This is a genomic window from Roseateles sp. (assembly GCF_052436255.1).
In the GTDB taxonomy this organism is placed as follows: Bacteria; Pseudomonadota; Gammaproteobacteria; order Burkholderiales; family Burkholderiaceae_C; genus Pelomonas.
Map to the genome: position 1 here is coordinate 1 of NZ_JBQVNP010000002.1, position 56,023 is coordinate 56,023.

56 protein-coding genes (1 of these 56 cut by a window edge) are annotated in these 56,023 nt (G+C 65.4%); 27 read left to right on the plus strand and 29 right to left on the minus strand.

The window, feature by feature from the left end; all coding sequences use genetic code 11:
- From ACT6S0_RS00660 to ACT6S0_RS00670, 3 genes are all read left to right on the plus strand, one after another.
- Positions 1 to 298 (plus strand): hypothetical protein (locus ACT6S0_RS00660; RefSeq protein WP_444761987.1); only part of this gene is annotated, 298 nt, incomplete at its 5' end.
- A 96-nt stretch (positions 299 to 394) separates the two neighbouring features.
- The gene (locus tag ACT6S0_RS00665) at positions 395 to 1,924 is read left to right on the plus strand and encodes a POT-type proton-dependent oligopeptide transporter (protein ID WP_444761988.1); all 1,530 of its coding nucleotides are present in this window, start codon (positions 395 to 397) and stop codon (positions 1,922 to 1,924) included.
- A 120-nt stretch (positions 1,925 to 2,044) separates the two neighbouring features.
- Entirely contained in the window at positions 2,045 to 3,718 is a 1,674-nt protein-coding gene (locus tag ACT6S0_RS00670; RefSeq protein WP_444761989.1) for a hypothetical protein, read from the plus strand.
- Here ACT6S0_RS00670 and acpS read toward each other — a convergent pair.
- From acpS to lepA, 8 genes are all read right to left on the minus strand, one after another.
- Positions 3,706 to 4,119, minus strand: coding sequence for a holo-ACP synthase (gene acpS / locus ACT6S0_RS00675; RefSeq protein WP_444761990.1), 414 nt, complete (start codon positions 4,117 to 4,119; stop codon positions 3,706 to 3,708). The genes ACT6S0_RS00670 and acpS overlap by 13 nt on opposite strands.
- Positions 4,116 to 4,886: a pyridoxine 5'-phosphate synthase gene (locus tag ACT6S0_RS00680; RefSeq protein WP_444761991.1), complete on the minus strand. Its 771-nt coding sequence runs from the start codon at positions 4,884 to 4,886 to the stop codon at positions 4,116 to 4,118. Before ACT6S0_RS00680 ends, acpS begins: the two co-directional genes overlap by 4 nt.
- A 181-nt stretch (positions 4,887 to 5,067) precedes the next feature.
- Positions 5,068 to 5,820 (minus strand): DNA repair protein RecO, encoded by a 753-nt coding sequence (recO, locus tag ACT6S0_RS00685; protein ID WP_444761992.1) that lies wholly within the window; start codon positions 5,818 to 5,820, stop codon positions 5,068 to 5,070.
- Positions 5,817 to 6,743: a GTPase Era gene (era, locus tag ACT6S0_RS00690; protein ID WP_444761993.1), complete on the minus strand. Its 927-nt coding sequence runs from the start codon at positions 6,741 to 6,743 to the stop codon at positions 5,817 to 5,819. Before era ends, recO begins: the two co-directional genes overlap by 4 nt.
- Positions 6,740 to 7,432, minus strand: coding sequence for a ribonuclease III (gene rnc / locus ACT6S0_RS00695; protein ID WP_444761994.1), 693 nt, complete (start codon positions 7,430 to 7,432; stop codon positions 6,740 to 6,742). Before rnc ends, era begins: the two co-directional genes overlap by 4 nt.
- A 25-nt stretch (positions 7,433 to 7,457) precedes the next feature.
- Positions 7,458 to 7,811 carry a DUF4845 domain-containing protein gene (locus tag ACT6S0_RS00700; protein WP_444761995.1) on the minus strand — a complete coding sequence of 118 codons (354 nt, stop codon included), beginning with the start codon at positions 7,809 to 7,811 and terminating at the stop codon, positions 7,458 to 7,460.
- A gap of 44 nt (positions 7,812 to 7,855) precedes the next feature.
- Positions 7,856 to 8,833 carry a signal peptidase I gene (gene lepB, locus ACT6S0_RS00705; RefSeq protein ID WP_444762081.1) on the minus strand — a complete coding sequence of 326 codons (978 nt, stop codon included), beginning with the start codon at positions 8,831 to 8,833 and terminating at the stop codon, positions 7,856 to 7,858.
- 40 nt (positions 8,834 to 8,873) lie between these two features.
- Positions 8,874 to 10,682, minus strand: a complete 1,809-nt coding sequence (gene lepA, locus ACT6S0_RS00710) for a translation elongation factor 4 (RefSeq protein ID WP_444761996.1) — start codon at positions 10,680 to 10,682, stop codon at positions 8,874 to 8,876.
- Positions 10,683 to 10,730: 48 nt separating this feature from the next.
- On the opposite strand from lepA, the gene ACT6S0_RS00715 reads away from it, so the two are divergent.
- A complete protein-coding gene (locus ACT6S0_RS00715) occupies positions 10,731 to 11,096 on the plus strand; it encodes a hypothetical protein (protein ID WP_444761997.1) in 366 nt (121 codons plus the stop codon).
- A 98-nt stretch (positions 11,097 to 11,194) separates the two neighbouring features.
- Here ACT6S0_RS00715 and ACT6S0_RS00720 read toward each other — a convergent pair whose 3' ends face one another.
- From ACT6S0_RS00720 to ACT6S0_RS00775, 12 genes are all read right to left on the minus strand, one after another.
- The gene (locus ACT6S0_RS00720; RefSeq protein WP_444761998.1) at positions 11,195 to 12,664 is read right to left on the minus strand and encodes a DegQ family serine endoprotease; all 1,470 of its coding nucleotides are present in this window, start codon (positions 12,662 to 12,664) and stop codon (positions 11,195 to 11,197) included.
- A 79-nt stretch (positions 12,665 to 12,743) separates the two neighbouring features.
- Entirely contained in the window at positions 12,744 to 13,292 is a 549-nt protein-coding gene (locus tag ACT6S0_RS00725; RefSeq protein WP_444761999.1) for a hypothetical protein, read from the minus strand.
- Positions 13,286 to 13,867: a sigma-70 family RNA polymerase sigma factor gene (locus ACT6S0_RS00730; protein ID WP_444762000.1), complete on the minus strand. Its 582-nt coding sequence runs from the start codon at positions 13,865 to 13,867 to the stop codon at positions 13,286 to 13,288. Before ACT6S0_RS00730 ends, ACT6S0_RS00725 begins: the two co-directional genes overlap by 7 nt.
- On the minus strand, positions 13,867 to 14,277 hold the full coding sequence (locus tag ACT6S0_RS00735; RefSeq protein ID WP_444762001.1) for a hypothetical protein: 411 nt from the start codon (positions 14,275 to 14,277) through the stop codon (positions 13,867 to 13,869). Before ACT6S0_RS00735 ends, ACT6S0_RS00730 begins: the two co-directional genes overlap by 1 nt.
- A gap of 17 nt (positions 14,278 to 14,294) precedes the next feature.
- On the minus strand, positions 14,295 to 15,539 hold the full coding sequence (gene fabF, locus ACT6S0_RS00740) for a beta-ketoacyl-ACP synthase II (protein WP_444762002.1): 1,245 nt from the start codon (positions 15,537 to 15,539) through the stop codon (positions 14,295 to 14,297).
- A gap of 35 nt (positions 15,540 to 15,574) precedes the next feature.
- Entirely contained in the window at positions 15,575 to 15,814 is a 240-nt protein-coding gene (gene acpP, locus ACT6S0_RS00745) for an acyl carrier protein (RefSeq protein WP_056204266.1), read from the minus strand.
- A 132-nt stretch (positions 15,815 to 15,946) separates the two neighbouring features.
- Complete coding sequence (fabG, locus tag ACT6S0_RS00750; RefSeq protein WP_444762003.1) at positions 15,947 to 16,690, minus strand: 3-oxoacyl-ACP reductase FabG; 744 nt, start codon at positions 16,688 to 16,690, stop codon at positions 15,947 to 15,949.
- Positions 16,690 to 17,637 carry an ACP S-malonyltransferase gene (fabD, locus tag ACT6S0_RS00755; protein ID WP_444762004.1) on the minus strand — a complete coding sequence of 316 codons (948 nt, stop codon included), beginning with the start codon at positions 17,635 to 17,637 and terminating at the stop codon, positions 16,690 to 16,692. The genes fabG and fabD overlap by 1 nt, the downstream gene beginning before the upstream one ends.
- A 57-nt stretch (positions 17,638 to 17,694) precedes the next feature.
- Positions 17,695 to 18,693, minus strand: a complete 999-nt coding sequence (locus tag ACT6S0_RS00760; RefSeq protein ID WP_444762005.1) for a beta-ketoacyl-ACP synthase III — start codon at positions 18,691 to 18,693, stop codon at positions 17,695 to 17,697.
- Entirely contained in the window at positions 18,690 to 19,784 is a 1,095-nt protein-coding gene (plsX, locus tag ACT6S0_RS00765; protein WP_444762006.1) for a phosphate acyltransferase PlsX, read from the minus strand. The genes ACT6S0_RS00760 and plsX overlap by 4 nt, the downstream gene beginning before the upstream one ends.
- Before the next feature lie 111 nt (positions 19,785 to 19,895).
- Positions 19,896 to 20,081: a 50S ribosomal protein L32 gene (gene rpmF / locus ACT6S0_RS00770; protein WP_056204281.1), complete on the minus strand. Its 186-nt coding sequence runs from the start codon at positions 20,079 to 20,081 to the stop codon at positions 19,896 to 19,898.
- Between the two features lie 191 nt (positions 20,082 to 20,272).
- Complete coding sequence (locus ACT6S0_RS00775; protein ID WP_444762007.1) at positions 20,273 to 20,824, minus strand: YceD family protein; 552 nt, start codon at positions 20,822 to 20,824, stop codon at positions 20,273 to 20,275.
- Positions 20,825 to 20,856: 32 nt separating this feature from the next.
- Between ACT6S0_RS00775 and ACT6S0_RS00780 the strand changes: the two genes are divergently transcribed.
- Both ACT6S0_RS00780 and ACT6S0_RS00785 read left to right on the plus strand, forming a co-directional pair.
- The gene (locus ACT6S0_RS00780) at positions 20,857 to 21,432 is read left to right on the plus strand and encodes a Maf family nucleotide pyrophosphatase (protein ID WP_444762008.1); all 576 of its coding nucleotides are present in this window, start codon (positions 20,857 to 20,859) and stop codon (positions 21,430 to 21,432) included.
- Entirely contained in the window at positions 21,429 to 22,190 is a 762-nt protein-coding gene (locus ACT6S0_RS00785) for an SAM-dependent methyltransferase (protein ID WP_444762009.1), read from the plus strand. Before ACT6S0_RS00780 ends, ACT6S0_RS00785 begins: the two co-directional genes overlap by 4 nt.
- Here ACT6S0_RS00785 and ACT6S0_RS00790 read toward each other — a convergent pair.
- Entirely contained in the window at positions 22,187 to 23,668 is a 1,482-nt protein-coding gene (locus ACT6S0_RS00790; protein WP_444762010.1) for a DEAD/DEAH box helicase, read from the minus strand. The genes ACT6S0_RS00785 and ACT6S0_RS00790 overlap by 4 nt on opposite strands.
- A 27-nt stretch (positions 23,669 to 23,695) precedes the next feature.
- Complete coding sequence (locus ACT6S0_RS00795) at positions 23,696 to 25,189, minus strand: MraY family glycosyltransferase (protein WP_444762011.1); 1,494 nt, start codon at positions 25,187 to 25,189, stop codon at positions 23,696 to 23,698.
- Between the two features lie 187 nt (positions 25,190 to 25,376).
- Between ACT6S0_RS00795 and ACT6S0_RS00800 the strand changes: the two genes are divergently transcribed.
- From ACT6S0_RS00800 to ACT6S0_RS00885, 18 genes are all read left to right on the plus strand, one after another.
- Positions 25,377 to 27,011 carry an SLBB domain-containing protein gene (locus ACT6S0_RS00800; protein WP_444762012.1) on the plus strand — a complete coding sequence of 545 codons (1,635 nt, stop codon included), beginning with the start codon at positions 25,377 to 25,379 and terminating at the stop codon, positions 27,009 to 27,011.
- Between the two features lie 16 nt (positions 27,012 to 27,027).
- Positions 27,028 to 28,122 (plus strand): lipopolysaccharide biosynthesis protein, encoded by a 1,095-nt coding sequence (locus tag ACT6S0_RS00805; protein WP_444762013.1) that lies wholly within the window; start codon positions 27,028 to 27,030, stop codon positions 28,120 to 28,122.
- A 66-nt stretch (positions 28,123 to 28,188) separates the two neighbouring features.
- A complete protein-coding gene (locus tag ACT6S0_RS00810; RefSeq protein ID WP_444762014.1) occupies positions 28,189 to 29,250 on the plus strand; it encodes a Gfo/Idh/MocA family protein in 1,062 nt (353 codons plus the stop codon).
- Between the two features lie 6 nt (positions 29,251 to 29,256).
- Positions 29,257 to 29,829 carry an acyltransferase gene (locus ACT6S0_RS00815; protein ID WP_444762015.1) on the plus strand — a complete coding sequence of 191 codons (573 nt, stop codon included), beginning with the start codon at positions 29,257 to 29,259 and terminating at the stop codon, positions 29,827 to 29,829.
- Positions 29,830 to 29,834: 5 nt separating this feature from the next.
- A complete protein-coding gene (locus tag ACT6S0_RS00820; RefSeq protein ID WP_444762016.1) occupies positions 29,835 to 30,935 on the plus strand; it encodes a DegT/DnrJ/EryC1/StrS family aminotransferase in 1,101 nt (366 codons plus the stop codon).
- Positions 30,936 to 30,940: 5 nt separating this feature from the next.
- Entirely contained in the window at positions 30,941 to 32,041 is a 1,101-nt protein-coding gene (gene wecB, locus ACT6S0_RS00825) for a non-hydrolyzing UDP-N-acetylglucosamine 2-epimerase (protein ID WP_444762017.1), read from the plus strand.
- Entirely contained in the window at positions 32,038 to 33,294 is a 1,257-nt protein-coding gene (locus ACT6S0_RS00830) for a lipopolysaccharide biosynthesis protein (protein ID WP_444762018.1), read from the plus strand. The genes wecB (ACT6S0_RS00825) and ACT6S0_RS00830 overlap by 4 nt, the downstream gene beginning before the upstream one ends.
- Positions 33,287 to 34,630 carry a hypothetical protein gene (locus ACT6S0_RS00835; RefSeq protein ID WP_444762019.1) on the plus strand — a complete coding sequence of 448 codons (1,344 nt, stop codon included), beginning with the start codon at positions 33,287 to 33,289 and terminating at the stop codon, positions 34,628 to 34,630. The genes ACT6S0_RS00830 and ACT6S0_RS00835 overlap by 8 nt, the downstream gene beginning before the upstream one ends.
- Before the next feature lie 5 nt (positions 34,631 to 34,635).
- Positions 34,636 to 35,844, plus strand: coding sequence for a glycosyltransferase family 4 protein (locus tag ACT6S0_RS00840; protein WP_444762020.1), 1,209 nt, complete (start codon positions 34,636 to 34,638; stop codon positions 35,842 to 35,844).
- Between the two features lie 58 nt (positions 35,845 to 35,902).
- Complete coding sequence (locus tag ACT6S0_RS00845) at positions 35,903 to 37,018, plus strand: glycosyltransferase family 4 protein (protein WP_444762021.1); 1,116 nt, start codon at positions 35,903 to 35,905, stop codon at positions 37,016 to 37,018.
- A 16-nt stretch (positions 37,019 to 37,034) separates the two neighbouring features.
- A complete protein-coding gene (locus tag ACT6S0_RS00850) occupies positions 37,035 to 38,174 on the plus strand; it encodes an N-acetyl sugar amidotransferase (protein ID WP_444762022.1) in 1,140 nt (379 codons plus the stop codon).
- Positions 38,171 to 38,800: an imidazole glycerol phosphate synthase subunit HisH gene (gene hisH, locus ACT6S0_RS00855; protein WP_444762023.1), complete on the plus strand. Its 630-nt coding sequence runs from the start codon at positions 38,171 to 38,173 to the stop codon at positions 38,798 to 38,800. The genes ACT6S0_RS00850 and hisH overlap by 4 nt, the downstream gene beginning before the upstream one ends.
- Complete coding sequence (locus ACT6S0_RS00860) at positions 38,794 to 39,579, plus strand: AglZ/HisF2 family acetamidino modification protein (protein ID WP_444762024.1); 786 nt, start codon at positions 38,794 to 38,796, stop codon at positions 39,577 to 39,579. The genes hisH and ACT6S0_RS00860 overlap by 7 nt, the downstream gene beginning before the upstream one ends.
- A 2-nt stretch (positions 39,580 to 39,581) precedes the next feature.
- Positions 39,582 to 40,619 carry a polysaccharide biosynthesis protein gene (locus ACT6S0_RS00865; protein WP_444762025.1) on the plus strand — a complete coding sequence of 346 codons (1,038 nt, stop codon included), beginning with the start codon at positions 39,582 to 39,584 and terminating at the stop codon, positions 40,617 to 40,619.
- Positions 40,620 to 40,623: 4 nt separating this feature from the next.
- Positions 40,624 to 41,736 carry a UDP-2-acetamido-2,6-beta-L-arabino-hexul-4-ose reductase gene (gene wbjC, locus ACT6S0_RS00870; RefSeq protein ID WP_444762026.1) on the plus strand — a complete coding sequence of 371 codons (1,113 nt, stop codon included), beginning with the start codon at positions 40,624 to 40,626 and terminating at the stop codon, positions 41,734 to 41,736.
- Positions 41,733 to 42,866: a non-hydrolyzing UDP-N-acetylglucosamine 2-epimerase gene (gene wecB / locus ACT6S0_RS00875; RefSeq protein ID WP_444762027.1), complete on the plus strand. Its 1,134-nt coding sequence runs from the start codon at positions 41,733 to 41,735 to the stop codon at positions 42,864 to 42,866. Before wbjC ends, wecB (ACT6S0_RS00875) begins: the two co-directional genes overlap by 4 nt.
- A gap of 2 nt (positions 42,867 to 42,868) precedes the next feature.
- Positions 42,869 to 44,113, plus strand: coding sequence for a glycosyltransferase family 4 protein (locus ACT6S0_RS00880; RefSeq protein ID WP_444762028.1), 1,245 nt, complete (start codon positions 42,869 to 42,871; stop codon positions 44,111 to 44,113).
- 11 nt (positions 44,114 to 44,124) lie between these two features.
- Complete coding sequence (locus ACT6S0_RS00885) at positions 44,125 to 45,261, plus strand: glycosyltransferase (protein WP_444762029.1); 1,137 nt, start codon at positions 44,125 to 44,127, stop codon at positions 45,259 to 45,261.
- Here the strand turns inward: ACT6S0_RS00885 and ACT6S0_RS00890 are convergent.
- From ACT6S0_RS00890 to ACT6S0_RS00905, 4 genes are read right to left on the minus strand one after another with little or no spacing between them, the layout of a single operon-like run.
- The gene (locus ACT6S0_RS00890) at positions 45,258 to 46,196 is read right to left on the minus strand and encodes an acyltransferase family protein (RefSeq protein ID WP_444762030.1); all 939 of its coding nucleotides are present in this window, start codon (positions 46,194 to 46,196) and stop codon (positions 45,258 to 45,260) included. The two genes, ACT6S0_RS00885 and ACT6S0_RS00890, sit on opposite strands and share 4 nt — an antisense overlap.
- Positions 46,197 to 46,203: 7 nt before the next feature.
- Positions 46,204 to 47,076, minus strand: coding sequence for a dTDP-4-dehydrorhamnose reductase family protein (locus tag ACT6S0_RS00895; protein WP_444762031.1), 873 nt, complete (start codon positions 47,074 to 47,076; stop codon positions 46,204 to 46,206).
- Positions 47,077 to 47,089: 13 nt separating this feature from the next.
- The gene (locus ACT6S0_RS00900; protein ID WP_444762032.1) at positions 47,090 to 48,295 is read right to left on the minus strand and encodes a glycosyltransferase family 2 protein; all 1,206 of its coding nucleotides are present in this window, start codon (positions 48,293 to 48,295) and stop codon (positions 47,090 to 47,092) included.
- A 7-nt stretch (positions 48,296 to 48,302) separates the two neighbouring features.
- A complete protein-coding gene (locus ACT6S0_RS00905; RefSeq protein ID WP_444762033.1) occupies positions 48,303 to 49,760 on the minus strand; it encodes an oligosaccharide flippase family protein in 1,458 nt (485 codons plus the stop codon).
- A gap of 134 nt (positions 49,761 to 49,894) precedes the next feature.
- Here ACT6S0_RS00905 and ACT6S0_RS00910 point away from each other — a divergent pair, with 134 nt between their 5' ends.
- The 3 genes from ACT6S0_RS00910 to ACT6S0_RS00920 are packed head-to-tail and all read left to right on the plus strand — an operon-like array spanning position 49,895 to position 53,000.
- Complete coding sequence (locus ACT6S0_RS00910) at positions 49,895 to 50,080, plus strand: hypothetical protein (protein WP_444762034.1); 186 nt, start codon at positions 49,895 to 49,897, stop codon at positions 50,078 to 50,080.
- Entirely contained in the window at positions 50,080 to 51,462 is a 1,383-nt protein-coding gene (locus ACT6S0_RS00915) for a class I SAM-dependent methyltransferase (RefSeq protein WP_444762035.1), read from the plus strand. The genes ACT6S0_RS00910 and ACT6S0_RS00915 overlap by 1 nt, the downstream gene beginning before the upstream one ends.
- Positions 51,459 to 53,000, plus strand: coding sequence for a sulfatase-like hydrolase/transferase (locus tag ACT6S0_RS00920; protein ID WP_444762036.1), 1,542 nt, complete (start codon positions 51,459 to 51,461; stop codon positions 52,998 to 53,000). Before ACT6S0_RS00915 ends, ACT6S0_RS00920 begins: the two co-directional genes overlap by 4 nt.
- On the opposite strand, the gene ACT6S0_RS00925 is transcribed toward ACT6S0_RS00920, so the two are convergent.
- The 3 genes in view from ACT6S0_RS00925 to ACT6S0_RS00935 are tightly spaced (each overlapping or abutting the next) and all read right to left on the minus strand, a layout consistent with a single transcriptional unit that may run on beyond the window.
- Positions 52,977 to 54,194: a type II secretion system F family protein gene (locus ACT6S0_RS00925; RefSeq protein ID WP_444762037.1), complete on the minus strand. Its 1,218-nt coding sequence runs from the start codon at positions 54,192 to 54,194 to the stop codon at positions 52,977 to 52,979. The two genes, ACT6S0_RS00920 and ACT6S0_RS00925, sit on opposite strands and share 24 nt — an antisense overlap.
- On the minus strand, positions 54,194 to 55,876 hold the full coding sequence (locus tag ACT6S0_RS00930) for a GspE/PulE family protein (protein WP_444762038.1): 1,683 nt from the start codon (positions 55,874 to 55,876) through the stop codon (positions 54,194 to 54,196). Before ACT6S0_RS00930 ends, ACT6S0_RS00925 begins: the two co-directional genes overlap by 1 nt.
- Positions 55,873 to 56,023, minus strand: the 3' end of a protein-coding gene (locus tag ACT6S0_RS00935) for a secretin N-terminal domain-containing protein (RefSeq protein ID WP_444762039.1). 2,030 nt of this gene lie beyond the right edge of the window; the window shows 151 of its 2,181 coding nt (coding positions 2,031-2,181); its start codon lies off the right edge, out of view; it ends in the stop codon at positions 55,873 to 55,875. Before ACT6S0_RS00935 ends, ACT6S0_RS00930 begins: the two co-directional genes overlap by 4 nt.

Here is a 56,023-nt window from a genome sequence, read left to right on the forward strand (position 1 = left end):
CGCTGCGACCCCGGCGCCGACGCGCGCTCCCGCACCGGCCGCCGCCCCGGCGCCCGTGGTCGAGGCCTTCAAGCTGCCGATGGATCAGTTGCAAGCCATTGCCGAAGGTGCCGGCCTGCAATGGGTCAACTCGGATGCCGACAAGATTGCCGCCGCGCAGGCAGCCATCGCTGCCGAGCCCGCGCCCAACGCGCTGGGCCGCGAGCCGGCGGCTGTCGTCACTGTCGACGAGGGCCCGCTGGTGCTCGTCGAGACGCGCAAGGACCTGAGCCAGGTGAAGCTGCCGTTTGAAGCCTGACCGAGGCCTGATCACCGGCCCTTGATCCACCCGAGAACGCCGCCGGCCACAAGCCGCGCGGCGTTTTCTCTTGAGCCCCACGACCCCGAGGCTTTCATGACGACCACCACCTCCGCGGCCAAGATGCCGCCGCAGATCCCCTACATCATCGGCAACGAGGGATGCGAGCGCTTCAGCTTCTACGGCATGCGCAACATCCTGACGGTCTTCATGATGACCAGCCTGCTGCTGGCTATCCCCGAGGACCTGCGCAAGGCCGAAGCCAAGGAGGTGTTTCACACCTTCGTCATCGGCGTCTACTTCTTCCCGCTGCTGGGCGGCTGGCTGGCCGACCGCTTCTTCGGCAAGTACCCGACGATCTTCTGGTTCAGCGTCATCTACTGTGCCGGCCACGCCTGCCTGGCGCTCTTTGAGAACAACCTCAAGGGCTTCTACTTCGGCCTCTTCCTGATCTCGCTGGGCTCGGGCGGCATCAAGCCGCTGGTCACCAGCTTCGTCGGCGACCAGTTCGACAAGAGCAACCGGTCACTGGCGCAGAAGGTCTATGACGCCTTCTACTGGATCATCAATTTCGGCAGCTTCTTCGCGTCGCTGCTGATGCCCATCATCCTCAAGAACTACGGCGCCAGCATCGCCTTCGGCCTGCCGGGTGTGCTGATGCTGCTGGCCACGGTCATCCTGTGGGCCGGCCGCAAGAAGTATGTGCACCAGCCGCCACGCGGCGCCAACCCGCACAGCTTCATGTGGGTGGTGTGGACGGCGCTGAAGGCCGGCGGTCTGGGCATGGGCGTCGCGGCGCTGGGCCTGCTGCTGGCGGCTTTCAGCCTGAGCCAGATTGCCAGCCTGGGCATCGTTGCGGCGGTCTGCCTGGCGCTGGTGCTGATCATGGGCTTCGGCGGTGTTGGCGCGTCACTGCAACTGGACCGCGCGCGCGGCATTCACCCTGACGAAGCCGTGGACGGCGTGCGCTCGGTGCTGCGCGTGCTGGTGCTGTTTGCCCTCGTCACGCCGTTCTGGTCGCTGTTCGACCAGAAGGCCTCGACCTGGGTGCTCCAGGCTGATCAGATGACCAAGCCCGTATGGTTCCAGTCGTCCATGATGCAGGCGCTCAACCCGCTGCTGGTGATGATCCTCATTCCCGTCAACAACCTGTTGCTCTACCCCATGCTGGAGCGAACGGGCTTGCGGGTGACGCCGCTGCGTCGCATGGGCGCAGGCATCGCGCTGGCAGGCTTTGCCTGGATTGCCGCCGGCGTGCTGCAGTTGTGGCTGGACGAGGGCTCGGCGGTCAGCATCGTCTGGCAGGTGCTGCCCTATGCGCTGTTGACGTTGGGCGAGGTGCTGGTCTCGGCCACCGGCCTGGAGTTCGCCTACAGCCAGGCACCGCTGACGATGAAGGGCACCATCATGAGCTTCTGGAGCCTGTCGGTGACGGTCGGCAACCTGTGGGTGCTGCTGTCCAACGTCAGCATCAAGAGCCCGGCGGCGCTGGCGGCGATCAAGTCCACGGGCTACAGCGAGGCGGCCTGTCTGATGTTCTTCTTCGCCGGCTTCGCACTGCTGGCGGCGGCCCTGTTCGCGCTGGTGGCGCGGCGCTATCCGATGCAGAACAACTACCGCGGCTGATGTCACGGCCGAGCCGGCCTGGGTGAAATTACCTGAGCCTGCCCAGGCGCACCCCGCCCGCTGCCATCTACGATGCCGCCCGTTGGCCTGACCGGGCGGCATCTTTTTGACGGCATTCGCGTGACTGAGCGTCCCTACATCGATCCGACGTCGGCGGCTGCCGATGGGCCGCGGCCCACGCAGGCGCCGCCGGCCGCCTGGCAGCAGGCCTCGCACCGGCCCCGGCCGAAGCCGAGCCGACAGCCGCGCGTGGCACCGGCCTCCACGGCGGGTTATTTCACGCGGCACTGGCGCGGCGAACAAAGCCTGCCGCGCAGCTACTGGGTCAACAACTTCCTCGTCGCGGTGCCGCTGTCGATGGTGCTGGCCGGCGTGATGAGCTGGGTCAGCGTCAAGGGCGATTCGCTGCAGGTCAGCGCCATCGTGCTGCTGCTGGGCATGCCGCTGCTGCTGGCACTGGACGCGTGGTGCAAGGTCGGTGCCTGGCGCGCTGCCACGAACTACCTGCGCGAAAGCGGCTCCCTGCTGTGGGGCTGGCTGGCGCGCATCACGCTGGCCCTGGGCGTCTTGCATCTGCTGCTGTTCACGTTGTTCGGCTTCCTGCCCGAGGTCGGCGGGTTCTGGCAGATGGCGCGCGGCATCGACCCCATCGGACACGCCAAGATGAGCCTGTCGGCCGACGGCCGCAGCCTGCGGCTGGACGGTGTCATCGGCATGGGCGACGGCGAGCGGCTGCGGGCGATGCTGGGCAGCGAGGGCGCGCGCGGGATCAAGCGCGTGGAGCTGTCCTCGCCGGGCGGCCGCGTGCGTGAGGCAGAGCGCATGGCCACCGCGCTCAAGGCCCATGGCCACGAGGCCCGCGCCGTGGGCACCTGCGCCAGCGCCTGCACCCTCGTCTTCCTGGCCGGCAGCCCGCGCCAGTTGGCGCCCACCGGCCAGCTCGGCTTTCACCGCGCGTCCACCGGCACCTACAACCCGGTCTTCGAGGAACTGGCCAACCAGGAGCTGGCCAAGACCTATCGCGAGCTGGGCCTGCCGCAGGTCATGATCGACAAGACGCTGGACACGCCGTCGCGCAGCATGTGGTTTGCGCCACGCGCGGACCTGCTGGCGTATGCGCTGATCGCGCCGTCGCCGCAGACCCTGGCCATCCCGCTGCCTGCCGCCAACGCCGGCCTGGCCGACTTCGACGACGCGCTGCGCATGCACCCGGTTTGGGAGGCGCTGGAGCGGCGCAACGCCGGCACGGTCGAGACGGTTGCCAAGCGCATGTGGACGGCCCGCGCGACGGGTGCCGCCGACGAGGACGTGCAGGCGGCCGCGCTGCCAGCGCTGGCCCAGCAGATGCCAGCTCTCGTCAGCGGCAGCGATGTGGTTCTGCGCCGGCGCTATGTGCAGCTTGTTGCCGACCAGGCCAGGGCGCTGCGCACGCCACCCAGGCCCGGCGCGCGGCCGCCCTGCCGCGACCTGCTGGATGGCCGCCTCAGTGTGCGCCAGCAACTGCCGCTGGCCCTGCAGGTGCGCGAGGCGCAATGGCTGCTGGACGCGGCCAACGGCGCGCCGCCACGTTGGCTGCCGCGGCCGCCGAGCGCCATCGAGGTCGAGGTGCTGAGTCGCACCGTCGGCTCGAACGCCCTGGGCATGCTCGCCCGGGTGTGGGCCGATGCACCGGAGGCGCCCAGCCCCGCCGCGGGTGCGTCCTGCGAGCCCGTGATCGCAACGCTGGACCGCCTGCCCGCCCAGCCGCCCGCGCGGCGGGAGCTGGCCGAGCGGCTGGTATTTCAAACCCGCTGAGCTTCCCCGGCCAAGCGCTCGACCACGACGAAGGCGACGGCGTAGTCCTGCTCGTCGCTGACCGTCACATGGGCGCTCAAGCCGCGCACGGCGAACCAGGCGGCCAGCGCGCCATGCAAGGCGACCTCGGGCTTGCCGCTGGGCGCCTTGACGACTTCCATCGCTCGCCAGGTCATGGGCATGCGCAGCCCCAAGCCGATGGCTTTGGAGAATGCCTCCTTGGCAGCAAAGCGCGTTGCCAGGTAGGCCACGCCGCGCGCCTCGACCTTGGCGCGTCGCTCGCGGAACACGGCGAGTTCATGCGGGCCCAGCACCTTTTCCGCGAAGCGCTCGCCGCGCCGCGCCAGCGTCTCGCGGATGCGGCGGATGTCGCAGACGTCGGTGCCGATGCCGTAGATCACTGCGTGTAGGCGCCCGCGATGGCGCGCAGGTAGCCACGCACGGTCTCGGCATAACCCAGCTCCAGCGCGTCGGCGATCAGCGCATGACCAATCGACACCTCCTGCACGCCGGGCACCGCGCTCAGGAAGGCCGCCAGGTTGTCGCGGTTCAGGTCGTGTCCGGCATTGATGCCGAGGCCGACCTTCAACGCTGCCTGCGCCGTGGTCGTGAAGCCCGCCAGCACCGCACCGCCGTTCGGCGTACCGAAGGCGCTGGCGAAGGTCTCGGTGTAGAGCTCGATGCGCTCGGCGCCCAGCTCGGCAACCTCAGCCATCGCCGCCGGGTTGGGGTCCATGAAGAGGCTGACCCGCACGCCCAGATCTTGCGCCTCCTGGATCAGCGGACGCAGCCGCCCGGCATCGGCCGGCAGAGTCCAGCCATGGTCGGACGTGAATTGCTCTTCCGAGTCGGGCACGAAGGTGACCTGGTGCGGGCGGTGCCGCCGCACGAAGTCCATCAGGTTCTGCGTCGGGTTGCCTTCGATGTTGAACTCGGCCTGGGGCCAGTCCTTCAGGAAGGCGGCAAGGTCGTCGACATCATCGGCGCGGATGTGGCGCGCGTCGGGGCGCGGATGCACCGTGATGCCGTGCGCGCCGGCCAGCAGGCATTGCTCGGCGGCACGCAGCACGCTGGGGATGCCGAGGTGGCGGGTGTTGCGCAGCAGTGCGACCTTGTTGACGTTGACCGACAAGGCGCAGCGGGCGCCGGCGTGGGCGAAGGGATTCATGGGCCGGCATCGTAGTGGAGCGGGCCTTGCGGTGGCCAGGACGTGGCCCGAGCTGCGTCAGCGCGGCGGGACCGTGCGCAGGACCATCAGGCGCAATGGGGCGCTTTCAGGGTGGGGTGCGCCCATTGTTCGCAGCCCGCCGCACGGCCGAAAGCCGCGTCTGGCCATCCGTGCTGCCTGCTCAGCTGTCCGTCAGTTGCTGCACGTCCATCATCAGCGCGCGCGTGCGCAGCGGCTGGTGGCCGAGGTGGTAGTGGAGCAGGCCGCGCAGCGTCGTCTTCAGGCTGGGCTGGTCGGTCGAGCAGGCCTGGCGCAGCGCGGCCGGGCTGCCATGTAGCAGCGCGGCCTGCAACTGGATCAGCAGGGCCCCCGGCAGGCTGGCATCACCCGTCGGCGGGATCAGGCCGGACTCGGGCGAGAGCTGGTAGCGCCGTGCGGGGTCGATGGGCGCCTGCGTGGGGGTGACGACGCTGAGGTCGGGCAGCAGGCCCAGCTCCGCCAGCAGCTTGAGCTCGAAGGCGCGCAGCGCCGCATCGCCTTCGGACAAGTGACGCAGCGCATCGGCGTAGGCGTCGAAGAGTTGGGGATGCGGGTCGTGGCGGGCCAGCAGCTTGAGCAACAACTCGTTCAGGTAGTAACCCGAAAACAGCGCCGCACCGCTGGGCAGCGTGGCACCACCGCCCCATTCGGCGCTGCGCAGCGTCTGCACTTCGCCGCCGTCGGCCTTGGCAGGCTTGCTCAGACTCACGCTGATGCGCTGCAACGGCAGCAGCACGGCTCGCAGCTGCGAGTAGGGACGCTTGGCACCCTTGGCCGCCACGGCCACGCGGCCGGACTCACGCGTGAACAGGTCGAGGATGAGGCTGGACTCGCTCCAGTCGTGGGAGTGCAGCACGAACGCTGCCTGCAGCGAAGGCGCGCGGCTCGCGCTCACTCGTAGCCGTAGCTGCGCAGGTGCTCTTCGGTATCCGCCCAGCCCGAGCGCACCTTGACCCACAGTTCCAGGAAGACGCGGCCATCCATCAGATGCTCCAGCTCCTGGCGCGACTCCGAGCCGATGCGCTTCAGGCGCTCGCCGCCCTGGCCGATGATCATGCCCTTGTGGGCGTCGCGCTCGACGACGATGCTGGCGCTGATGCGGCGCAGCTCGCCCTCCTCTTCCCACTTGTCGATGACGACGGTGGAGGTGTAGGGCAGTTCGTCGCCGGTCAGGCGGAAGAGCTTTTCGCGGATGATCTCGCTGGCCAGGAACTTCTCGCTGCGGTCCGTCAGCGCGTCCTCGGCATAGAACCAGCCCTGCTCGGGCAGATAGGGCTTGAGGATCTTGAAGAGGCGCGTCACGTCGGCCTCCTTCTTGGCCGACAGCGGCACGAACTCGGTGAAGTTGCGGCGCTCCTGCATGCCCTTGAGCCACGGCGCCAGCTCGGCGCGGCGGTGCACGGCGTCGAGCTTGTTGGCGATCAGCACCACCGGCTTGTCCTCGGGCAGCAGGCCAAGCACCTTGGCGTCGTCCAGGCCGAAGCGGCCGGCCTCAACGACGAAGAGCACCAGGTCCACGTCGGCCAGCACGCCGTGCACGGTGCGGTTCAGCGTGCGATTGAGCGCGGCGTTGTGCTTGGTCTGGAAGCCCGGCGTGTCGACGAAGACAAACTGCGCCTCGTCAACCGTGCGCACGCCGGTGATGCGGTGGCGTGTGGTCTGCGCCTTGTCGGACGTGATGCTGACCTTCTGGCCGACGAGGGCGTTCAGCAGCGTCGATTTGCCGACATTGGGTCGACCGACGATGGCAATAAGGCCACAGCGCTGGGCGGGGCCGTCAGCGGTGGCAGCGGCGGGGGGTACTGCGTCGGTGGTCATGGCTTGCCTCGTTCGGCGGTGAGTCTATCCAGCAGGCGGCGGGCTGCCTCCTGCTCGGCGGTGCGGCGGGAGCGACCTTCGCCGAGTTCGGCCACGTCCAGCGCCGGCACCGCGCACTCGACTTCGAAGGTCTGTGCGTGGGCCTGTCCGCGCGTGGCGACGATACGGTAGCTTGGCACGGCGATGCGGCGGGCCTGCAGCCATTCCTGCAACGCGGTCTTGGCATCCTTGGCGAAATCGCCGGCGCTGGCTGCCGTCGCGATCGTCTCGCCGAGCAGGCGGCGCAGGATGGCCAGCGCCGCGTCGTAGCCCGCATCGATGTAGGCGGCGCCAAGCACGGCTTCGACCGCATCGGCGAGGATGGAAGGCCGCTGAGCACCGCCGCCGCGGGCCTCGCCGTCCGACATCTTCAGCACGGCCGGCAGCCCCAGCGCCAGGCCCAGCTTGTGCAGGCTGTCCTCGCGCACCAGGTGGGCGCGCACGCGGGTCAGGTCGCCCTCGTCCGAGCCGGCATAGCGCTCGTAGAGCAGGCTCGACACGGCCAGGCTCAGCACGGCGTCGCCGAGGAATTCAAGGCGCTCGTTGTGATCGGCGCCATAGCTGCGGTGGGTCAGCGCGCGGGCCAGCAGCTCGGGCCGCTGGAAACGATGCCCCAGGCGGCGTTGCAGGTCGTCCAGCGCAGCGCTCATCGTCGCGGCGGCACCATCAACGAAGTCAACGTGACTTGCCCCGGTACTTGATGAGCAGATAGACCGGGCCGGCCAGGTCGACTTCCTTGTCCCAGGCGAACTCGATGACGACGCGATCGTTGCCGTCCTTGCTGACCGTCAGGTCGCTGCCCTTGATGCTCTGGATGGAGTACTCGACCTGGATGGCGGTGTCGAACTGCTGGCGCACCTGCGGCACCGTGGCGGGGTTGCCGGCCGCGATGCGGTCGACCACACGCTGCACGGTGTAGTACTCCAGCACGGTCGGGAAGACCTTCATGGCGACGACGGCCATCACGGCAATGACGCCGCCCCAGAACAGCAGGCCGATCAGCGACAGGCCGCGTTGGCGTTGCCGCAAGACGGGCGAGTGGGGACGAACAATGCAACGAGGGCTCATCTGTATCAATCGAAGAAGGTGCCGACGCGCTTGAGGTTACCGAAATTCATCCAGACCAAGAAGGCCTTGCCGACGATGTTCTCGTCGGGCACGAAACCCCAGAAGCGCGAGTCACGGGAGTTGTCACGGTTATCGCCCAACGTGAAGTAGTGGCCGGCCGGCACCTTGCAGGTCACGCCCTCAACCGTGTAGCGGCAGTTCTCATTGAACGGGAAGGGACCGTCGGCGCGGTCGGCGCGGAAATAGCGCTGCGCCTCGGGCTGGACGAGGATCTGGTGCTCCTTCTCGCCGAGCTTCTCAAGGAAACGCTGGCGGTAGACGCGGCCATCCTCGTCGTAGTAGTTGCCCAGCGACTGCAGGGGCGCGGGCTGGCCGTTGATGTAGACCTTCTGATTGATATAGGCCACTTCGTCGCCGGGAATGCCCACCACGCGCTTGATGAAGTCGGTGCTGGTGTCCTCGGGGTAACGGAAAACCATCACGTCGCCACGTTTGACGTCGTTGTTGGCGACGATCTTCTTGTTGAGCACCGGCAGGCGGATGCCGTAGTGAAACTTGTTGACGAGGATGAGATCACCAACCAGCAGTGTCGGCACCATCGATCCGGACGGGATCTTGAAGGGCTCGAACAGGAAACTGCGCAACAGGAAGACGACCAGGATCACCGGGAACAGCCCGGCGGTCCAGTCCAGCCACCAGGGCTGCTGCAGGATCTGCTGGCGGGCCGGCTCGATGTCGCCATCGACGCGGGCGATGCCCTGCGCAGCCAGCGTCTCGCGGCGCTTGGCGTCGCTGGCCGCCAGCGCATCGGCGGCGGCGCGGCGGGCCGGCGCGAAGTGGAAGCGCTCGGCCAGCCAGTAGAACAGCGTGACTGAGGTCAGGACGAAAAGCAGCAGCGCGAAGTTGCCGTTCCATCGACCGATGTACCAGCCGCCCAGATAGGCCACCAGGGCCGCGTACAAAACACCGGTCAGAGCGCTCATCAGGGAGGTTTTCAAGGCAGGGGATTCGGTCAGTGGGGATTCAGTCATCGACCTGCAGGATGGCGAGGAAGGCTTCTTGCGGCACTTCGACGGAGCCGATCTGCTTCATGCGCTTCTTGCCGGCCTTCTGCTTTTCGAGCAGCTTGCGCTTGCGGGTGATGTCGCCGCCGTAGCATTTTGCCAGCACGTTCTTGCGCAGCGCCTTGATGTTCTCGCGGGCGATGATGTTGGCGCCGATGGCGGCCTGGATGGCCACGTCGTACATCTGGCGCGGGATCTGCTCGCGCATCTTGGCGGCCACGCCGCGGCCGCGGTACTGGCTCTGGCTGCGGTGCACGATCATGGACAGCGGGTCGACCTTCTCGCCGTTGATCAGGATGTCGACCTTGACGACGTCGGCCGCGCGGTACTCCTTGAACTCGTAGTCCATGGATGCGTAACCGCGCGAGGCGCTCTTGAGCTTGTCGAAGAAGTCCAGCACGATCTCGGCCAGCGGGATCTCGTAGGTCAGCATGACCTGCTTGCCGTGATAGGCCATGTTCAGCTGTACACCGCGCTTCTGGTTGGCCAGCGTCATCACCACGCCGACATAGTCCTGCGGCATGTAGAGATGCACCGTCACGATGGGCTCGCGGATCTCGCGCATGGCGCCCACCTCGGGCATCTTGGACGGGTTCTCGACCTGGATGACTTCGCCGGTGTTCAGCTCCACCTCGTAGATGACGCTGGGCGCGGTGGTGACGAGGTCCTGGTCGAACTCGCGCTCCAGGCGCTCCTGCACGATCTCCATGTGCAGCAGGCCGAGGAAGCCACAGCGGAAGCCGAAGCCGAGCGCCTGGCTGACCTCGGGCTCATAGCGCAGGGACGAATCGTTGAGGCTGAGCTTTTCCAGCGCGTCCCGCAACTGGTCGTACTCGCTGGCTTCGGTCGGGTAGAGGCCCGCGAAGACCTGGGGCTGGATTTCCTTGAAGCCTGGCAGCGCCTCGGTCGCAGGGCCGGCATTGTTGGGGAGTTTCTTTTCCAGCGTGACGGTGTCGCCGACCTTGGCCGCAGCCAGTTCCTTGATGCCGCAGATGATGAACCCCACCTCGCCGGCCTTGAGGCTTGGGCGGTTCTCGCTCTTGGGCGTGAAGACGCCCATGTGCTCGATGGGATAGACCGTGTTGGTGTTCATCATGCGGATGCGCTCGCCCTTGCGCAGCTCGCCGTCCACCACGCGCACCAGCATGACGACGCCGACGTAGTTGTCGAACCAGGCGTCAATGATCATGGCGCGGGGCGCGCCGTCGGGATTGCCGCGCGGCGCCGGCATGCGTGCAATTACCGCCTCAATGATCTCGTCGATGCCCATGCCGGTCTTGGCCGAACAGGGAATGGCGTTGTCAGCGTCAATGCCAATGACGTCTTCGATCTCGGCCTTGGCGTTCTCGGGGTCGGCCGACGCCAGATCCATCTTGTTCAGCACCGGCACGACCTCGACACCGAGGTCCAGCGCGGTGTAGCAATTGGCCACCGTTTGCGCCTCCACGCCCTGGCTGGCGTCGACGACAAGCAGCGCGCCTTCGCAGGCTGACAGCGAGCGGCTGACCTCATAGGAGAAGTCCACATGACCCGGCGTGTCGATGAGGTTGAGGTTGTAGATCTGGCCGTCCTTGGCCTTGTACTGAAGCGCGGCCGTCTGCGCCTTGATCGTGATGCCGCGCTCGCGCTCCAGGTCCATCGAATCCAGCACCTGCGCTTCCATCTCGCGATCGCTCAGGCCGCCGCAGCGCTGGATGATGCGGTCGGCCAACGTGCTCTTGCCGTGGTCGATGTGGGCAATGATGGAGAAGTTGCGGATGTGATTCATGGAGTCTTGTTCTGCGCTGCCAGAGGTGGGACACAAGGGCGAGAGCCCTTGCAGCGCAAGTTCATATCGCGGAGCGATGTGAAGCCGCGAAGCGGCGTGCTGAAGCTAAAAAAAAGGCACGTCGAAGAGGCGACGTGCCTTCCAACAAAAGGTATGGCAACTGCTTGTTGGGCCTTCATTGTAGTCAAAAGGCCCGGCCGGGAAACCGCACCAGCATTGGTTTCCGGGTCGTTGCAGGCTGCCAACAAGCATTTTAACCACAGGTTATCCACAAGATCCTGTGGATCACCTGTGGATCAAATCCAGTCGCGCTTGGATGGTGGGAATTCCATCGTCCAGCAACCTTTTCTGGGTGTATCAGGCGCTGATTTTAGCGACTGGCGCAAACAATCCGGCGTCGACGGTTCAAGTTAGCCGGTGCCAACTTCTGGAAACGGTGGACAACCTGGCCAACAGACCGGGCCGGACTTGTCGTATCGCGGAAAGCCCGACCTTCCAACCTAGGTTTATGGTCAGCGCGTCGGCTTGAGCAGCACGAAGCTGACGACGTCGTCCCGGCGCACCACCAGATTGATGACCTTGGCCTTGTCGGCCTTGGCAATCTGGGACTGGAAGACCTTGACCGAAGGCACTTCGACGTTGTCGACCGACAGTATGAGATCGCCCTCACGCAGCCCTGCGCGCGCGGCGGCGCCCGTCGCGCTGTCCACCTTGACGCCCGCCTTGAGCTTCAACTCCTTGCGCTGTGCCTCGGTCAGCTCCGACACCTTGAGCCCCAGCGCCGCGCTCGGCGCGGACGCGGCGGGCGCCGGCTCGTTGCTGCTCTCGGCGCTGCCACCAGGCTTCTTGCTGCGCTCGTCTTCGCCGATGGTGACGACGATGTCCTTGGTTGCGCCTCGACGGAACACCGTCAGCGTCGTCTTGGCACCGGGCTTCACATTGGCCACCAGCCGGCGCAGGTCGGCCGCCTTGTCGACGATCTTGCCGTCGACCTTGGTGACGACGTCTCCACCTTCCACGCCGGCCTTCTCGGCCGGGCTGCCCGCGATGACCGAGCGAATCACCGCACCTTGCGGCTTGCCCAGGCCAATGGCCTCGGCAATTTCCTTGGTGATGTCATCAGGCAGCACGCCGAGGTAGCCACGCACGACGCGGCCGCCAGAGCGCAGCTCGTCCGCCACGCGGATTGCCTCGCCGATGGGGATCGCGAACGAGATGCCCATATAGCCGCCGTTCTGGCTGTAGATCTGCGAGTTGATGCCGATCACCTCGCCGCGCAGATTCACCAGCGGCCCTCCCGAGTTGCCGGGATTGATGGCCACATCGGTCTGGATCAGCGGCAGCAGGTCGCCGGTGTCGCGCTGCTTGGCGCTGACGATGCCTGCCGTCACGGTGTTCTCCAGGCCGAACGGCGAGCCGATGGCCATGACCCATTCGCCGACGCGAACCCGGTTACTGTCGCCCACCTTGACGAATGGCAGGCTGGTGGCTTCGACCTTCACGACGGCTACGTCGGAACGCTGGTCAGCGCCGATGAGCTTGGCCTTAAGCTCGCGCTTGTCGGTCAGCGTGACGATGACTTCGTCGGCGCCCTGCACGACGTGGGCATTGGTCAGCACATAGCCATCGGCGCTGATGATGAAGCCCGAGCCGACGCCGCGGCGCATCGGGCCATCGTCGTCCGGCGTGCCGCCACCGCGCGGTGCACCACGGCGCTGGTTGGGCACGGGGATGCCGAAGCGGCGGAAGAACTCTTGCATCTGCTCGTTCATCTCCGCCTGGCCCTCGGTCATCTTGACCTTCTCGGCGGTGCGGATGTTGACGACCGCCGGGCCGACACGCTCGACCAGTTCAGCGAAGTCCGGCAACTCTCGCGTTTGCGCGGTGACGGGCGCCTGACCCAGCGCCAGCGCCAAAGCCAGGACCGAGCTTGAAAGCAGGAAGCGCGCGCGCGCGGGATTGAGGCGGGTCTCAGCGTGCATGTTTGATTTCCAGGGGTTCAGCGAGAGGCGGACGGGAGGAACAGATGGGGCGGCAATGCAGCGCTTCAAGGACGCGGCTTCAATGATGCGGTTCGGAAGCGGCCGGCTCCGGCAGAGCCAGGCCCCAGTCAATGGTTTCAGGCGAAGGATCACCCGGCAAACCGGCCTCCCGCGCACCCACGACGACAGGCAGCGTGCGGCCAGCCGCGGTCTGTGCAAAGCTCAGGCCGCTAAGCCCTTGCGCACGCGGTGTTGTGGCCGGCGCAGCAGCGACGACCGCGTCCGGTGCGGGCGTGGGCCCCAGCACGCTGACGCCGAGCGCCATGGCCACGAAACCGGCCGCCACCGCAAAGGGTGCGAACCAGTCGCGCCGGCGTGGATGTTCGGCAACCGCCGCCTGCATCTGCGCGTGCAGCCCTGCAAGCAGCGCCTCGGGTTCGCGATGCCCCCTTGGTAGCTCCGCCGAGCGCAGGCCGTCCGCGGCCGCGTGCCACAGTGCCCAGCGCTCGCGCAGGCCCGCATCGCCCGCCCAGGCGGCATTGACGCGCGCCCACTCCGCGGGCGTCGCACGGCCGTCCATGACGGCGGACAGGGCCTCGTCCAAGCTGTCGTCGACCCGGCTCACCATCGCCGGCCTCCTCTGGCGCCCAGCAAGGGCCGCAGCCGTGCGGCGACGGCCTCGCGAGCACGAAAGATGCGCGAGCGCACGGTGCCCGCTGGACAAGCCAGCAGATCGGCAATTTCTTCGTAGCTCAAACCATCCACCTCTCGCAGCAGCAACGCCCGGCGCTGGTCCTCGGCCAGGGACTCGACCGCCTCGTCCAGTTCACGCGCCAACTGGCGGCTGGCGAGCAGGGATTCGGGAGTCGCATCGTCGCTTGGAGTCGCGCCGGTGCCAAAAGTTCCCTCGTCGTCCAGCGGTTCAAGCGGCCGCTGCCGGGCCCGGTGACGCTTGGCCGCATTGATCGCGATGCGGTAGATCCAGGTGTAGAAGGCGCTCTCGCCGCGAAAGGCGGGCAGGGCACGGTAGGCCGACAGGAACGCCTCCTGGCAGAGGTCGGCCACATCGGCGGGGTCGTGCACGCTGCGCGAAAGCAAGCGCTCGACGCGGCGCTGGTATTTCAACACCAGCATGTCGAAGGCGGCACGGCTGCCGGCCTGGGCTTCGCGGACCAGCAGCGCGTCGGCCTCGGCGTCACTCATCACGGCGCCTGTGGGGCGGAGAACAGCGTCGCACGCAGTGCTGTCCATTGCGCCTGCTGCTGGCGGCGCGACAGCGGCAACCAGCGCGGGCCGGGGCTGGCGCGCAGCAGCAGCCAGTTGTCGAAGTCGAGCAGCACGGCCAGTTGCACCTCCGTCTCGTCAGCACGACCGGGCTCGGCCAGCCACCAGGTCTGGCCGTCCCAGCGCAGCCGGCGCGGCAGCACAGCCGCCGTGCGCCACGTCCAGACAGCGGCGAGCGGCACACCAAGCATCACGGGCCAGGCGAGCGGCTGGTGGCTGATCGCCGAAGCGGCCAAGCCGCCCGCGGCCAGCGCCGCTATCAGGGCAACATGGGCCTGCACAACCGGCTGAGCTTGCAGATGCACGGCGACCGGCGGCGTGCGGCGCATCGCCGGGCGCGGCGTCGTCAGACGCGCTTGAAGATCAGCGTGCCGTTGGTGCCGCCGAAACCAAAATTATTTTTGGCCGCGACGTCGATCTTCATCGGCCGCGCCTCATTGGCGCAGTAGTCCAGGTCGCACTCGGGATCCTGGTTGAAGATATTGATCGTCGGCGGGGCGACCTGGTCGCGGATAGCCAGCGCGGTGAACACCGACTCGATGCCACCCGCGCCGCCCAACAGGTGGCCGGTCATGGACTTGGTCGAGCTGATGACCATCTGCTTGGCGTGATCGCCGAATGCCAGTTTGATCGCATTGGTCTCGTTCACGTCGCCGAGCGGCGTGGACGTGCCGTGGGCGTTCATGTAGTTGACCTGGTCGGGATTGAGTCCCGAGTTGCGCAGCGCCGCGCGCATGGAGCGCTTGGGGCCGTCAACGTTGGGCGCGGTCATGTGGTACGCATCCGCACCCATGCCGAAGCCGGCCAGTTCACAGTAGATCTTGGCGCCACGCTTCTTGGCGTGTTCGTACTCTTCGAGCACCAGCACACCCGCACCCTCGCCCAGCACGAAACCATCGCGGTCCTTGTCCCAGGGGCGGGACGCGGTCGCGGGGTCGTCGTTGCGGGTGGAGAGCGCGCGTGCCGCGGCGAAACCGCCGATGCCCAGCGGCGAGACGGCGCCCTCGGCACCGCCGGCGATCATCACGTCGGCATCGCCGTACTCGATGAGCCGGCCGGCCTCGCCGATCGCATGCAGGCCCGTCGTGCAGGCCGTGACGATCGCAAGGTTGGGGCCCTGGAAGCCGAACTGGATGGAGACGTGGCCAGAGATCATGTTGATGATCGAGGCCGGGATGAAGAAAGGTGAAATGCGGCGCGGGCCACGGTTCACCAGCTCGGTCTTGGTGTCCTCGATCAGCGGCAGGCCGCCGATGCCGGACCCGACGAGCACGCCGATGCGCTCGGCCTGTTCCTCGGTCAGTTGGTCGCCGGTGGGCAGGCCGGCATCGCGCACCGCCTGTATGGACGCCGCCAGGCCGTAATGGATGAAGATATCCATGTGCCGGGCTTCCTTGGCGGGGATGTAGTCCTCGATCTTGAAGCCCTTGACCTCGCCCGCGAAATGGCACGCCATGTTGCTGGCGTCAAAGCGGGTGACGGTGGCGATGCCGGAACGCCCGGCGAGGATGTTGGCCCAGCCCTCGGCAACGGTATTGCCGACGGGACTGATGAGGCCAAGACCGGTGACGACGACGCGGCGACGGCTCATGCGGTGCGGATCAGAGTTGCGAGAAAAAAAAGCCTTCAGGCCTTCTGGTGCTTGACGGCGTAGTCGATCGCCAGCTGCACGGTGGTGATCTTCTCGGCCTCTTCGTCGGGGATCTCGATGCCGAACTCGTCTTCGAGGGCCATCACCAGTTCCACGGTGTCCAGAGAATCGGCGCCGAGGTCGGCAACGAAAGCCTTCTCGTTCGTAACGTCGGCTTCCGCCACGCCAAGTTGCTCGGCGATGATTTTCTTGACTCGTGCTTCGATATCGCTCATGACACTCCTCCGGGAGGGGTTTGCAGAAAACAGCCCGGCATTCTAAGGGCCTCTAGATGGGCGTCCCTAAATCGGGAAGCCCGCCAAACTTTCGGATGACCTCCGTGCTTCGCCCTTGGCGGCCCGGCGGGCTCAACCCATGTACATGCCGCCGTTGATGTGCAGCTCGGACCCGGTGATGTAAGCACCGCCCGGTGACGCCAGGAAGACGACCGCCGCGGCGATCTCCTCGGGCGCGCCGAGGCGGCCCAGCGGGATCTGCGACAGCAGCGCGGCCTTCTGGGCTTCGGGCAGCACCTCGGTCATGTCGGTGGCAATGAAGCCCGGCGCGATGCAGTTGACCGTGATGTTGCGGCTGCCCAGCTCACGCGCCAGCGAACGGGTCAGGCCTGCGACACCGGCCTTGGCCGCCGCGTAGTTGGCCTGGCCGGCATTGCCGGAGGCGCCGACGACCGAGGTGATGTTGATGATGCGGCCGGCGCGCTGCTTCATCATCGGCTTGGTGGCCGCGCGGGCGAGGCGGAAGACGGCTTTCAGATTGGTGTCGACGACGGCATCCCAGTCGTCGTCCTTCATCCGCATGGACAGGCCGTCGCGGGTGATGCCGGCGTTGTTGACCAGGACATGCAGGCCGCCTTCCCTGGCCACGATCTCGTCCACCGCGGCCTGGCTGGCCGCCGCGTCGGTCACGTTGAGCACGATGCCGCGGCCGCCCCGGGAGCCAAGGGCTTCGGTGATGCCAGCAGCGCCGGCTTCGGACGTGGCCGTGCCCACCACACGCCAGCCTTCGTTGGCCAAAGCCAGCGCAATCGCACGGCCGATGCCGCGGCTGGCGCCGGTGACGAGGGCGACGCCCTTGCTCATGGCTTCATTCATCAACCGCCCCCGAGGAGATTGCGGGCCTCGGCGAGCGAGGCGGGATCGAAGACGCAGGCCGCCTGCAGTTCGGCGTCGATGCGCTTGGTCATGCCGGTCAGCACCTTGCCGGGGCCGGCCTCGATGATGTGGCCCACGCCCTGCGCCTTGAGCGCTTGCACGACCTCGACCCAGCGCACCGGGCCGAAGGCTTGGCGGTACAGGGCGTCGCGCAACGCATCGTCGCTGTCGGTGATGGCGACGTCGATGTTGTTGATGACCGGAAAGACCGCGGGCTGGAACTGCACCGAGGCCAGCCTCTGCTTGAGCCGCTCCGCCGCCGGCTTCATCAGGCTGGAATGGAAAGGCGCGGACACGGGCAGGGGCAGCGAGCGCTTGGCACCGGCCGCCTTCAGGATCTCGGCGGCCCTGTCGGCGGCAACCTTGCTGCCGGCGATCACCGTCTGTTTGGGGTCGTTGAAGTTGACCGCTTCAACGGCCTCGCCTGTCTCTTCCGCCGCCTGGGCACAACCCGCGCGCACCGCGTCGCCGTCGAGGCCCAGGATGGCGTACATGGCACCTGCGCCGACCGGCACGGCTTCCTGCATCGCCTGAGCGCGAAAGCGCACCAGCGGCAGCGCATCGGCCAGGCTCAAGGCGCCCGCAGCCACCAGGGCGGTGTACTCACCCAGCGAATGGCCGGCCGCGGCGGCGGGCACCGCGCCGGTCTCGGCGACAAAGGCGCGCCAGCAGGCGATGCCGGCCGTCAGCATGACCGGCTGGGTGTTGGTGGTCAGGTCGAGCTGCTCCTTGGGACCGGCATGGATCAGCGCGGCAATGTCCTCACCCAGGGCGGCAGACGCCTCATCGAGGGTGCGGCGGACTTCCAGATGGTCGCCCCAGGCGTCGAGCATGCCGACGGCCTGCGAGCCCTGGCCGGGAAAGACAACGGCGAAAGGTGCAGTCATGAGATCAGTTCCAAATCAACAGCGGTCGGCGCTGCCGGTGCGGCAGCACGTGGACGGCTAGTATTTCAGCAGGGCCGCGCCCCAGGTGAAGCCGCCGCCGACGCCTTCGAGCATGATGGTTTCGCCGCGCTGGATGCGGCCGCTGCGCACGGCGACGTCCAGCGCCAGCGGCACGGAGGCAGCAGAGGTGTTGCCATGCTCGTCGACAGTGGCGATGAGCTTGTTCAAGTCCAGCTTCAGCTTCTTGGCCGTGCCCTGCATGATGCGGATATTGGCCTGGTGGGGGATCAACCAATCCAGATCGGCCTCCGTCAGGCCAGCCTTGTCGAGCACCGAGCGGGCGACCTTCTCCAGCACGCCGACGGCGAGCTTGAAGACCGCCTGGCCGTCCATCTTCAGGAAGGGGCTGCCCTGCACCTGGCCGCCAGCGACCGTGCCGGGCGTGCACAGCACGTCGACATGGCGGGAATCGGCGTGCAGCTCGGTCGCGAGGATGCCGGGTTCGGCGCTGGCGCCGAGCACGACGGCACCGGCGCCGTCACCGAACAGCACGCAGGTCGTGCGGTCCTTGAAGTCGAGGATGCGCGAGAACACCTCGGCGCCGACGACGAGTGCCTTGTGGGCCGCGCCGCTCTTGATCATCGAATCGGCCACGCTGAGGGCGTAGACGAAGCCCGAGCAGACGGCCTGTACGTCGAAGGCCGCGCAGCCATGGACGCCGAGCTTCTTCTGCAGCAGGCAGGCCGTGGAGGGAAAGACCATGTCGGGTGTGGACGTGGCGACGATGATGAGATCGATCTCTTCGGCAATGATGCCGGCGGCTTCGAGCGCGGCCTGGGCGGCCGGGAGGGCGAGGTCACTGGCGGCCTGCTCGGGCGCCGCGAAGTGGCGGGCACGGATGCCGGTGCGCTCGACGATCCAGTCGTCGGAGGTCTCGATGCCGTCAGCCGCAAGACGCGCGGCCAGGTCCTGGTTGGTCACGCGGTCGGCAGGCAGATAGCTGCCGGTACCGAGGATGCGGGAATAGCGAGGGGTGTGGATTCCAGTAGGGCTCATGCGGCCTGCGCGACGGTGTTCGCCGCGTTGTCTCCAGCATCGCCCGCCTTGGCTTGCAGCGTGGCGACGATGCGGTCGTGGACCCGGTCAAGCAGCCGGTTGCGGGCGGCATCATAAGCGCGGGCCAGCGCCATCTCGAAGGCGAAGGCATCGGCCGAACCGTGGCTCTTGAACACCAGCCCGCGCAGCCCCAGCAGCGCCGCCCCATTGAAGCGGCGATGGTCGACCCGATGCTTGAAGGCCTTCAGCACGGGCATCGCGACCACGGCGGCCGCCTTGGTCAAAAGATTGCGGCTGAACTCCTCCTTGATGAAGGCACCGATCATCGTGGCCAGGCCTTCGGAGGTCTTCAACATGACATTGCCGACGAAGCCGTCGCAGACGACGATGTCCGTGGTGCCCTTGTAGATGTCATTGCCCTCGACGTTGCCGAAGAAGTTCAGCTGCCCGGCCGCACCTGCGGCGCGCAGCAGCTCGGCCGCCTGCTTGATGGTCTCGCTGCCCTTGATGGCCTCTTCGCCGATGTTGAGCAGGCCGACGCTGGGCTCTTCATTGCCCTCGACCGCAGACACCAGCGCGCTGCCCATGACGGCGAACTGCAGCAGGTGTTCCGCCGTGCAGTCGACATTCGCACCCAGGTCCAGCACGGTCGTGAAGCGCCCGCGCTGGTTGGGCATGACGGTGGCAATGGCCGGGCGGTCGATGCCGTCCAGCGTCTTCAGCAGGTAGCGGGCCACGGCCATCAGCGCGCCGGTATAGCCGGCGGACACGCAGGCATGGGCGAGCGCCGGACGCCCGTCGCGGTCGGCCTTGAGCTGCTGGATGGCCACACGCATTGACGAGTCGCGTTTGCGGCGCAACGCAACCTCGACCGAATCCTCCATCGTGACGACTTCGCTGGCCGCCACGATGCGGCAGCGCGGCCAGGCCGCAGCAGCCTTGAGCTCGTCGGGTTTGCCGACAAGGAGAAGCTCAGCGTCGGGGTGCTTGTCGAGAAAAGCGCGGCAGGCCGGCAGCGTCACCGACGGGCCGTGGTCGCCGCCCATGCAGTCGACGGCCAACCGGATCGGTTCGGACAGGGGCGAGGTCATATCAGTGGTTTTTGTGAGCCACAAAGACCAAACCCGGCGCTGCGCGGTACGCAGGCCGGGTTGGCAGATTCATCAGTCGGGCGGCGCCGCGGCGAGCGGCACCCGGCACCATCAGGCCGCGTCGGCCTTGCTCTTCAGCACCTTGCGCCCACGGTAGAAACCGGTCGGGCTGATGTGGTGACGCAGGTGCACTTCGCCCGTGGTCGGCTCGATGCCGGTACCCGGCGTGACCAGCGCATTGTGCGAACGGTGCATACCGCGCTTTGAAGGCGACTTCTTGTTTTGCTGAACAGCCATGAAATTCTCCAGACTCTGCGGGATTTGGGGGCGGACTATTGCGGCATGGGGCCTTTTGAGGCACCACCCCGGGGAGCGAGATCAAAGCTCGAACTCCAGGCCGCAGAAAAGCCCGCGAGTGTAGCACTGGATGACCGGATCGCCAAGCCGGACTTGATCTCGAACCCGCAACAGCTGGCGTGGACATGGCGTCAGCCGTCTCGACGCTTCAGCGCGGCCAGCTTGGCAAAGGGATTGGGGCGCTCTTCCACTTCGGGCTCCGGCTCGTCCTCCACATGGGACAGCGGCTCGGGACAGACGTCGTGACGCGGCACCAGCGGGAGCGCGAGCAGCAGTTCATCCTCGATCAATTCACGCGCATCCAGATGGCGCGGCAGGGCAAGCACATCGTCATCGCTGTCGACGTCCAGCGCGGCGGCCTCGGCCTCCGTGTCGACGAAACGAATCCAACGGTCGACCTCGATGTCTTCACGCACGGGCTTCAGACACCGCTGACAGGTCAGCGCAACCTGGGCCGCCGCCGTCAGGTGAAGCCAGGTATGGGCGCTGCCGGCCTTGGGCTGACGCATTTCGCCATGAAGACTCCACCGCAACGCCGGCCAGCCGCTGGCGGGGGCCTCTGGAGCGGCCGAGTCGGCCAGGCGCTCAAGCTGCATCGCCGGCCATTCGCCCGCCAGGCTGGCGTCGTCATGGGCCAGCGCGGCGACATCCAGCTTCTCGGGAACAAAGGCGCGCGATTTCATGTCCAGGAGTTTAGGCGGGCGAGAATGCAGCGATGCCCCAGTTGATCCTCGCCTCGACCTCACGCTACCGACAGGAATTGCTAACCCGGCTGCGCCTGCCTTTCGAGGCCGTGGCACCCGGGGTCGACGAGACCGCCCTGGCCGGCGAGGTGCCGGCCGCACTGGCCGAGCGGCTGGCGCTGGCCAAGGCGCGCACCGTCGCGGCGATGCGCCCGGGCGCCATCGTCATCGGCTCGGACCAGGTGGCCGACCTGGGCGGCGAGGCGATCGGCAAGCCTGGCAACCACGACGCCGCTGCCGCACAGCTGCGGCGCATGAGTGGCCAAGAGGTCGTCTTCCAGACCGCCGTAGCCGTCGTGGCGCCCGGCCTGGCCGCCATCGAGCGCGCCGAGGTGCGCGTACGGTTTCGGGGGTTGAGCGATGCGGCCATCGAGCACTATCTGCGCGCCGACCAACCCTATGACTGCGCCGGCAGCGCCAAGGTCGAAAGCCTGGGCATCGCCCTGCTGCAGGCGGTGGAGTCCGACGATCCGACGGCCTTGATCGGCCTGCCGCTGATCCGCACCTGCGCGCTGCTGCGCCGGGCCGGCCTGGAGCCGCTGGCATGAAGCACGGGCGTCTGATCCTGATGCCCAACACGCTGGACTTCGGCGTGGATGACTCCCTGGACCTGCGCGAAGTGCTGCCCCAGCGCGTCATCGAGCAGGCCGCGCGGCTGACGCACTGGGCCGCAGAGAGCGCGAAAACAACACGGGCATTGCTCAAGCGGGTGGATGCCATCGCACCCTTGGCCCAGCCGCTGCAGTCGATGCAGATCGCGGAACTGCCGCGTCCGCCCAAAGGCGGGAAGCAGGGAGCGGACGACACAGCGGCCTGGCAATCGCTGCTGGCCCCTGCGCTCGCCGGGCATGACCTGGGACTGATCTCGGAGGCCGGCCTGCCGGCGGTGGCCGACCCCGGCGCGCGCCTGGTCGCGCTGGCGCACGAAGCCGGCATCGAGGTGGTGGCGCTATCCGGGCCCAGCTCGCTGCTGCTGGCCCTGGCCGCCAGCGGGCTCAACGGACAGAGCTTCGCCTTTGTCGGCTATCTGCCGGTTGACGCAACGCCGCGCGCCGCCCGCATCCGCGAACTGGAGGCGCTGTCGGCCAGGGCCCAGCAAACGCAGCTGCTGATCGAGACACCCTACCGCAACGAGGCCCTGCGCCAGGCGCTGCTGGTCGCCTTGAAACCCAGCACGCGCTTGTCGATCAGCGTCGGCTTGACGCTGCCCAACGGATGGACCCAAACCGCCACGGTGGCGGACTGGCGGTCCAATCGCACCACCCTGCCCGACCGCATTCCGGCGGTGTTCGCGATCCTGGCTTAAGAATCAGCCGGCGCCGACGGGTTTGGCTTGCCGCCAAACAGCGCGGCGACTTGCTTCTTGGGCTTGATGTAGCTGGACAGGCCCTTGCCGCCGCCCGCTGACGGTGAGCCGGCCTTGGTCTTTTCCCAGGTGGGCGGCTCCTCGCGCGAACTCGCCTCGTAGGGCTTGTCGAAGAAAGGGTCCTTGGCCGGCGCCGGCGGACGGAAGGCGGGTCGGGCAGGCCGGTGGGGCTCTGTACGCTCCATCACTTCTTCATTGCGGGGGCGCTCGAAGCGAGGCGGGCGACTGTCCTGCAGCTCGAAGGGGTCGAGATCGATCTTGCGCTTGATCAGCTTCTCGATGTCCGCGACAAGGCGCGCATCCGACTTGGCGACCAGTGTGACTGCCAGTCCCGAGGCGCCCGCACGGCCGGTACGGCCGATGCGGTGGACATAGTCCTCGGCGTTGAAGGGCACATCGAAATTGAAGACCGCGGGCAGGTCGGCGATGTCCAGACCCCGTGCCGCCACGTCGGTGGCCACCAGTAGATCCACATCGCCGCGCTTGAAGGCATCGAGCGACTTCAAACGCTCGTCCTGAGACTTGTCGCCGTGCAGGGCCGCCGTGCGCAGGCCGTCGCGCTCGAAGGTGCGGGCCAGGCGCGCCGCGCCCAGCTTTGAATTCACGAAGATGATGGCCTGCGTGATCGCGCGCTCTTTGAGGATCTGCTTGACCACCGCTCGCTTGTCGTCATCGGTAGCGGCGATGAAGCGCTGCTCGACGTTCGCCGCGGTCTGGTTGGGGCGGGCCGTCTCGACAAGGATCGGGTCCTGCAGATAGCTCTGTGCGAGTCGCTTGATCTCGGGCGAGAAGGTCGCGGAGAAGAGCAGGGTCTGGCGCGCCTTGGGCAGGTAGCTGAGGATGCGCTGCAGGTCAGGCAGGAAGCCGATATCCAGCATGCGGTCGGCCTCGTCGAGGACGACGTACTCGACCTGGTTGAGCACGCAGTTCTTGGCCTCGATGTGGTCCAGCAGCCGGCCGGGTGTTGCGATCAGCACCTCGACGCCGGCTTTCAGCGCGGCGGTCTGCGGCTTCATGTCGATACCGCCGAAAACGACCACGGACCGCAGATGCGTGTGCTTGGCGTACTTCTTGACGTTCTCGGCGACCTGATCGGCCAGTTCCCGCGTCGGCGCCAGCACAAGCGCGCGCACCGGATGGCGCGCGGGCGAAACGCTCGGGTTCTCGTGCTTGAGCATGCGCTGAAGCAACGGAATGGAGAACGCCGCCGTCTTGCCAGTGCCGGTCTGGGCGGCGCCCATCACATCGCGGCCTTCCAGGACGATCGGAATCGCCTTGGCCTGGATGGGCGTCATCGTCAGGTAGCCGGAATCAGCAACCGCGCGGAGCAGCTTGGGGTCCAGCGGCAGGGTGTCGAAACGGGCCGGCGCGGGCGCCTCGTCGGTTACCGCAACTGCGGACTCTGGGGTTTCTTGCATCCGGCGATTATCCCGGATAGGAGAAAACTACTCCGGCCGCGTCACAGGAGGCTGCGGTTCAGCGCGCGAATTCAGGACCAACCAGCGCGGCGTGCGAAAGCGAACGATGCGCCAGTACAGCAGCACATAGCTGACGACGAAGAGCCCCAGGATGATCTGCAGCATGACTGTGTCGTCCCACCAGATGGTGGCCGGCACGACAGACAGGCTGCACAACACCCATAGGTAGGGCGCCGTGAGCGCATTGCGACGGGTCAACACGGCCGCGTCCTTGCTGCCGAGCGCCCAGCGCATCAGGCGGCGATAGATCAGGCTGTGCAGATGGATGCCGTCGGGCATGCCCACGGGGCGGCCACGCACGAACTTGCGGCGGTACATGGAGAACACCGTCTCCCAGACCGGATAGGCACACAGCAGCAGCGGGAACATCGGCGACACGTCCGGGTTGCGCACGAGCAGCAGGATGGCGAGTTCCGAAAGCATGAAACCGAGGAAATAGGCGCCGCCATCGCCGAGGAAAATCAGGCCGAACGGATAGTTCCACATGAAAAACCCGAGCACAGCGCCGATGACCGCAATCGCCATGGCCGCCACGAGCAGGTCGCCTGCCTGAAGAGCCACATAGGCCAGGCCGGCCAGCATGATGGCCGAGCACATGGAGGCCAGGCCATTCATGCCATCGATGATGTTGATTGAGTTGGACACACCGCTGACGACCAGCAGCGCCAACACATAGCCGCCGACCGCGGTTGCAGCGATCTGGTCGAGGCCTGGGATCGATGTTGTCTTGATCTGCGCGCCGAGCAGCCAGGCCCCTAGTGCTGCGGCCAACAGCGTGGCCAGCATGCGGCGCAGCGGGCTGACGCGTTTGGTCAGATCCTCGATGACGCCGGATATGAAGGCCGGCGTACTGCAGAGCAGCAGCAAAGCCGCTGCATTCCTCATGCTCGGATAGCGCCAGGCGAGCAGCGCGGTACCTACGGCGAACCCGCTAAAGATTGCAAAGCCGCCGATGCGCGGCACCGGCCGGGAGTGGAACTTCTGCGGGCCGGAGAGGTCGTGATCGGCGGACAGCGCACCGTGCAGGTGCGAAGAGCGAATGATGAGCAGCGTTGCGGCGGCCGCAATGGCGAAGCTCAGGGCAAGAATCGGAAGCATGTATAGGAGGCGGGCCGAGAAACTGCCAGCGGCTTGGACCGCTATTCGACCGACGTCGGCAGTGTAACGACGCACGAACTGGACGGACGCCGAACGGGTCGCCCGGGGTGCGTAGCTAGAATCCGCGCCGATTTGAGCCTGCCGTACATTGGTGCCAGGCATCTCCCTCAACTTCTCCTCCGTCAACATGACCAGTCTCGATCCCCGACAGATGCCGCCCCTTTCGCCATCGGTCGTGACTCGGTTCTTGGCTGGCGCATCTGCAGCATGTTCGGTCGCGTCTGTGCGCAAGACGGCGATGGCATTGGCGCTCGGCATGTTGGCCGGCGCGATGCCGTTAAGCAGCCAGGCCGCTGATGCCAATTCCAACGATTCGCAGGTCGGCCCAGTGCGCCTGGTTTCGCCGTCACAGCCCTCCACGCGAGCAGCAGGCGTAGAGCCAGGCGCTGAAGCGCCACGCGAGCTGGTTCGAGAGGGCGCGCGAGAAGGTCAGCGCGAGTCGCTTCGACCCACGCAACCGCCTGGTCGGCAAGTACGTCTGCTTTCGGAGATGAGCGAGTTCGAGCGGTACGTGCAGCGGGCGGTGGGCGAGGACGTCGAAGTACCTCGCTTTGGCATGGAGTTGCTCAATTCGCGCAGCGGGGTCCCGGGGGAAGGCTCCAGCCAGATTCCGGGCGACTACGTCGTGAGCGTCGGCGATGAGCTGCTCGTCAACTTGTGGGGCGCCGTCGAGGCTGACCTGCGCCTGAACGTGGACCGCAGTGGTCGCATCACCATTCCCCGCGTCGGGCCGGTCATGGTAGCGGGCCTGCGCTATGCCGAACTCAACACAGCCATCGACCAGCGCGTGAGCCAGGTCTTCAAGAACTACCGGCTGAGCACCTCGCTGGGACGGTTGCGGAGCATCCGCGTTTACGTCACCGGCTTCACGACCAAGCCCGGCGCCTACGCCGTCAGCAGTCTGTCAACCATCGTCAACGCGCTGATCCAGGCGGGCGGTCCCTCGTCGGCCGGCAGCTTGCGTCAGATCGAACTGCGCCGCGGCGGAAGGCTGGTCAGTCAGTTCGATCTCTATGAACTGCTGCTGGGCGGCGACAAGATGGCTGACCGCGTGCTGCAGGCAGAGGACGTCGTGCACATCGGGCCTGTTGGCCAACAGGTGGCCCTGATCGGCAGCGTCAATCGTCCCGGCATCTTTGAACTCAAGCCTACCGAGACCATCGATGACTTGTTGCAGATGGGCGCAGGCTTCAGTCCTGTCGCTGATCGGTCCCGTCTGGCCATTGAAAGCTTGGATACCCGCCACGATGTCCGCATTTCCGAACTGAAGCTGCCGCAACAAATGCGGGCTGCCCTGCGTAGCGGCGACTTGGTGCGCGCCTTCAATGCAACGGACGCGGTGCTCCCGCAGCATCGCCAGAACAAGCGCGTCCGCGTCGAAGGCGAAGTGCAGCGCCCGGGCGAATACATCCTGCCGCCGCAGAGCAGCTTGATGGACGCCGTGAACGCCGCCGGTGGCCTGACCTCTGGCGCTTTCGTCTACGGTGCCGAATTCAATCGCGAGAGCGTGCGCATCACCCAGCAAGTTCAGTATGAGCGGGCACTGCGCGATCTGGAGACGGAGTTCGCGCGCATCCAGGTCACCCAGAAGGCGTTGACGGCTGACGAAGCGAACGCGCAGGGCGCGCGCGTGCAGAGCTCCAATCGACTTATCGATCGCCTGCGCGCGGTCAAGCCGACCGGACGCATCGTCTTGCAAACTGCACCCAACGCCACCAGCCTGCCTGAGCTCCCGCTGGAAGATGGTGACCGTCTCGTCGTGCCTGCACGACCGACAACGGTCGGCGTGTTCGGCAGCGTTTTCAACGGAGGCAGTTTCGTGTTCCAGCCCGCCGCAAGTATCGATGACATGCTTCGCTTGGCAGGTGGGCCCACACGCGGAGCGGACACGTCCAGCACCTTCGTAATCCGCGCCAACGGAAGTGTCGTCAGTGCCAAGCAGCAGTCCAGTGGCTGGATCTCTTTAGGTTCCGGCTTCTCGACGCTGGCCGCGTTGCCAGGCGACACGGTCTTCGTGCCCGAAGACCTGACCCGCACCACCTTCAGCCAAGAGGCGAAGGAATGGACGCAGATCCTCTACCAGTTCGGCCTCGGTGCCGCTGCGTTGAAGACCCTCAAGAACTAAAGGGCGAACTTTGTCGATGCTTCCCAACGACGCGGCGTCCATGCCCGCGGAATCCGACCTGACTTTCTCCGAGTTTGCGACCGAGCTTGGCGCTCGGTGGCGCTTGGTTGTGGGCGCTCCGCTTGTCGCATCCTTGCTTGCTTTGGGTGCCACCTATCTGATCGCACCGACGTTCACTGCGCGTACCAGCTTCATGCCGCCTCAGCAGCAGCAAAGTGGCGCAGCCAGCGCCTTGGCGTCCCTGGGAGCGCTGGCCGGGATTTCCGGCGGGGTTCGCAATACAGGCGACCAGTACGTCACGTTCACCCAAAGTCGAACGATTGCCGATCGGATGCTCGAACGATTCGACTTGAAGACGGTCTACGAGGAAGAGTTGACGCACGACGCTCGGCTCAAGCTCGCGCGCAATACGCGAGTCACCCTCGGGAAGAAGGACGGCGTGCTTGTCATCGAAGTCGATGACCATGAGCCCAAGCGCGCTGCAGAGATGGCCAATGCCTACGTCGACGAGCTGCGCAAGCTTGCCGCTGGCCTGACGTTGACCGAGGCGCAACAGCGGCGCGCATTCTTCGAGGGGCAGCTCAAGCAGGTGCGTGACAAACTGGACGCAGCGCAACGTGCCTTGCAAGGCAGCGGCGTGTCGGCCGAAACCATCAAGGCCGAGCCCAAAGCTGCGGTAGAAGCTGTTGCCAGATTGCGAGCCGAGCTCACCAGCGCCGAAGTCAGGCTGCAAATGCTCAGCAGCAGTCTGGCCGAACGCACGCCTGAGGTACAGCAGCAGACTGCTGCCGTGACGCGGTTGCGCAGCGAACTGGCGCGTGCGGGTCAGTCGGAGCAGTCGACTTCGGGTGGCTACGTCAGTGCCTACCGGGAGTTCAAGTACCAAGAGACCCTGTTCGACCTGATCGCGCGCCAATACGAACTGGCTCGCGTGGATGAAAGCCGCGATGGCGGCCAGTTGCAGGTAATCGATGTTGCGCAGCCACCGGAGCGCAAGTCAAAGCCGAAGCGCAGCCAATTGATGATTGCGGGCTTTGCGCTGGCATTGCTCGCCGTAGCCGCACACACCGCGCTTGCGCTAGTTCGCAAGCGAGCCAAGAACAAGATCTAGTGTGCGGTTGCCGGGCGGGCTCATTGTTCGCCCAGATCAACCCACCTGGCACCGAGCGAAAATTGCATGAACGCTATTACAAAACCCATCCTTGATCGCAAGGTTCGCTTTGCGCTGGTCGGCTGCGGCCGGATTGCTAACAACCATTTCGAAGCCATCAGGAAGCTGGCGGCTGATTGCGAGTTGGTCGACGTCTGCGACATCGATGCCGATGCCCTGGCGGCCGCTGCCGCGTCCACAGGTGCGGCTGGCCATCTGAGCCTGACCGCCATGCTCGCCGCCACCACGGCCGACTGCGTGATCCTCACCACACCCAGCGGGCTGCATTCGCGCCAAGCCATTCAAGTCGCAAAGGCAGGCCTGCATGTCATGACCGAAAAGCCCATGGCGACGCGGTGGCAGGAAGGCCTGGACATGGTCCGCGCTTGCGATGAGGCGGGTGTGCGCCTCTTCGTCGTCAAGCAGAACCGCCGCAATCCGACGCTGCAGGCATTGAAGAACGCCGTCACCGCTGGACGTTTCGGGCGGATCTACATGGTCAACGTCAGCGTGTTTTGGACCCGCCCGCAGTCCTACTACGACAGCGCCGCATGGCGCGGCACCTGGGAATTCGATGGCGGCGCCTTCATGAACCAGGCGAGCCACTATGTCGACCTGCTCGACTGGATCGTCGGGCCGGTGGAAAGCGTCATGGCCTACACCGGCACGCTGGCGCGCGACATCGAGGTCGAAGACACCGGCGTCGCCGCGATCAAGTGGCGCAGTGGGGCGATGGGCTCGATCAACGTAACGATGCTCACTTATCCCAAGAACCTCGAAGGCTCGATCACCATCCTCGGCGAGAAGGGCTCGGTCGTCATCGGCGGCGTGGCCGTCAACGAGATCAAGCACTGGGAGTTTTCGGCGCCGGACCCAATGGATGAGCGCATCAAGGAAGCCAGCTACCAGACCACCTCGGTTTACGGTTTCGGTCACCCGCTCTATTACCGGAACGTCATCGACGTGCTGCGCGGCGAAGCCAAGCCCGAGACTGACGGCCGCGAAGGCCTGAAGTCGTTGGAGTTGTTGATCGGTCTGTACCAGTCCGCCCGCGATGGCCGCCGCGTCAACTTGCCGCTCCAATACTGAAGTCACATGAGCGTCAGCATTCACCCTTCTGCCATCGTTGACGACGGCGCACAGATTGGCGAGGGCAGCCGGGTCTGGCACTTCGTGCACATCTGCGGCGGCGCGCGCGTCGGCGAGCGCTGTTCGTTCGGTCAGAACGTTTTCGTCGGCAACGACGTGAGCATCGGCAATAACGTCAAGGTTCAGAACAACGTTTCTATTTATGACGCTGTGACGCTTGAGGACGACGTGTTCTGCGGGCCCAGCATGGTGTTTACTAACGTCTACAACCCGCGCTCGGCCGTGACCCGCAAGGACGAATACCGTAGTACGGTAGTTCGCCAAGGAGCTACGCTTGGCGCGAACAGCACAATCGTCTGTGGGACCACCATTGGGCGCTATGCCTTCATCGGCGCGGGCGCCGTCGTCAACCGCGACGTGCCAGACTTTGCTTTGATGCTCGGCGTTCCCGCTCGGCAAGCCGGCTGGATGAGCCGGCATGGCGAGCGCCTGGAATTCATCAACGGCGAAGCGACCTGCCCGCTAACCGGCGACCGCTACCGCATTGTCGACGGCCGCTGCGAACTGATCCAAGGCTGAACTCAATGCAATTCATCGACCTCAAAAGCCAGTACCAGGCGCTCAAGACCAGCATTGACGCTCGCATCCAGAAAGTGCTGGACCACGGCCAATACATCATGGGGCCCGAAGTGGCCGAGCTCGAAGCGGCGCTGGCTTGCCTGACCGGTGCTAAGCATTGCATCACCGTTTCCAGCGGCACGGAGGCCCTGCTGATCGCGCTGATGGCCGAAGGCATCGGCCCGGGCCACGAGGTGATCACAACATCCTTCACCTTTGCGGCCACGGCCGAGACCATCGTGCTGGCCGGCGCCAAGCCGGTCTACGTGGACATCAGGCCGGGCGACTGCAACATCGATCCAGCCCTCATTGAGGCCGCCATCACGCCGGCCACGCGGGCCATCATGCCGGTAAGCCTGTACGGCCAGGTCGCCGACATGGACGAGATCAACGCCATCGCGGCCAGGCACGGCCTGTCGGTCATCGAAGACGCAGCACAGAGCTTCGGGGCGACCTATAAAGGACGCAAAAGCTGCAATGTCTCGAAGATAGGCGCCACCAGCTTCTTCCCGAGCAAGCCGCTGGGCTGCTATGGCGATGGCGGCGCCCTCTTCACCAGCGACGACGACCTGGCCCAGGCCATGCGCGAGATCCGTGTGCATGGCCAGAGCCAGCGCTACACGCACACCCGCGTGGGCGTCGGTGGACGCATGGACACGCTGCAATGCGCGGTCGTGCTGGGCAAGCTGGAGCGATTCGAGTGGGAGATCGCGCAGCGCAAGCAGCTCGGCGACCGCTACGCCGAACTGATCAAGGCCGGCGGCCTGCCGGTTGAACTGCTGCAGGTGGGCGACGACCGGGACTGCGTCTGGGCCCAGTACACCGTCAAGGTTGCAAATCGCGCCGACGTCGTCGCCGCGCTCAAGGAGTTCGGCGTGCCTACCGCCGTTCACTACCCGCGTCCGCTGCACCGCCAACCGGCCTACCTGAGCGAAAACTGCCCTGCCGACAGCATGCCGCACAGCAATGCGGCCGCTGACCAGGTCCTCAGCCTTCCGATGAGCCCCGACCTGACCCACGCCCACCAGGACAGCGTGCTGGAAGCCCTGCGAAAGGCCCTTCGATGACACCGATGAAGATCGTCACCGTCGTGGGCGCACGACCCCAGTTCATCAAAGCGGCGGCCGTGTCGCGCGCCGTGCTCGCGCGCTCTGGCTCGGGCCTCGTTGAGGTGCTCGTCCACACCGGGCAGCACTACGACAAGATGATGTCGGACGTGTTCTTCGAGGAACTCGGCATCAACGCCCCGGCACACAACCTCGCCATTGCCGGCGGCGGCCACGGCGCAATGACCGGCCGCATGCTGGAGGCACTCGAACGCGTCTTTATCGACGAGCGCCCGGACTGGGTGCTGATCTACGGAGACACCAATTCAACACTGGCCGCGGCGCTGGCAGCCAGCAAGCTACACATCCCGATCGCCCATGTTGAGGCCGGCCTGCGCTCCTTTAACATGCGCATGCCCGAAGAGGTGAACCGCATCGTCGCCGACCGCCTTTCGACGCTGCTGCTCTGCCCGACCGAGGCCTCGATCAGCAACCTTCGGCGCGAGGGCGTGACCGATGGGGTTCATCTCGTCGGCGACGTCATGTATGACGTCGCCTTGCACTTTGCGCATGCCGCCGACGAGCATCACGCTCTCCTGTCTCAGCTCGGTCTGCGTCCAAAAGGCTTTGTGCTGGCGACCTGCCATCGCGCTGAAACCACCGACGATCCGGCCCAGTTGGCGGGTGTCGTGGACGGGCTGGCCGACATCGCCCGACACCAGCCCGTCGTGCTACCCATCCATCCTCGGACGCGCGCGAAGCTCACGGAATTCGGGCTCATGGACCGCCTGGCCGGCGTCCAGCTGATCGAGCCCGTGTCTTACCTGGACATGGTGACGCTGGAGAAGAACGCCGCAGTGATCGTCACCGATTCCGGCGGCATCCAGAAGGAAGCGTTCTTCTACCGCGTCCCCTGCGTCACCACGCGCCGTGAAACTGAGTGGGTGGAAACGGTGGATGCGGGATGGAACGTCCTGGTCGGAACCGACAGCAAGGCCATGGTCGCGGCCGTCGAGTCGCACGCCAGCCAGCAACGCTTCGATGTGCAGCCTTATGGCGATGGCGATGCTGCCAATCGCATCCTCGACCTGTTGCGGGTGCATCCTGCCGCCACACGCCGTCAATGAATGCATCGACGCCCCCGGTGCGTGGATCGCGCTTCCGCAGCAACATCGTGCGGATCGCGACCGGGGCGATGGCAAGCCAGATCATCGTGATCGGCTCCACACCGCTGCTGACACGGCTCTTCGGGCCCGAGGCCTTCGGCGCGCTAGCCGTGTTCACCGCGATGAACACCGTGCTGGCTGGCCTCTTCACACTGAAGTACGACCTGTCAATCATCCTGCCGACCGACGACGGCGAAGCCGCCCAGCTAACGCGCCTGACGATGGGCTCCTCCATGCTGTTCGCTGCACTGCTGCTGGTCGGCCTGGGCGTTAGCCGCTGGTGGCTCGGGCCGACCGTGCAGCCCTACTACTTCCTGCTCCCGGTCGGCGTCGTGCTCGCGGCTGCCTACACCTGCGCACAGCAGTGGGCGGCGCGCGCCAATGACTACCGCAGGTTCTCGCGCAGCCAGGTCGTGGGCGCGGTCGTCAACGTATCAATCGCACTCGCCATCGGGCTGGCGGTCCAAGCCCCGGCCTCCGGCTTGGTGCTGGGTTGGGTGGCCGGCCTGGCCGCCAGCTTCGCCTACGCGAACGCATGGCAAGCCCAAAGGCCCGTTTTCAGCTGGCGACAACTGTTGGGCGTGGCCAGCGCCCATCGTCGCTTTCCATACTTCGTGCTGCCCTCGTGGCTGGTGCAGACGCTCGGCAGCAGCGCTCAGCCCTTCATCTTGCAGGCCCTGTTCTCGCTGCGCGACGTTGGGCACTATGCAATCGCCAACCGCTTCATGTTCGTTCCCAGCACACTGATCGGCTCAGCCATCGCTGAGGCCTTCCGTGCCGAGTTTGTCGACCGCACCAGGCGTGGCGAAGGCGTCAGCCAGTTTTTTCGCGCCACCTTGGGCAAGATGGTGCTGATGGGCCTTCCGGTTTTCCTGGTGCTCCTGATCACCGCCCCCGCCCTGTTCGAGTTCGCTTTCGGCGCCGACTACCGGGAGGCCGGCACCTTGGCGCGCTATCTGTGCGCCGGCGTGCTGGCGCAATTCGTGGCCCAGCCGTTTGCCTACGTTTTCGTGGCGACCGACCACGTCCGTCGGGGCCTGGCCATCCAGACCGCGACAACGGCCCTCCCGCTGCTGGGCCTTGTCTACGGCGGTCTGCTGGGTGACGTCGCACTCGCGTTCTGCATCGCATCTGGCGCCAGCGTCGTGCTGTCGGGCCTGTTGATCGCTATGGCGTATCAGGCGTGCCGTTCTTGGGAGGTCCAGCATGTCTAAATCCAGGCAGTGGTGGAGCACCCTGGTAAGCATCGCACTGGCGCTGCTTTATGCGCTCGCGTTCGAACATGCCTATGCGTCGTACATCAACCCCGTCTACGAGTACGCCCACTACTACTACTTTCCCGTACCGCTGCCGCTGTCCGTCGCGACCTACCTCTTCCTCCTGGCGCCCTGCCTGTTCTACCGACAGAGCGAAGCGCCCTCCGCTTACGGCATCGCGTTGCTTTACACGCTGTGCTATGTGCCGACGCAGCTGATGATGCTGTTCAACTGGAACCGCGACGCCGCCGAACTGCTCGTGGTGCAGGCGAGCCTGGCAGCCAGCATGAGTGTTTTCATGGCGTTCGCGGCGGCTGGCTGGCGTCCTGCGGCGCAGCAGGTACCGTTGACGCGTCTGAAGCCGATCATGGGCCTGCTGATGGTGGTCTCGCTGGTGCTGCTGGTCTGGACTTACCGCAATCACATGCGCTTCGTCGGGTTCGAGGATGTCTACGACCTGCGCTTCGACACCAATGAAATCGACACTGGCCCCCTCGTCGACTACTTCGTGTCATGGCTGTCGTATTGCTTCCTGCCCTTCTACCTGGCACGCGGCATCCTGAACAAGCGCGTCGGGGATGTCGTGCTGGCGATCAGCGCGGCGGTGCTCATCTACACCTCTACCGGTGCCAAGGCCATGATCCTGATGCCGCCGATCATGCTGATCATGCACACGCTAATGCGCGCGCGCGAGAAGTTCCTGCCGGTCCTCCTCATCGTGCTGACGCTGGCCTTGATCATCGTCACCGACGTTTTGTCCGATGACGGCATTGGGTTCTGGGTGAAGTTCATCTTCCTGCTGCGCACACTGTGCGCGGGCGGCTGGGCGAATTTCGTCTACTACGACTACTTCACGCAGAACGGCCTCACTTACTACAGCCACATCTCGGTCATCAACACGTTGACCGACGCTTATCCCTACGGCAAATACTCGCTGGGCCAGACCATCGGCCTGCACTACAGCGGCAGCGAACTTGCGAACTACAACGCCAACTTCTGGGCCAGCGACGGTTTTGCAGCCTTGGGCCTGGCAGGCATTCCGCTCATCACGCTGGCCGTGTTCGCCGTGTTTTTCCTCATCAATCGTGTCAGCTCCAACTACCCGGCTCGCTTCGTCGCGCTCTGGCTGTCCGGCTTCTGGCTCGGGATGCTCAATCTGCCCTTGTCGACCGCATTGATGTCCGCCGGGGGCGGACTTACCGTGCTGCTGCTCTGGTTCGCCGCCAGACCCGCACCCCGGCACACTGCGCCCCCTATCGAGCCTGCGGTCGACAGCCCGCCGCGAAGTACCTAGATCCCATGCACATCGTTCACGTCGAAGACTTCTTCCACCCCGACGCGGGGTACCAGGTCAACCTGCTGTCCCGCCTGCAGGTGGCTCAAGGCCACCGTTGCACCATCGTCACGGCGGAACTGGACAAGATGCCCACGTTCCTGACGTCCTTCTTCGGCAAGGACAACATGACCGAACGGGACGCCCGGTTCGAGCGGGAAACGGGCGTGCGCATCATCCGCCTGCCCCTGCTGACCTTTTACAGCGGCCGGGCGATCTTCTCGCCCAGGCGCCTGCTCAAGACCGTTTCCGGACTGAAGCCCGACGTGGCTTTCGTGCACAGCGAAGACACGATGACGGGCATGCTGTTCATCTGGATGTCGCGCTGGCTCAGCTATCCGATGATCCTCGACTGCCACATGCTCGAGATGGCCTCGGAGAACCGCTTCAAGCACCAGTTCCGGGCCTTCTACCAGCGCTTCGTGACGCCCATCATCCTGGGCCGGAACATTCCCCTCATCCGCGTCGTCGACAGCGACTATGTCCAGAAGTGCCTGGGCATTCCATTGAGCTACACCGACCTGCTGTCCTTCGGCACTGACACCTCCTACTTCAGCCCCAATGCCGAAGTGCGCCGCGAGACCCGCACGCGGCTCGGTCTTTCGCAGGACGCCTACGTGGTGCTCTACGCCGGCAAGCTCGACGCCAGCAAGGGCGGCAAGTTCCTCGCCGAAACACTGAAGGACAAGTTCCCCCGGGCAGCGGGCCGCGAGATCGAACTGCTCGTCGTGGGCACGGGCGACGGCGCCTACGGCGAGGAGGTCGAGCGCACGCTGGCCGCAAGCGGCAACAAGCTGGTGCGCCTGCCGACACAACGCTACTACGACCTTGCCCAGTACTACTGCTGTGCCGACCTCGCCATCTTTCCGAAGCAGTGCAGCATGAGCTTCTTCGAAGCCCAATCCTGCGGCCTCCCGGTGCTGTTCGAGGACAACGAGATCAACGTGCAGCGCATCGAAGCCGACAACGCCTTCGTGTTCAAGCCCGGCGACCTCGCCGACTTCCGCGCCAAGATCATGGAGATCGCCAGCCTACCGCCGGACCGCGCCGCCGCCGTCAGCGCCAACGCCCGGAACTATGTGCTGCAGCATTACGACTACGTGCCGATCGCGCGCCAGTTCACCGCCGTGCTGGAGCGGGCCGTGTCCGCCTGGAAGCGCCCCGTTCCCGCCTGAACGCAACCCGTTCCGGCGAGCCACTGCCCTCTTCCGCTGCGCGTGCGCAGCCACATTCATGAAAGTCCTCTTCATCGCGCCCCTGCCCGATCCCGTCACGGGCCAGTCGCTGGCCTGCCGGGTCTTCCTCGATGAGCTGGAGAAGCATCACCAGGTCGACGTCATCAACATCCACAAGACCAGCCTGAAGAGCGGTGTGATGGGTGGCGCGCTGGGCCGCGTCCGCGAGGTGCTGGGGTTCGTCTGGCAGGCCTGGCGCCGGGCGCGGCACTGCGACCTCGTCTACTTCACGATCTCGGAGTCGGTCGCCGGCAACCTGAAGGATTATTTGATCTACGCCGTTTGCGCCGGCCGACTGCCGCACATGGCCATTCACCTGCACGGCGGCGCCGGTATGAAGGTACTGCTGCGTGACCACCCGCGACTGGCGGCCCTCAACCGTTTCTTCTGGCGAAGGATGGGTGCTGTCATCCTGCTCGGCGAGCGCCAACTGCCGCTGCTGGAGGGCCTGCCGCAACGCTGGCGCGAGGAGCATGCCCACCTCGTCCCCAACTTCGCGCAGGACTACCTGTTCCGCGATACCGTCGAGATCGAGGCCAAATTCGCATCGTCGGGACCTCTGCACCTGCTCTACCTGAGCAACCTGATTCCCGGCAAGGGCCATGAGGAGCTGCTGGCAGCCTACCTGGGCTTGAGTCGGGCCGAGCAGGCACAGATCCAGCTCGACTTCGCCGGTGCCTTCGAAAGCAACGCCGCGCGCGACGCCTTCCTCGCCCGCATCTCGGCAGCGCCTCGGATCACCTATCACGGCGTCGTGGGCGGTTCTGCCAAGGCTCAACTGCTGGGCCAGGCCCATGTGTTCTGCCTGCCGACCTACTACTCCTATGAAGGCCAGCCGATTTCCATCCTGGAGGCCTATGCCTCGGGCTGCGCCGTCATCACAACCGATCACAGCGGCATCTTTGATGTCTTCACGCCTGGCGAGTCGGGGCTGCAAGTTCAGCCGCGCTCGGCCGAATCAATCGCCGCAGCGCTGCGGCAATGCCTGGCCGACCGCGCGGCGCTGCTTCGGCAGGCCCACCACAACCGCCAACTCGCGGAAGAACGCTACAGGGTAGCTACCTACAATCGCCGTCTTCTCTCGGTCCTGTCCACACTGGACGCAACCGCCTGACTCCATTGCCAGAACCATGCCCTTGCGCCCCTACCAGATTTGTACCAACTGCATCATGGACACGTCCGACTCCGGCATCGTGTTCGATGAGCGCGGCTGGTGCGACTACTGCAACAACTACCACCGCAACATCCTGCCGAACTGGCACACCGACGAACGCGGCGAGCGCGAGATCATGGCCCAGGTCGACCAGATCAAGCGCGACGGCAAGGGCAAGGACCATGACTGCCTGATCGGCCTGTCCGGCGGGGTCGACAGCTCCTACGTCACCTACCTGGCCAAGGAGAAGTTCGGCCTGCGGCCGCTGCTGTACCACGTCGACGCCGGCTGGAACTCGCAGCAGGCCGTCAACAACATCGAGAAGCTGGTCGACGGCCTGGGGCTGGACCTGTTCACCGAGGTCATCGACTGGCCCGAGATGCGCGACCTGCAGCTGGCCTTCTTCAAGGCCCAGGTACCGCACCTGGACACGCCTCAGGACCACGCCTTCTTCGCTGGCCTTTACAACTTCGCGGCCAAGAACAACGCGAAATACATCATGACCGGCGCGAACTACTCGACCGAGTGCGTTCGCGAGCCGCTGGAGTGGCATTACCACGCGTCCGATGTGCGCCAGCTCAAGGACATCCACCGCCGCTTCGGCACACGGCCGCTGAAGAAGTTCCCGCTCGCGGGCATCTTCCGCTTCAAGATCTACTACCGCTTCTTCAAGGGCGTGCAGGTTGTCAAACCGTTGAACTGCGTGCCCTTCTACAAGGAGGCGGCCATGGACGAACTGGTGCAAAAGTTCGGCTGGCAAAAATACGCGCACAAGCACTACGAGTCGCGCTTCACCCGCTTCTACGAGGGCTACTGGCTGCCCAGCAAGTTCGGCTACGACAAACGCCGCGCTCACTTCTCCAGCCTGATCCTGACCGGCCAGCTCAATCGCGAGGACGCTCTCGCCAAGATCGCGATTCCGGCCTACGACGACGAGACGCTCGCCAACGATTTCGAGTACATCGCGACCAAGCTGGGCCTGACGGTCGCCGAACTGCAGGCCCTGCACCGCGGCCAACCCAAGACGTACAAGGACTACGCCAACGACATGGCGATTATTGAGGTCGGCACGCGGGTGCTGCGTGCTCTGGGCGTCCAGCGGGCCATCATCCGATGATCACCATCGTCAGCTACGGCGTCGGCAACATCGGCGCACTGGCCACCATGTACAAGCGGATGAGCATCCCAACGCGCTTCGCAACGACGGCCGCGGAGATCGAAGACGCGACCCATGTGATCCTGCCCGGCGTCGGCGGCTTCGACGATGCGATGAACCGCCTCAATGGCTCGGGCCTTCGCGAGCCGCTGGACGCGATGGTTGCCCGCGGCGGCGTGCCGGTGCTCGGCATTTGCGTTGGCATGCAGATGCTCGGCGAGTCCAGCGACGAGGGTCAATGCCGGGGGCTCGGCTGGGTGCCCGGCCAGGTCAGGCATTTCGACAGCGCCGGCAAGACCGCTGGCTTGCCACTGCCGCACATGGGCTGGAACGACGTGAGTCCGGTCGCCGGTGTGCCGCTATTCAAGGGGTTGGAGACCGACGCGCGCTTTTACTTTCTGCACTCCTATTGCTTTGAATGCAGCAACCCCGCCCATGTCGCCGCGCAGGCCGAGTACGGCTCGGCCTTCACCGCATCGGTGCGCAATGGCTGCATCTACGGCATGCAGGGTCACCCGGAGAAAAGCCATCACTGGGGCGCGATGCTGCTGAAGAATTTCGCAGAGCTGGAGTCGTCGCGATGCTGAGGCCGCGCATCACGCCCTGCCTGCTTGTGCATGAAGGCGGCCTCGTGAAGACCGTCGGGTTCAAGGATCCGAAGTACGTCGGCGACCCCATCAACGCGGTCAAGATCTTCAACGAGAAGGAGGCCGACGAGCTGGTCGTTCTCGACATTGACGCGACGCGCAATGGCGTGGAGCCAGACTACAAGCTGATCCAGGACCTGGCCGCCGAGTGCCGCATGCCGCTGGCCTATGGCGGCGGCGTTCGCACGCCGGAGCAGGCCAAGCGGATCATCGAACTCGGCGTCGAGAAGGTCTGCATCAGCAGCACTGCCGTCGAGGACCCCACCTGCATCCGCCGCATCGCCGATGCGGTCGGTGGTCAAAGCGTCGTCGTCGTGCTCGACGTGCGCAAGAAGACCGGCCTGTTTTCGAGCGGCTACGAACTCTGCACGCATAACGCCACCAAGGCGCACAAGCTCGACCCCATTGCCTTCGCACGCGAATGCCAGGCCCAGGGGGCCGGCGAGATCGTGCTCAATTCCGTTGACCGCGACGGCGTCATGAAGGGCTATGACCTCGACCTCGCCAAGCAGATGCGCGCCGCGCTGCGCATCCCGATGAGCGTGCTCGGCGGTGCAGGCTCGCTGGCCGATATCGAGGCACTGATCAAGGCCTGCGGCGTCATCGGTGCCGCGGCTGGCAGCCTCTTCGTCTTCAAGGGTCAGTACCGCGCCGTACTGATCAACTACCCGCAGCCGGCCCAGAAGGACGCCCTCTTCGCCGCTGCACTCCCCCGCTGACCATGTTCGACAACCAGACTTTGCTCATCACCGGCGGCACCGGCAGCTTCGGCAACGCCGTGCTGCGCCGCTTCCTGGACTCCGGCCTGCGCGAGATCCGCATCCTCAGCCGCGACGAGAAGAAGCAAGACGACATGCGCAAGAAGTACGCGCATCCCAAGCTGAAGTTCTATATCGGTGATGTGCGCGACCCGCGCGCGGTCGCTGGCGCGATGCGTGGTGTGGACTACTGCTTCCACGCGGCGGCGTTGAAGCAGGTGCCATCCTGCGAGTTCCATCCGATGGAGGCCGTTCGCACCAATGTGCTGGGCACCGAGAACGTGCTCGACGCCGCCATCACGGCCGGCGTGCAGCGCGTCATCTGCCTGTCCACCGACAAGGCGGTGTACCCGATCAACGCGATGGGCATCTCCAAGGCCATGATGGAGAAGGTCATGGTCGCAGCCTCGCGCAATCTGGAAGGCACCGGTACGGTCATCTGCGGTACGCGCTATGGCAATGTCATGGCCTCGCGCGGCTCGGTCATTCCACTGTTCGTCGAGCAAGTGCGGGCCGGCAAGCCGATCACGCTGACCGACCCCGCGATGACCCGCTTCATGATGACGCTGGACGACGCCGTCGAACTGGTGCTCTACGCCTTCGAGCACGGCCGCAATGGCGACATCTTTGTGCAGAAGGCGCCCGCCGCAACGATCCGCGTGCTGGCCGAGGCGGTGCTCGGCGTCATCGGCGCGGCTGACCACCCCATCCGTGAGATCGGCACCCGCCACGGCGAGAAGCTCTACGAGGCGCTACTGAGCCGCGAGGAGCGCGCCGGCGCCGAGGACTTGGGCGGCTACTACCGCATCCCGCCCGATGGCCGCGACCTGAACTACACGAAGTTTGTCGATCAGGGCGAGACACGCATCCAACATGCCGAGGACTACACCTCCCACAACACCGAGCGCCTCGACGTCGCCGGCATGACGGCGCTGCTGATAAAGCTCGACTTCATGCGCCGCCTTGCCGCAGGCGAGTCCAACGTGACGGCGGAGGACTGAGGCTGTGAAGATCGGTATCACCGGCGCTTCCGGCTTCGTCGGCCGCAACCTGCAATGGCGGCTGCGCGAAGCCGGCCATACCGACGTGCGGCTCATCTCGCATCGCGCCGACGACGCCCAGCTCATCGAGCAGCTGAGTGGCCTGGACTTCGTCTTTCACCTCGCCGGCGTCAACCGGCCCCAGGATCCGACCGAATTCGACGACGGCAATGCAGACTTCAGCCTGCGTCTCGTTGCGGTGCTCGGCAGCTTGCCCGGCTCACCGCCGATCGCGTTTGCCTCCTCCACACAGGCAACGCTCGACAACGTCTACGGCCGCAGCAAGCGCACCGCCGAAGACGCGCTGCTGCACTACCAGCGCCAGTGCCGCGTGCCGGTCTACATCTTCCGGCTGACCAATGTGTTCGGAAAATGGTGCCGGCCCAACTACAACTCGGTCGTCGCGACCTTCTGCCATAACATCGCCTGGGGCATGACGGTCACGATCAACGACCCCGCCGCACCGCTGCGGCTGGTCTACATCGATGACGTCATCGACCAGATGCTTGGCCTGCTCGGCTCGGCACCACCTGCGTCCGGTTTCGTGGAGGTGATGCCAACCTATGAAACCACCGTTGGCGAGTTGGCCGCGACATTGAACGGCTTCCGAGCAACCCGTGAGGGCCTGATGATCGACCGCGTCGGCACCGGCTTGACGCGCGCGCTATACGCCACATACGTCAGTTACCTGCCGCCCGAAGCGTTTTCCTATCAGGTGCCACGCCACGCCGACCCGCGCGGTGTCTTCGTTGAGATGCTGAAGACGCCCGACTGCGGCCAGTTCAGCTACTTCACGGCCGGCCCCGGCATCACGCGCGGCGAGCATTACCACCACACCAAGACCGAGAAGTTTCTCGTCATCAAGGGCACGGCGCATTTCGGCTTCCGCCATATCGACAGCGGCGAAACCCATGAACTCGTCACGTGCGGTGGCGAGGCGCAGGTTGTCGAGACCATTCCCGGCTGGACCCACAACATCACCAATGTCGGCGAGGACGAGCTCATCGTCATGCTCTGGGCCAACGAGATCTTCGACCGTGCACGCCCCGACACAACTGCCATGAAAGTCAAGCCATGAAGAAGCTCAAGGTGCTGACCGTCGTTGGCACCCGCCCCGAGATCATTCGCCTCTCGCGCGTCATGGCCGCGCTCGACGAACATTGCGACCACATCCTTGTTCACACGGGCCAGAACTACGACTATGAGCTCAACCAGGTCTTCTTCGACGATCTCGGCGTGCGCAAACCTGCGCACTTCCTGAACGCGGCCCAGGGCGGCGCGGCGCAGACTATCGGCAACATCATCGGCGGCATCGACACGGTACTGGAAGCCGAGCAGCCCGAGGCGATGCTCGTGCTCGGCGACACGAACAGCTGCCTGGCCGTCATCGCCGCAAAGCGCCGCAAGATCCCGATCTTCCACATGGAAGCTGGCAACCGCTGCTTCGACATGCGCGTGCCCGAGGAAACCAACCGCCGCATCGTCGACCACACGGCTGACATCAACCTCACCTACAGCACGATCGCCCGCGACTATCTGCTGCGCGAGGGACTGCCGCCCGACCAGATCATCAAGACCGGCAGTCCGATGTTCGAGGTGCTAAACCATTACCGCGACGGCATCGCGTCATCGGAGGTGCTGAGCCGTCTGAACCTGAACGAGGGACGCTATTTCGTTGTCAGTGCCCACCGCGAAGAGAACATCGAATCGCCACGCACTTTCGGCAAGCTCGTCGGCATTTTGAATGCTGTTGCAGCGGACCATAACCTGCCGGTCATCGTGTCCACCCACCCGCGGACACAGAAGCGCATCGATGCAGACGGCATCAAGTTCCATGCGCGCGTGATGCTCATGAAGCCGCTCGGTTTCCTGGACTATGTGCGGCTGCAATCCTCAGCCATGGCGGTACTTTCCGACAGCGGCACGATCAACGAGGAGTCGTCCATCCTCAACTTCCCGGCGCTGAACCTGCGCGAGGCGCACGAGCGCCCCGAAGGCATGGAGGAAGGCGCCGTCATGATGACCGGCCTGTCGGTCGAGCGCGTGCGCCAGGGCCTGGCAGTGCTGGCATCCCAGGCTCGCGGCGAACAGCGCAGCCTTCGCTTGGTGGTCGACTACAGCGTGCCCAACGTCTCGCAGAAGGTCGTGCGCATCATTCACAGCTACACCGACTATGTGAAACGCGTGGTCTGGCGCCAGTACGACTGAGGATGCGCGTCCTCGTCGTCAGCCAGTATTTCTGGCCCGAAGCCTTTCGCGTCAACGAAATCGTCTCCGAGCTGCGTGCGCGCGGCCATGAAGTCACCGTGCTGACCGGCCTACCCAACTACCCCGGCGGCCAGGTCTTCGACGAGTATGCGGCGGAACCGGCAGCGTTTACCCACTACCACGGCGCCGAGGTCATTCGCGTGCCGTTGCGACCTCGCGGCAAGGGCTCGATCCGGCTGCTGCTGAACTACTGGAGCTTCGTCTTCTGGGGCTGCCTGCTCGGACCGTGGAGGCTGCGCGGGCGAGCGTTCGACGCCATCTTCTGCTTCGAGACCTCACCTATCACGTCGGCCCTGCCAGCCGTGCTGCTGCGCCGCATCAAGCAGGCACCACTGCTGCTGTGGGTGCTGGATCTCTGGCCCGACACACTGTCGGCCGTGGGCATGGTGCGCTCGCCGCGCGCGCTTGGCTGGGTGGGGCGGCTGGTCGCCTTCATCTACAAGCGCTGCGACCTGATCCTGGGTCAGTCGCGCTCCTTCTTCGCACCGATCGAGCGCTGGTCCCAAGCCCCTGAGAAGACACGCTACTTCCCGCAGTGGGCCGAGGAGGCCTTCGATCGCGACCTGGCTGAAGTGGCGACCGCCGCCGAGCTGGCTCCGCATCACGGTGCGTTCAAGGTCATGTTTGCCGGCAATATCGGCGATGCGCAGGACTTTCCAGCCATCCTTGCTGCCGCCCAGAGGATGCGCGACCGCAAGGATGTCAACTGGCTGATCGTCGGTGACGGCCGGGCGGCCGAGTGGGTGCGGGCCGAGATCACGCGGCGCCGGCTGAGTGAGACCGTCTTCATGCTGGGCCGGCATCCACTTGAGCGCATGCCGGCCTTCTTCAAGGGTGCGGATGCGCTGCTCGTGTCGCTGAAGGCCGAGCCCATCTTCGCTATGACCATTCCTGGCAAGGTCTCCGCCTATCTGTCGGCTGGCAAGCCTCTTCTCGCGATGCTAGATGGCGAGGGTGCAACGGTGGTAAATGAAGCTGGCGCGGGGCTGACCTGCCCGGCCGGCGACAGCGTCGCATTGGCTGACCAGGTGCGCCGGCTGGCCAGCCTGCCCGAGCACGAGCGCCTGGCCATGGGGGTAAATGCGCAGGCGTACTGCCGCTCACAATTCCACCGCGACACGTTGATCGGCCAGCTCGAACAGTGGATGCAAGCAGCGCACGAGGGCTTTCGCACACGACGGCCATGACGAGGCTGCGAGTGCTCGTGCTCAACCCTTACTTCCTGCCGAGTAGCAAGGGAGGCGGCTCGGTGACGGCGGTGGTGAGTCTCGTGGCGCACCTGAAGAACGACTTCGAATTCGTGGTTGCCGCCAGCGCGCACGACCTGCACACCGCCGAGCCTTTTGCTGATACAGCCCGCCTGGATGCGCAGCAAAAGATCGGTATCAAGCTGCACCATCTGCCGCGCGGCCTTGCGGCGTTCAGGCACATGGACGAGCTACTGCGCCAGCCCTGGGACCTGATCTACCTGAACAGCATCCTTTCACCAGTATTCACGGCCCTGCCCCTGCTGCTGCGAAGGCTGAGACTACCCGATCTGCCTGTGCTGCTGGCACCTCGGGGTGAGCTCATGCGCGGCGCCTTGATGCAGCGTCGAACGAAGAAGCTGATCTACCTGCGGCTAATGCGCGGCCTGGGATTGTTCAGGAGGCTGCAGTTCCATGCCACCAGCGAAACAGAGCAACAGGCAGTGCGTGACTTCGGCTTCAGTCCTGTCCACCTTGTCGCTGACCTGCCGCCAAGGCTACGGGCATTGCCGCAACCCCACTGCCCTGCATCATCTGCGCCCTTGAAGATCGTCTTCCTCTCGCGCATCGAAGCCAAGAAGAACCTGCTGTTCGCGCTCGAGACCCTAGCCCAGGTCAAGGTACCCGTGGCCCTGGACATCGTGGGGCCTGTCGGCGATGCCGACTATTGGGCTGCCTGTCGCGACGCGATGGCGCGCTTGCCTGCCTGGGTACAGGCTCACTATCTCGGGCCGATCGACCCCGGGCAGGTTGTCGGGACCTTGGCGAAGTATGAGTTGTTTTTCCTCCCGACCCAGGCAGAGAACAACGGCTACGTGATTCATGAAGCGCTCCTGGCAGGCTGCTCGCTGCTTATCAGCGATCAGACACCGTGGCGGCAGCTTGCCGCTGCAGGCGTTGGCGTTGATCTGCCACTGCAGGTCCCGCAATTCGTACAAGCGGTGGATGCGTTCGCCGCCCTCCCCGCTGGCGACCGCCTTGCGCAGCGCCAACGCGCGCAGGCTTTCGGCGCAGCTCGGCTCGATGCTGAAGCTGACATCGCCGCGATGGGAGCTCTGCTAGCGCAGGCCGCGTCAGCGCATCGTTAGTGCCGGTCTTTGTTCAGCCTGCCCAGCAAGGGCTTTTCGATCAAGCGGTGCAGCGCGACGCCGGCCAGCACAGCTCCTGACAGCATCACGGGATAAAGCAACCAACCCCAGGTTTGGCCGCGAAGGCCAAGCCACATGGCGGCCTTGCATGCAGCGCTGATGACGGGGTAGTGCACCAAGTAGATGCAGTAGGACGAGTCGCCCAGCAGCTGCAGTGCCGGATGGCGACCGAACACGTGGCCGGCACGCTCCGCGCTGACAAGGCCAAGCACCAGCACGGCGGAGCCAAGCCCAAGCCAGAGCGTGGGCTTGTGCCCCATGGCGACGTCGTAGACACAGGCGCTGATGAATATCGCCGCACCGAGCAGGGCCACTGTCCGCCCGGGCAGGGTTGGTCGCCACTGATCCACGAGGGCGCTCAACGCACCGGCCAAAAAGAGCGCCAGATAGACGGTGCCGTAGGGCCAGCAGAGCAGCACGGCGGCGAGAGCGGCCAAGCCCAGGATCGGATGAAGAATCAGCGCACCGAACAGCCCATAGAAGACCACCTCCCACTGCAGCGACCAAGCCACCGAAACGACTGGCGCCGAATTAGCCGGTATCAGTAACAGCGCCCACACCAGGTCACCGGGAGACAGGTCGACGATGCGATAGGCCCCGGCGTACGCCACAAGGAAGACTATCCAGTAGATGGGGTAGACCCTGGCGAAGCGCTTCCAGATAAATCGCCCGAACTGCCTAGGCTGGTGGATGTCGCCGCGATGCGCCAAGCTGATGATGAACCCGCTCAGCACGAAGAAGAAGTCGACGCCGGCATGCCCGAACGGCACCAGGAACAAGTCCACGCCGAAGTAGTGCTTGATGGCCAGGCCGAGGTGAAAGCAAAGCACCATCAGTGCCGCAACGGCCCGGCCAGCCTGTAGGGACCGCAGCATCAGCCCGTCAACCGAACCCGTGCATTCTTGTCACCATCTCGTCCCAGTCGGGTGAGCAGTAGCCTGTGGCAGTCTTGAAACGACCCGCGTTCAAGGACCGGTCCAGAACCGGAATAGGCTCGGCGTTGATCACGTTGCGGCGCTCGTACACGCGAGCCACCATCTGCAGTAGGTCGTATTTACTGATGGCGGGTCCGGCCACATGGTAGATGCCGCGCAACCCGGGGTTGGGCAGCACAAACTCCTGAATGACGCGAGCCAGCTCGACCGTTGGTAGCGCCGAGAAGATGGCGTTGCTGAACCCTGACACCGGGCCGGATTGAGCAAGGAACCACCCCAGGAGGGCATGTGAGGTATGAAGCTCATGGCCGATGATGGATGTCCGAAGCGTGACCGCGTTGTCGTAGTCCACCTCGCCCATGAGCTTGCTGCGGCCGTAAAGGTCGGCAGCGTCAGGGGTGTCTGACTCGGCGTAGTTGCCGGCCGCGCCGGAAAACACGCAGTCCGTGCTGATATGGATCAGCCGTGCGCCGTGGTTCTGCGCAAGGCGGGTCAGGCGATGGGGGAGCAACGCATTGATCGGTATGGTCAGGGCGGGCGCATCTGCCCCGGCCAGCTGCTTGACAATACCGATGCAATTGATGATCGCGTCCGGACGTACGTCGGCCAACAGACGCCGCATCGCGGTCAGGTCGCCCGCATCCGCGCAAGGAATGAATGACGCGGACGGCGCGCGCGCCCTCAGGCCCTCAACCGTTTCGACGCGACGTACTGCGCCGATAACCGCATAGGACGGGTCTTGCGAGAACCAGCGCAGCACGGCGTTGCCCAGCATGCCATTGGCGCCAAGAACCAGGAGTCGTTTGGGGGAATGCGTCATGAGCACGATGCCTTCAAACCACCAGACAGCGCACAGCGGTCTCCCAGTCGAGCTTCATCTCGACCAGGCGAGCAGCGAGGCGGGGTGGCGCCTCGGCCACAGTAGCCAGACCATCGACAAACGGGCGACCGCCGGCGGCCGTCGGGCGCATTGCCCGAGCCAGGATGTAGCGAATACGCGCGCGTCTAAGCATTCTTCGCTCGCGAGCGACCGCTGCCTGCAATCCAAGCAGTGGCGTGCCCAGAATTTCCGAAGCCTCTGAAGTCGCCTGCGCAATCTCTGATCCGTACTCAGGGTGACGCAAGCTGCAGGTCGCGAGCAGGCGTACGAAATTGAACTCGATCAGCGTCGAAGGTGCCAGGTGCTTCAGGGTTTCGAGGGCGGCATGGGCCCAGACCGTTTCCACCGAAAAGAACTTGGGCACACCGGGACTCCAGCCAGCGGCGACAAAGCTGCTGGTCTGAGATTCGGCGCTGAGTTTGCCCTTGTGGGTATTCATCGCGCTGCGCCCGGAATTGCTGCCGCCGGAAGCGCCCGGAATTGACAAGGGGAAGTCGACAACGAGAAATGTCTCGGAACAGACCGCGAGCCCCACGGCGCCGGAAACGTCGGGGCTGGAACCATGGAAGTACTGCCCCGAACGATCGCGAACTCGCTCCATCAGGGTGCGGCGAACGACGCCGTGATATATCTTCGGCAGACCGTCCGTGCCTTGCGCGGCTTCCCGCAAAGCCAGGGCCAGCGAATCGGAAGCACGGCTGACCTTGCCGCCGCCCATCTGCTTGGCGAAATACAGCCGAGAGGCGTGCCGAGCGCCAAAATGCCGGGAGCGAAAGTCCGGCCAGACATAGTTAGCCACCACGTTTGGTGCGATGAGGTCGACCCGCTTTTGATGCGCCCACTGCGCCGCTTCAAGCAGCCCGCCGGCAATGGTGTCGTCGTCTCCGATCAGGCAGAGGAACTCGCCCTTACTGGCCCCGATGGCGGCATTGTGGTTGCCGGTCATGTCCAGCTTCTGCTCAGGCCTGAAATATTTCAGGCGCGGGTCGCGGCCCAGCGGATTTTGGGCGACCCAGCGCATCAGCTCGCCATCGGTACTCGTGTCGCTGACCACCAATTCGAGCCTCCGGTCCCCCTGGGTGAGCACCGACTCGATCGCGTGCATCGCGTAACGAGCACGATTGTGCGTGGGCATCACAACAGACAAGAGCGGCGGCATGAGGTTGTCAGAGCGGATCTAGGCGCGTCATTGTCTTTGATCGCTGCAGCAGGGCCTGCACGGCGCCGATCACGCAAATCGCGCTGACCAGCAACCAGGCGGATATCCGCAGCGTTGTGGTGGGGAGCAGCAGCCCTACGAAACCGAAGGGGGCCAGCATCAACAGCCTGATCGCCTTCCTGTCGAAAAGCCGACCGCCTCCCTCTAATGGCAGGCGCTGCGCCGCCACGACCAGCAATACGGCATCAAGCACCACACGCGCCAGCCAAACACAGGCGGCCGCCTCGATGCCCATTTGGGACGCGGCCCAGGCAAGTGCCACGATGAAGATTGGCAATTCGAGGAGATGCAGCTTTGCCGTCGTCGCGGCCCGCCCGGCGCTTTGCAAGGCGGTGTAGGGCAGCTGCGCCAGACCGGTCACGAACATGCCGAGCGAGAAGATCAGGAGACAACCTTGGGCCTCGGCCGCGAACCCGGCATCAAGCCAGAGCGACAGCAGTGGCCCGGCAAAGGTCGCCAGACCCAGGGTGATGGGCAGCAGGACCACACTTAACCCAAGCAAAGCCTGCCTGCAAAGGCGCGCAGCGTCCTGCTCCCGCTGCGCAATCTGCGCCGCCAGCGCCGGGAACAGCACTGCCGTCAGGGCGCCTGGCAGGATCCAGAGCTTCATCACCAGCTCCTGCGGCGTGGCGTAGTAGGCCAGTGTCGCCACCGGCACGAACAGGCCGACGATGAAGCGGTCCGCATAGCCCATCAGGGGCCCTAGCAGGTTGCTGACCAGCAGCCACTGGCTAGAGCGCAGCAGCGAACCGAGCAGGTCGCGCCGCCAACTGATTCGACCACGCAATTGCGGCAGCGCGTACCAAGTGGCCACGCCGTGGGCCAGGGCGCCGAGCAGCCTGCCGATGGTGAGCACTGCGGCGATCGCTGTCAGATCGGCCCCGTACAGATGAAGGACGATGACAGGCGCGACAAAGGTCCAGATACCCATGGGCACTCGAATGCCATTGACGAGCCCGAATGCGCCGCAGGCCTCCAGCATGCCGCGCAGGCCGGCCGTGCCTATCACCATTGGCAGGGCCAGGGCCAACCATTGCAGGCTGACCAGCGCCTCGCGGACATCGGGCAAATCGCGCAAGCCCCCAACGAGCCAGGGCGCCAGCAGGTAGAGCGCCAATCCGGCCGCCAGCCCGACGCCGCCCAACAGGATCAGCGCGGTGCCACACAGCGGCCCCACCAGCGCGTCCTCACCCTTCTCCAGCACGACGGCCAGGCGCAGCGTCAGCGCACGCGCCAGACCCAGATCGAACAAGCCGAAATAGCTCACCAGCGCCCAGATCAGCGTCAGCAATCCGAAACGCGCCGTGCCCAGCCCCGCGAGCAGGACCGGAATCGCAAACAGGGCCACCAGCAGCGGGGCGCCAAGACCGATCAGGTTTAGAAGGGAATGGCGAACGATTCTCAAGGGCGGCCTCAGGGCGCACGATTGTAGGTGGCGGGTCGCCAGCTACCCGCTCCGCGGGCGTCGCCTGATAACATGAAGATCCTGCTCAAGGCCCGGGCAACTTTCTCGATACAGCCATGTTTTTCTGCCGCCAAGTGCTCCTGGTTCTGCTGCTGCTGCTGGCAGGCACCGCACCGGCCTATGCCTATATCGACGGGGGCTCGGCCCACCTCATCATCCAGGGTTTGATTGCGGCGGCTGTCGGGCTCGTCTACTACATCCGCAACCCTCGCGAGATCTGGCGCGCCCTGAAGCGGCGTTGGAACCGGGACCGCTCCTGATGCGGGTCAGCTTCCGGGATCCCGACGGCAATGTCGAGGATGACGGGCAGCAGGTCTGGCGAAGGGTTCAAGCGCACGCCGCCGCGACGACCGCCGAACTGCTGGACAGCCCACTGTACGCCGACCTCGTCCGGGATGGCTTGCTGATCGGGGTTGAAGAACAGCATCCTCAAGCAGATGGCAGCTTGCTGCTTCGGCATCGCCGCGTCGAGATGCCCACCTATGCGTTCGAGTGGACACCGGCCATGCTGGCGGATGCCGCGCGCCTGACGCTGGAAATCCAGCGGCGCGCCTGGGCTGCGGGTTGGAACCTCAAGGACGCGGCCACCAGCAATGTGCTGTTCGAAGGCTGCAAGCCCGTCTTCTGCGACCTGCTGTCGCTGCAGCGCCGCCAACCGGCCGACCCACCGGGCTGGCTGGCCTACGGCCAGTTCGTGCGTCATTTCGTGCTGCCGCTGCTCGCCGTGGCCGAACTGGGTCGCACGCCGCGAGACATCTTTCTGGCCCACCGCGACGGCCTGCGCGCCGTCGAGATCGCTCCCTTCATCCCTTGGCACGCCCATTTGGGACTGGCGATGTGGCTACACGTGCGACTGCCCGCCCGATTGGAGCGCCGCCGCATTCGTAGCGACCAAAAGGCCGCTGGCGCGAGCAAGGCGGGCGGTGCTGACGGCACCCCCTGGCTGCTGGGCAATCTGGGCCGCTTCATCGACCGCCTCGAGTCACACGGCAGAAGCTTGAGCACCTGGAGCGAATACACCGGCAACCGCGATCACTATCAGGCCGTTGAGCTGACCGCCAAGCGCAAGGCAGTCGAGGCCTTGCTAAGCGAAGGCCGTTGTGGACGCGTGCTCGACATCGGCGCCAACAGCGGCGAGTTCTCGCTGATCGCGGCACGCGCGGGCAGCCAAGTGCTGGCCTTGGACGATGACGTCAACGCCCTGCATGATCTGCACATCCAGGCCCGGCGCCTGAACGTGCCTGTCCAGTGCCTGCATGCCAACTTCGCGCAACCCACGCCCGCCACGGGCTGGCGCCTGGCGGAGACGCTGGGCTTGCCACAGCGTTTCGCTGGAAGGTTCGATCTGGTGCTGGCGCTGGCCGTGATCCACCACCTGACCGTGACCGAGCGACTACCCACGACGCAGCTTTTTGAAGTCCTTGCCGACTGCTGCCGTGACACCCTGCTGCTGGAGTTTGTGCCGCGAGACGATCCACGCTTCATCGAGCTCGCAGGGCCGAACATGGACCTCTACCAGCATTGGGATGTCGCCTTCGTGCTGAGCTGTGCCGAACCTTGGTTCGAATTGCACGACCAGCAGCAGATCTCGGAACATCGCAAGCTGCTGCGCCTGCGCCGCCGCAGCGCGCACGCCCCATGAGCTTGAGCAAGGCGCAGTTCGGACCTGTTGGGCGCCAAGCGCTGCGCTACGCACTGCTGAGCTTCATCAGCCTGGGTGCGATCGGCGTGGGCGACGTGATCCTGCGCTACACCTACTCGCTCTATCTGTCTTTCGAACCAGGCAGCTTCCTGCGGGAGGGGCATCTGCTGCTGGTGGCGGTGGCGCTTTTCGGCGCTCTCGGCGGCTGGCTGGATCGTCCGGACCGCGCCCTCCATTCCAGCGCCCGAATGGCGCGTGCACTGCTGCTGACGCTGGTCTTCGTGGCACTGTTCCAGGTCTTCCGCCAATCGCTGGCCACCTCGCTGCCTTTGCCCGGCTGGGCCAAGGCTGGCGCCATGCTCGGTTGTGCCATCGCTGCAATCATCATCGCGTGGCGCATGCGTGCGGAGTCGGCGGCACGGCTGTGCAATGCGGCCTGCCTGGCCATGGTGACGCTGTTCGCGCTACAGCCTGGCATGCCGGGCTATCTGATGGGAACCTTCTCGCCGCAAGCGCGTGACAGCGTCAGCGCGGCTGCGGCGGGACCTGCCGCGCGTCGCACCGTTGTGATCGTGTTCGATGAATGGGACATGGAGATCTCCGAACGTGAAGGCCTCTTCCAACGCGAGGCGATGCAGGGATTTCTCAGGCAGTCGTTCTTTGCTCAAAACGCCCTGCCAGCAGGGCCCAACACGCTGGAGTCGATTCCGGGCATGCTGTTCGGCCGTCCCTTCGGTGAAATCGACCTCGGCGGCAAGGCCTCGCTGCGCAGCAAGAGCGGCGAGGTTTGGGGCCCGCAGACGCCGCAGCTTTTCAGCGACCTGAAGGCCCGCAACATCAGCCATGCGGTCGTCGGCTATTACCACGACTACTGCGCGCTGATCACCACCGCACGCACCTGCCATGCTGAACCCGTACAGTTCTTCCAGGGATGGAAGGCCCAGTTCGAGCGGGTGTTCAAGCGCAGCGGGCAATTCGACTTTCCCTATTCGGTGTTCCTGCAGCAGTGGCATGCGACCTACAACCGCCTGCACGATGAAGCCCTGAAAGCGGTGGAAGATCGCGCCAATGCGGTGATCTGGATCCATATCAATGTGCCTCATCCACCCAGCGCCATGGCACAACGCGCGCCGCGGGATCTGCGCCAGGACTACCGGGCCAACCTGGAGCTGACCGCCGAGTTGATCGAGGCAGTCCGCCAGCGGCTCGCCGCCCAGGGCGAAGAGTCGACACTCGTGCTGACGTCTGATCACTGGCTGCGCGAGCGCGAGCTGTGGTCCACCATGTACGAGCAGCAGCGCGGCCCAGGAAGCGGGCATGTTGGCAAGACGGCCGACCAGCGCGTGCCCCTGATCGTTTGGTTCAGCGGCAGCCGGCCTGCGATCCGCCACCAGTCGCCCATCAGCCTGCTGGCCGCGCGTAACCTGGTTCTTGGGCTGACGGAAGGGGGCCTTCGATCACCGCAGGACGTGGCGCGCTTCTTCGAGCAGCAACCAGCGCCCGTGCCGCCGCGCTCAGGCGGCGCCGGTATTCATTGAGGTGATTGCCATCATCACGGCCACCATCAGCATGCCAATGACAGCGCCGATAACGAGAATGGCAATCGGCTCGATCAGGGACATGGCCCGCTTCTGACGCTCACGGGCCGCCTCCGCCTGCATGCTGCCAAGCGAGGTCAGCATGGCATCCAGGCTGCCAGCCCGCTCGCCGACCTTGATCAGGTTCAGTCGCGTCGGAGGAATCCAGGCCGAATGGCGCAAGCTGTCGTACAGGGTTCGTCCATGTTCGAGTTCGCGCGTCGCAGAGGCAATGAGCAGCGAAAACTCGCGCAGTTGCAGCGCACCCCGTGACAGCTTGAGCGCGTCCAGCAGCGGCACACGGTTGCGCAGCATCGTGCCCATCAACAGCGCCCAACGTCCAACTTCGGCGTCCCGTAGCCACGGCCCGAGCACGGGCGCCGTAGCAGCCCGTTCGAGCAGCGCACGCCTGAAGCTGGGCCGCGCCAGCAGGGTCACCAGCAGAGCCGCCAAGATACCCATGCCCAGCCCGAGCTCCAGCACATGGGCCTTCATATAGACGGCCGTTTCGATCACCCACACCGAAAACTCGGGCATCTGACGACGCGCGCCCCGCAGCAGTGGCGCGAAGCGGGGGATGACACCGATGAAGATGATCAACACTGCCAGAAGGCCCGCCACCACCAGGATGGTCGGATAGACCATCGCGTTGCGCAGCTCCTGCCCCATGCGGCGCGACACGTCCAGCTGTTCAGCGCAATCATTGAGCGCGGTGGCCAGGTCGCCACTGGCCTCGCCAATACGCACCACCGTCATCAAGTGCTCGGCCAGGCAGAGCCCGCTGGCCTGCAAAGCATCGTGCAAGCTGCCGCCCTCACGGACGGTGCGGGAAGCACGCGCCATGACATTCCCCATGGCGCCACCCGTGTGCCCGCTTGCCAGCGACACCAATGCTTCGTCGAGGGATACGCCCGCGGCCAGCAAGGTCGAGAGTTCGCGCAGCATCACGACCTTGTCCGCCAACGTCAGGCGGCCGGGTACGCGACCGGCCTGCGGCATCACTGCCTCAGGCGGGGCGTCCAGGGCTTTCAGATCAAGGGGGGTGAGCCCCTGTCGCAGCAGCTCGCGCGCCGCCTGAGATGAATCCCTTGCTTCAAGCTGCCCGCTGACCATGTGGCCCGCAGCATCCTGCGCACGGTAGCTGAAGCTTTCCATCACCCGCCGTGCTCGCTGGCGGCGCGCAACACTTCGTCCAAGGTGGACAGTCCACGTGCACTTTTGATCAGTCCATCATCCACCATGGAGCGTCGCCCATCGGCCTGAGCGATGGAAAGCAAGCGCTCGGAACTGCCGCCCTGTGCGATCTCGTGCTGCATCGCTGCGCCGACCGTCACCAGTTCATAAATTCCAAGGCGACCGCGATACCCCGTTCCGCCGCAGATTTCGCAGCCACCTGCTGCTCGCCATTCAGGCGGCTCTGCAGGCACATCGTGAAGCGCTGGCAGGCGTTCCTTGAGCACCTGCCAACGCTGCTGGAGGCTCGCCGAATCCCCACCGGGCTTGGCGCAAACGGCGCAGAGGCGGCGGATCAGGCGCTGGGCCATTACGGCCCGCAGGGCCGCAGCGACCAAATAGGGTTCGATGCCCATGTCGACAAGCCGGTTCACGGCCGACAGCGCGTCGTTGGTGTGAACGGTTGCAAGTACGAGGTGACCGGTCAATGCGGCCTGGATGGCGATCTCGGCAGTCTCGCGGTCCCGAATCTCACCGACCATGATGACGTCCGGATCATGTCGAAGGATAGAGCGTAGGGCCCTCGCAAAGGTGTAGCCGATATCTGCCTGCGTCTGGATCTGAACGACGCCCGGAAGCCGGAGCTCGACCGGATCCTCGACCGTGATGAGCTTACGCACACCGTCGTTGATGTGAGCCAGGGCGCTGTACAGCGTGGTGCTCTTACCCGAACCGGTCGGGCCGGTCACAAGCACCAGGCCGTTGGGCCAACCCAGCCACTGCTCGAACAGGGCGCGGTGATCGGACTCCATGCCGATGCGATGCATGCCGATATCGCCGCGCTCCTTGGGCAGCAGGCGCAGTACCAGCGACTCCCCATGCACCGCGGGGATCGCGGATATCCGGATATCGACCTCGCGGCCAGCCACGCGCGTAGAGATGCGGCCATCCTGAGGCAGCCGCCTCTCGGCGATATCCAGGCCCCCAATGAGTTTGATTCGCGACGCGATGGCAGGGTAGCGGTCCATGCCCAGACTGCTGCGCGTATGCAACACACCGTCAACGCGGAAGCGCAGCGTGCATTCGCGCTCGCCCGGTTCGATGTGGATATCCGAGGCGCGCGCCTCGAGTGCCTGTGCAAGCGTGTTGTTGACGAAAGCGACGACTGGCGCGTCTTCGGCCAATTCCCGCAGGCTTCGCGCGTCCGCGCCGAGGCTCTGTGGTGATGTGCGCAGCCGCTGAGCCCACATCTCCGCATCGGCGGGCAGCAGCAGGTGCCAGCGCAGCGCACTCACGTGCGGTTCGCCGGCCAGCGCTTCAGCTACATCCACATCGAGCGGATCAGCGCTTGCCACGCACAGACCTTCGTCGTCGCGCCAAAGGAGCACATGGCGGTCCAGCCACCAAGCCGCAGGCGTGCTCAACTTGGCCATGGCTGAACGCATCGCGTCTTCGTCCAGCGTGCTGGCCATCAACAGCGGGTAGCCCAGTTGCTCGGCCAAGGCAGCGTAGAGCACTTGCATGGACACCGCGCCGAGACGGACCAAGATCTCGCCGAGCCGCCCACCCTTGCTGGTCTGCACCAGCAGCGCGTTCTCGACTTCGGGCGCCTTGACCGTGCCCCGCTCGATCAGCAGTTCGCCAATCAGCTTCAATGAGCTCACGAACCAGCCTTCCCAGCCGGTGGCTTGGCGATCAAATCGAGCAGCGGGCGGTTGGGTGCAACAGACCCGTCGGGCTTGGTCACCGTGTCAGCCCAACCACCCAGTTGCTTGCGGAAGGCGGCGGTCATGGCCTCGGCTTCGCTGCTG

Bases quoted from the DNA above. Each gene is read 5' to 3' on its own strand.
- ACT6S0_RS00760 (WP_444762005.1), bottom strand. From the start codon at position 18,693: ATGAGCCCTACTGGAATCCACACCCCTCGCTATTCCCGCATCCTCGGT.
- rpmF (WP_056204281.1), bottom strand. From the start codon at position 20,081: ATGGCTGTTCAGCAAAACAAGAAGTCGCCTTCAAAGCGCGGTATGCAC.
- ACT6S0_RS00845 (WP_444762021.1), top strand. From the start codon at position 35,903: ATGAAAGTCCTCTTCATCGCGCCCCTGCCCGATCCCGTCACGGGCCAG.
- ACT6S0_RS00900 (WP_444762032.1), bottom strand. From the start codon at position 48,295: ATGCCGCCGCTCTTGTCTGTTGTGATGCCCACGCACAATCGTGCTCGT.
- acpP (WP_056204266.1), bottom strand. From the start codon at position 15,814: ATGAGCGATATCGAAGCACGAGTCAAGAAAATCATCGCCGAGCAACTT.
- ACT6S0_RS00835 (WP_444762019.1), top strand. From the start codon at position 33,287: ATGTCTAAATCCAGGCAGTGGTGGAGCACCCTGGTAAGCATCGCACTG.
- plsX (WP_444762006.1), bottom strand. From the start codon at position 19,784: ATGACCTCGCCCCTGTCCGAACCGATCCGGTTGGCCGTCGACTGCATG.
- ACT6S0_RS00735 (WP_444762001.1), bottom strand. From the start codon at position 14,277: ATGCGCCGCACGCCGCCGGTCGCCGTGCATCTGCAAGCTCAGCCGGTT.
- ACT6S0_RS00805 (WP_444762013.1), top strand. From the start codon at position 27,028: ATGCTTCCCAACGACGCGGCGTCCATGCCCGCGGAATCCGACCTGACT.
- ACT6S0_RS00680 (WP_444761991.1), bottom strand. From the start codon at position 4,886: ATGAATCCCTTCGCCCACGCCGGCGCCCGCTGCGCCTTGTCGGTCAAC.
- wecB (WP_444762017.1), top strand. From the start codon at position 30,941: ATGAAGATCGTCACCGTCGTGGGCGCACGACCCCAGTTCATCAAAGCG.
- rnc (WP_444761994.1), bottom strand. From the start codon at position 7,432: ATGAGCGCTGCGCTGGACGACCTGCAACGCCGCCTGGGGCATCGTTTC.
- era (WP_444761993.1), bottom strand. From the start codon at position 6,743: ATGACCACCGACGCAGTACCCCCCGCCGCTGCCACCGCTGACGGCCCC.
- lepB (WP_444762081.1), bottom strand. From the start codon at position 8,833: ATGAGCGCTCTGACCGGTGTTTTGTACGCGGCCCTGGTGGCCTATCTG.
- ACT6S0_RS00810 (WP_444762014.1), top strand. From the start codon at position 28,189: ATGAACGCTATTACAAAACCCATCCTTGATCGCAAGGTTCGCTTTGCG.
- ACT6S0_RS00895 (WP_444762031.1), bottom strand. From the start codon at position 47,076: ATGACGCATTCCCCCAAACGACTCCTGGTTCTTGGCGCCAATGGCATG.
- ACT6S0_RS00785 (WP_444762009.1), top strand. From the start codon at position 21,429: ATGAAGCACGGGCGTCTGATCCTGATGCCCAACACGCTGGACTTCGGC.
- ACT6S0_RS00665 (WP_444761988.1), top strand. From the start codon at position 395: ATGACGACCACCACCTCCGCGGCCAAGATGCCGCCGCAGATCCCCTAC.
- ACT6S0_RS00725 (WP_444761999.1), bottom strand. From the start codon at position 13,292: ATGGTGAGCCGGGTCGACGACAGCTTGGACGAGGCCCTGTCCGCCGTC.
- ACT6S0_RS00830 (WP_444762018.1), top strand. From the start codon at position 32,038: ATGAATGCATCGACGCCCCCGGTGCGTGGATCGCGCTTCCGCAGCAAC.
- ACT6S0_RS00850 (WP_444762022.1), top strand. From the start codon at position 37,035: ATGCCCTTGCGCCCCTACCAGATTTGTACCAACTGCATCATGGACACG.
- ACT6S0_RS00780 (WP_444762008.1), top strand. From the start codon at position 20,857: ATGCCCCAGTTGATCCTCGCCTCGACCTCACGCTACCGACAGGAATTG.
- lepA (WP_444761996.1), bottom strand. From the start codon at position 10,682: ATGAATCACATCCGCAACTTCTCCATCATTGCCCACATCGACCACGGC.
- ACT6S0_RS00880 (WP_444762028.1), top strand. From the start codon at position 42,869: ATGCGCGTCCTCGTCGTCAGCCAGTATTTCTGGCCCGAAGCCTTTCGC.
- ACT6S0_RS00790 (WP_444762010.1), bottom strand. From the start codon at position 23,668: ATGCAAGAAACCCCAGAGTCCGCAGTTGCGGTAACCGACGAGGCGCCC.
- ACT6S0_RS00840 (WP_444762020.1), top strand. From the start codon at position 34,636: ATGCACATCGTTCACGTCGAAGACTTCTTCCACCCCGACGCGGGGTAC.
- hisH (WP_444762023.1), top strand. From the start codon at position 38,171: ATGATCACCATCGTCAGCTACGGCGTCGGCAACATCGGCGCACTGGCC.
- ACT6S0_RS00775 (WP_444762007.1), bottom strand. From the start codon at position 20,824: ATGAAATCGCGCGCCTTTGTTCCCGAGAAGCTGGATGTCGCCGCGCTG.
- ACT6S0_RS00815 (WP_444762015.1), top strand. From the start codon at position 29,257: ATGAGCGTCAGCATTCACCCTTCTGCCATCGTTGACGACGGCGCACAG.
- ACT6S0_RS00925 (WP_444762037.1), bottom strand. From the start codon at position 54,194: ATGGAAAGCTTCAGCTACCGTGCGCAGGATGCTGCGGGCCACATGGTC.
- ACT6S0_RS00800 (WP_444762012.1), top strand. From the start codon at position 25,377: ATGAGCGAGTTCGAGCGGTACGTGCAGCGGGCGGTGGGCGAGGACGTC.
- ACT6S0_RS00730 (WP_444762000.1), bottom strand. From the start codon at position 13,867: ATGAGTGACGCCGAGGCCGACGCGCTGCTGGTCCGCGAAGCCCAGGCC.
- ACT6S0_RS00865 (WP_444762025.1), top strand. From the start codon at position 39,582: ATGTTCGACAACCAGACTTTGCTCATCACCGGCGGCACCGGCAGCTTC.
- ACT6S0_RS00920 (WP_444762036.1), top strand. From the start codon at position 51,459: ATGAGCTTGAGCAAGGCGCAGTTCGGACCTGTTGGGCGCCAAGCGCTG.
- ACT6S0_RS00720 (WP_444761998.1), bottom strand. From the start codon at position 12,664: ATGCACGCTGAGACCCGCCTCAATCCCGCGCGCGCGCGCTTCCTGCTT.
- ACT6S0_RS00820 (WP_444762016.1), top strand. From the start codon at position 29,835: ATGCAATTCATCGACCTCAAAAGCCAGTACCAGGCGCTCAAGACCAGC.
- fabF (WP_444762002.1), bottom strand. From the start codon at position 15,539: ATGAGCCGTCGCCGCGTCGTCGTCACCGGTCTTGGCCTCATCAGTCCC.
- fabD (WP_444762004.1), bottom strand. From the start codon at position 17,637: ATGACTGCACCTTTCGCCGTTGTCTTTCCCGGCCAGGGCTCGCAGGCC.
- ACT6S0_RS00915 (WP_444762035.1), top strand. From the start codon at position 50,080: ATGCGGGTCAGCTTCCGGGATCCCGACGGCAATGTCGAGGATGACGGG.
- ACT6S0_RS00860 (WP_444762024.1), top strand. From the start codon at position 38,794: ATGCTGAGGCCGCGCATCACGCCCTGCCTGCTTGTGCATGAAGGCGGC.
- fabG (WP_444762003.1), bottom strand. From the start codon at position 16,690: ATGAATGAAGCCATGAGCAAGGGCGTCGCCCTCGTCACCGGCGCCAGC.
- ACT6S0_RS00890 (WP_444762030.1), bottom strand. From the start codon at position 46,196: ATGCTGCGGTCCCTACAGGCTGGCCGGGCCGTTGCGGCACTGATGGTG.
- wecB (WP_444762027.1), top strand. From the start codon at position 41,733: ATGAAGAAGCTCAAGGTGCTGACCGTCGTTGGCACCCGCCCCGAGATC.